Origin of the sequence: Pseudomonas sp. B392_1p (assembly GCF_052245235.1) — a bacterium.
In the GTDB taxonomy this organism is placed as follows: Bacteria; Pseudomonadota; Gammaproteobacteria; order Pseudomonadales; family Pseudomonadaceae; genus Serpens; species Serpens gallinarum.
Window position 1 is genome coordinate 56,134 of the sequence record NZ_JBQPXM010000009.1, and the last position, 57,011, is coordinate 113,144.

The following is a 57,011-nucleotide window of genomic DNA, read 5'->3' on the forward strand; positions in this document are numbered from 1 at the left end:
CCAGGTCCATTTCCGGCAAGGTGCGGCGGCCAAAAATGTGACGTTCCCGGCCGTCCATCAGCGCCACCACCATCAATTCGGCACAATCGCGTACCCCTTCAACCTTGAGACGCATGAATTCGCTGCCTCGCTCGCCCAGCGCTTCGGCGGTGCGCAGGCGTTCCGCTTCCACCAGGCCCTGAATCCCCTCACGCAATTCGGGCTTGGTGATGCGGATAAACCGCCAGGGCTGCATCAGACCGACGCTGGGGGCCTGGTGCGCTGCCCGCAGCAGACGTTCAAGCAGCGCCGGCTCGACCGCTCCCCCAGCGAAGTGGCGCATGTCGCGGCGCTCGGCAATGGCGCGGTAAACGCCGGTACGTTGTTCGGAGGGGAAAGCGTGATCAGTCATGGCAGCAACAACTCGGCCGCCGCCCAAAGGAATGGGACGGCAGGTAAATAAGACGTAGGAAGCGGGTCAGTCGACCCCGGAAGCGCTAAGTATGCCCGCGCAAGCGCCCCTCCGGCAGGCCGACATGTTGCAAGACCACAGATGCAGCCAGGTAAAGTGCCGTTTCAACCTTACCGCACAGCCCGAAGCGCCGCCCTGCCGGCCGCAGACGGGCCGGTCACATCCGATGCCATAGCCCTGCCCAATGCGTCTTCCAGACTGATCATTTCGGCATGCAATCGGCAGGTGGCCTGCAGCATGGGCACCGCCAAGGCAGCACCGCTGCCATCGCCCATGCTCAGGTCGAGCTGCAACAGCGGATCGGCTTGCAGGGCCTCCAGCACCAGGCGATGGCCTGGCTCGGCACTCAACTGGGCGAACAGCAACCAGGGCCGGCAGCGCGGGTTCAGCCGCACCGCCAACAAGGCAGCGACGCTGCTGACGAAGCCGTCCACCAGCACCGGTACGCCCTGCTGGGCACACTCCAGATAGGCTCCGACCAACGCGGCAATTTCGAAGCCACCGAGGCTTTGCAGCAGGCCCAGCGGGCTGTCCCGCACCACGGCATGCCGCTCAAGCGCTGCATCGATCACCGTCTGCTTGTGTAGCACGCCAGTTTCGTCCAGCCCACAGCCGGGACCGACCAATAACGTCGCCGGATGACCCAACACCGCGCAGGCCAAGGCGGTGGCCGCCGTGGTGCTGCCCACACCCAGCCCGCCGCCGATAAACAGGTCCTGTCCCACCGCCCGACGGGCGCTCTCGCGCCCGGATGCCAGGGCGATCAGGCATTGCGCTGGGGTCATCGCATCGTCGTGGAGAAAATTCAGTGTGCCGGCGCCGATCTGCAAATGCCGCACCCCTTCGATCGTGCCCACCGGGCCCGCCGTGCCCAGGTCTATCACCTCCAGCGAGGCATTCAACTGACGGGCCAGCACACTCAGTGCCCCGCCTTCCACCGTGCTGCGCAGTAGCACCCCGGTCAGCGATTGCGGCGCAGCCGATATTCCCGCCTCCGCCACGCCGTGATCGGCGATGAACACCGACATGCAGATCTGATCCAGGCGAGGCTTTTCGCGCCCTTGCATGCCGGCCAGACGAATCAGCACCGGCTCCAGTTGGCCCAGCCCACCGGAAGGCTTGAGCGCGCGTTGTTGACGTCGAGTAGCCTTTTGCAGGGCCACGTGATCGAGTGCCTGGCAAGGCTCTTGCCACCAAAACAAATTCATTGGCGGTTCCTTTTTTATTGTTTTTGGCAGATTCGCATAGACCGCTAGTGCCAACGGCGCGAGCCGTTGTGCTTCCCCCTTTGGCTGCAGCCCTGGTCTGTCGCTCCCCAGCGAGGGCTGGCCTAGCGGCCCCATGGCGCTACAGGCGTATCACCCTGCAGCAGGAGCGAGTATAGGGTTTTGATGTGATCGACTGCACGTTGAGCGCAGTGGCAAATTGTCACTTTTCCCCTTCGATAACGACTGAAATAAGACGATGCGAGCGTTATCGGGCACAAGCTCAGCGATTACGCGCTACCTGTCCCTCGTCGAAAATCCGCTTGGCGCCTTGATAAGTGTTTTGCCAATAACGGCTGGACAGGCTGTCCAGCCGCACGGTGCCGCCCGAAGAGGGGGCATGCACGAAGCGTCCTTCGCCAACGTAGATGCCGGCATGGCTGACTTTGCTACCGCCGCTGGTCGCAAAGAACACCAGGTCGCCGGGCTGCAGTGCACCGCGTTTGATGCTGGGCGCCCGCAGGGTGCTCAACTGGGCCGTGGTGCGTGGCAACTGGATACCGGCGGCATCGCGATATACGAAGCCGATCAATCCGCTGCAGTCGAAACCGCCCGCTGGCGTATTGCCGCCCCAACGGTACGGGGTGCCGACCAGACCGATGGCGCGAAACAGTACGTCGCTGGGAACCGCAGTCGCGGAACGCGGCGTAAACACGATGCTGGTTTGCGGCGCGGGGGATGAACAGGCGCCAAGCAGGCTGACCACTATGAGCAGGGCAATGCGAGCCAAGACAGGCATGGTAGACGTCCCAAAAGTGAAAGCGCCATCACTGTGTAGCGTAAGACGTGCAGGTGCAAGCCTTACGCGCCCTGCCTGTTAGCGCTGAGTCGTCTGCCCTTGGCCGGCAAGCTGCGCCAGATTGAGCATCGGTACGCTGTCCGTGGTCAGCACGCGCTTGGCCTGCAAGTAACGTGTGCTCCAGTAACCCTGGTCCAGACGATCCACCCGCACGCCGCTGCGGCGACTGGCGGAATGGATGAATTGCTGATCACCAATATAGATACCGGCATGGTTCACCCGGCCACCGCGGCCACGGGTGCTGAAGAAAATGATGTCCCCCGGCTGCAGTTCGCCCCGCGTCACACGGGGGGCGTTCAACTGGACCATCTCACGGGTGGTTCGGGGTAGTTTGATCCCGGCCTCCTCATGAAACAAATAGCCAATGAAACCACTGCAGTCGAACCCCGTTTTGGTTGACGTCCCGCCATAGCGGTAAGGGGTGCCGAGCAACTGCTGGCCACGATGGAGAATGCTATCGGCCAGCTGTTCCAATTGCTGGCTTTCCAGCTCAACCAGGCGCGCCTCGATCTGCTGCTCAAACACCTCTATCTGGGCACTCAACGCCTCCAGCGGCGGAGCACCGGGTTCAGTGTGTTGCGAAGGGGTGGAAGCACAACCTGTCAGAAATACAACGAGAGCCAAAGGCACGAAATGTGCGAAGCGTGTGGGCATGGGCACGGCCGTGTCGGTTAAAAAAGTGGCGAAACTATGCCAACCGGTAAATCGATTTTCAAATTCTATCGATCATTCAGTGACCAACGGCGATGACCGAAACTTCTAAGCGCCCCTTAACGGCCCGGTGCCGCAGAGGCGGCGCCGCTCTTGGCGCGGGGAAAATTGAATCGCTCAAGTTAACGTGGACCCTCGTCAGCGTAGTATCCCGACTCGGCAATGCTGGATAATCACGTCGCAGGAGGCAAAAACCATTCTTTTTAGTTATCGCAGGGAAGTCCGCTGCTCTTAGTGATTCACCGTATAGGCCAGCATCATCGACAGCTGGCACAGCGGCCTGCCGCTTTCTGCCTGCCATTGGTTAAAGGCCGCTTGCACCTGAGCCAGGTCACGAAGACTGGTGGGCGCCTTGTCGATGATCTCCTGCGCCTTGAGCGCAGCGACCACATCCTCGGCGGGCACGAAGGTATCTTTGCCGACCATGCGTAAGAAGCGCGGCGCCGACAAACCACCCAACTGGCTGCCATGCTTGGCCAGATACTTCCACAGGCCGACGATGTCGCTCTGCGGCCAATCAGCAATTAACGCGCCGAAGCTGCCTTTTTCTCTGGCCACATCCAGGATGAACTGCGCATTGCGCGGCACGCTCTTGAGCTTGCCGAAATGGCGAATCAGCCGCGCATCCTGCATCAGTCGCTCCACATGCTCAGCACTCATCAGCACGACCTTGTTGGGGTCGAAGCCGAAGAATACCTCCTCGAACGCCGGCCACTTGGCATCCACCAGACTGTGTTTGAGCCCGGCGCGAAACACCCGTAATGCCAGCTGCGACAAATACCGATCATCTGTCATGGTACGCAACGCCTCGGAACTTCTTGGCACTGGCAAGCGTGCCTCCAGCGCCGCCGTCGAGCCGAAACGGTTCAGACAGTATTCGTGAAGCCACTGGTAGTTGCGCATGGGATAAGCCTACGGAAGTCGGTTTGCTACGGGGGGCCCAGGGTGCCGTGGCAGCGTGGCAAGTGCAACGTAGTGAGGCTCTTGGCCAGGGCATTCGGCCCATGAGCATCTACAGTGTTCACAGGTGCTTGTTCGTCTCGCTGTGCGTCATGCTTGCCGTTACGGGCGCATGGTAATCTCCGCCACCTTTTCCATTGCCCTGCGCACCCTTATGAGCTTCAGCCAAAGTCTTCTCCTCCTGACCGCCCTGATTCTGTTCAGCGCGTTCTTCTCTCTTGCCGAAATTGCCCTGGCCGCCTCGCGCCCGATCAAACTGCGCCAGATGGCCGACGAGGGCAGCGTCAATGCCCGGCGGGTCATCCATACCCAGGCCAACCCCGGTCATTATTTTACGGTGGTGCAGATCGGCATGAACGCCCTGGCCATTCTCGGCGGGATTGTCGGCGAGGGGTTCCTCAGCCCGCTATTCACCCAGCTGTTGGTGCCGCACATGGCCGCCGCGCAGGCCGCCACCCTGGCGTTCGTAGTGTCCTTTACTCTCACCACCTCATTGTTCATCGTGATTACCGACCTGGTGCCCAAACAGGTCGCCATGGCGATTCCCGAGCAGCTCGCCGTGCGTGTTATTGGCCCGATGCAGATCCTTACCACAGTGCTCAAGCCCGTGGTACTGATCTATTCCTGGCTGGTCAGTGGCCTGATCGCATTGTTCAACCTCCCGCGCAAGCGCGATGACAGCATTACCCCGGACGACATCATGGCAATGACCGAAGCCGGCGCCCAATCCGGCACCCTCGATCGCCACGAGCAGCAGGTCATCGAAAACATCTTCGAACTGGAAACCCGCACGCTGCCCAGTGCCATGACGCACCGCGACGCCATCGCCTATTTTCTGCACGATGACCCCGATACATTGATCCGCTCACGGATCAGCGACGCCCCCCATTCGTCCTACCCGGTCTGTGATGGTGACATCGACCACATCATCGGTTACGTCACCATCAAGGACCTGTTCAAGCGGGTGGTAAACAACCAACCCATCGCACTCAACGATCCGGGCCTGCTACGCAAGCCGCTGGTGGTTCCTGATCGGCTGACCCTGGCGGAAATGCTCAAGCAGTTTCGTCAGGCCGGCGAGACCTTCGCCTTGATCGTCAATGAATACAGCCTGGTAGTCGGCCTGGTCAGCCTCAACGACGTGATGAGCATCGTGATGGGCGACATGGTTTCGCCCTGGTACGAGGAACAGATCGTGCGCCGCGACGCCAATTCCTGGCTGATCGACGGCATTACTCCCATTCAGGATGTGCGCCGGGCGCTAGAGATCGACAGCGTGCCCCACGAAGACGAGTATGAAACCCTCGCCGGCCTGCTGATGACCATGCTGCGCCGCGTGCCGAAACGTACCGACAGCGTGACCTGGGGCGGCTACACCTTCGAGGTGATGGATGTGGACAGCTACCGGATCGACCAGGTGATGGCGACACGCATCACGCCGCAGCTGGGCAAGGAAGGCTCTGGGCAGGAGTAAGCCCAGGCGGGCAGCCTTTGGGTGCGGCTTGATTCGCCAAAGGCAACCTAGGGTCTGCGCCGGGGTTGATTTCAAGCCTGCCGCGGTTTTCAGGAATGGATGCAAAAACTTGTAACAATGACTCATAAGCTCAGCAATTGAATTCCTTTACCCTTCTCGACCTTCGTTTCCATTTCGGATTTTATGGACAGTGACAGTAGCAAACCGCCCTCGCCGTGCAGGCCCAGAGCGGCTCAATCTCCAGGCAGTGCCTTTCGGCGCCTAGCCTCTCGCAGCCCTTGCGCTGCATCTCTGGTTAATCGGCTGACGTTTTCGCTGCGACCCCAACGGGTTCGTGGATCGTTCGGCTGTACCCGCTTTCCCATCAAGAGCATGCACTAAATGGAATGGATCGCTGATCCCACCGCCTGGCTGGGTCTGTTGACCCTGATCGTCCTGGAAATCGTTCTGGGCATCGACAACCTGGTCTTCATCGCGATTCTCGCGGACAAACTGCCGCCCGAGCAGCGCGACCGTGCGCGCATGATCGGCTTGAGCCTGGCGATGATCATGCGCCTGGGTCTGCTGGCTAGCATCGCCTGGCTGGTGACTCTGACGCAGCCGCTGTTCAGCGTGTTCGACCATGCCTTCTCCGGTCGTGACCTGATCATGCTGTTCGGCGGCATCTTCCTGCTGTTCAAGGCGACGATGGAGTTGCACGAGCGGCTCGAAGGCCACACTCACCAAGTCTCCGGCAGCAAGGCCTATGCGCGCTTTTGGCCGGTGGTCGCGCAGATCATAGTGCTCGACGCGGTGTTCTCGCTGGACGCGGTGATCACCGCGGTAGGCATGGTCGAGCACCTGCCGGTGATGATGATTGCGGTGGTGATCTCAATGGGCCTGATGATGGTCGCCAGCAAACCCCTGACCGCCTTCGTCAATGCCCGCCCCACCGTCATCATGCTGTGCCTGGGCTTTTTGATGATGATTGGCTTCAGCCTGACGGCCGAAGGGTTCGGATTCCACATTCCGAAAGGCTATCTGTACGCCGCCATCGGCTTCTCGATCGCCATCGAATTCTTCAATCAGCTGGCCCGCTCGCGGCGCAAGCGCAGCCTGCAGGGCGAGCGCGGGCTGCGCGACCGCACCGCCCATGCAGTGATGCGTCTGCTCGGCGGCAAGGTGGAAATGGATGAAGTGGGCGAGGAGATTGCCGACATGCTCGGCGGTGCCACGGGCGATGGCGTGCCGTTCGATCGACGCGAGCGCGTCATGATCCGCGGTGTGCTGGGTCTGGCGGATCAGTCCATCCAGAAAGCCATGACCGACCGCATGGAGGTTGACCGGATCAATCTCGATGACCCGCTTGAGAAGATTCATCAGGCACTGCTGGATTCCCCTCACTCGCGTCTGCTGGTGTCTCGCGGCAACGCCGCTGACGTACCCTTGGGTTATATCCACAAGAAGGAACTGTTCCGCCAACTGCTCAAAGGCGAGCACGCGGACATTGAAAGCCTGGTACGCACACCCATCAACTTGCCCGACAGCTCATCGGTGCTCAATGCCCTGGAGCAGATGCGCCAGGCCGCCACTCACGTGGCATTCGTGGTCAATGAGTTTGGCGACTTCGAAGGCTTGCTGACGCTGACCGATATCCTCGAAGCCATTGCCGGCGAATTGCCCGATGCCAGCGAAATCGAAGGACCGGATATTGAGCCCGTAGAGGGTGGATACCACGCAAGCGGCGCCGTTAACCTGCTGGTGTTACGTGACCGGCTGGGTTTCAACGCCAAGCCAACGGACGACTACCAGACCCTGTCGGGATTGGCGATGAGTGTGCTGGATCGATTGCCGTTGACCGGTGATCGAATCGAGTACGCCGACTGGCAACTGACGGTGCTTGAGGTCAGGGATCGTCGGGTGACCAAGATGTTCATCCAGCCACAGATGCACGCCTCACGCTAGGCATCGCATCGCGACACGCCCAAAGTCGAAACGGCTCGGGCGTGTCGCGAACTGCAGCGGGCGATTACAGGCTCATCAGATCGACGAAACGCGGCGTGGCGGCGTCGTCGATCTTCAGGCTCTTGAAGTCGAACAGGTTGCGGTCCGCCAATTGCGAAGGCACCACGTTCTGCAGGGCGCGGAACATGATTTCGGTGCGGCCCGGCGATTGACGCTCCCAGTCCTGCAGCATGCCCTTGACCACCTGGCGCTGGAGATTTTCCTGCGAGCCGCACAGGTTGCAGGGAATGATCGGGAATTCCTTCATCTTCGAATAGGCTTCGATGTCTGCCTCGTTGCAATACGCCAGTGGGCGGATGACCACGTTGCGCCCATCGTCGGAGAGCAGCTTGGGCGGCATGGCCTTGAGCGTGCCGCCGTAGAACATGTTCAGGAAGAAGGTTTCCAGAATGTCATCGCGATGGTGACCGAGAGCCATCTTGGTCGCGCCGATCTCATCGGCATAGGTGTACAGCGTACCGCGACGCAAGCGCGAGCACAGCGAGCAGGTGGTCTTGCCTTCCGGGATCTTTTCCTTGACCACCGAGTAAGTGTCTTTCTCGATGATGTGATACTCGACGCCCAGCGCCTTGAGGTATTCGGGCAGCACATGCTCGGGGAAACCCGGTTGTTTCTGGTCCATGTTCACCGCGACGATGTCGAATTTGATCGGCGCGACTTTCTGCAAGTACAGCAAGACGTCAAGCATGGTGTAACTGTCCTTGCCGCCTGACAGGCAGACCATGACCTTGTCGCCGTCTTCGATCATGTTGAAGTCGGTGACGGCTTCCCCGGCCTGACGGCGCAGGCGCTTTTGCAGTTTGTTCTGGTTGACCGAAAGAGTGCCCATGCTGTGTGGAGTCCGGCGAAAATTCTGGAAGCCGCGCATTTTACGCGCAAAGTCGATGCAGCCCCAGCCCCGTTGGGTCATGCCCGCCTGTCGCACGTTGCGCCTGCTGTCCCTGTGCTAGGCTGCCCGCCATGACAACCGACCTCGACCCGGCGCAGGACCTGTGCGATCACTTGCATGTCCTGCTGCGCGAAACGCCCCAGGGCTGCAGCGAATATCAGCTGATACAGATGCTTAAAGCACGCCACAGCACGCACATCCCCCATCTGCCGCTGAAGGATCCGCTGGTGCTGTTTCGCACCCACTTCTTGCTATTCAACGCGCTGTATCGCCTGCGCGACCAATTATGGGCCGAGGCCCGAGGCCACGTGTCGATCAACCCGCTGTGCGTGCAACTACTGCCGTACCAGGCCGGCAGCCAGGCCCTGAGCGAGGGCGATACGCTGCGCGACTACTACCTGGACATAAGCCATCTGCGCGACACCACCGAGCAAGATGTGGAGCGCCTGCTCTCCAGCTTCTGGACGCGTATGCAGGGCGGCGATGAAAAACGAGCGGCGCTGGAGCTGTTCGAACTGGATCAACACAAGGCGCTCAAGCTGGCTGACATCCGCCTGCGCTATCGCCAACTGGTCAGCCAGCATCATCCGGATCGAGGCGGCAGCACGGAGCGCCTGCAATCGATCAATACCGCGATGGACATTCTTCAACGCTATTACTACTAAACCTTATGGATCCATTTGCTCTAAAGCAGCACCGTCTAACGTAACGGGCCTGCCTATACTCCCAATCAAGGCCGCCGTGGATGGCCTGATAACAAGAGGAGTGGTAGCTATGAGCAATCACGTCTGGGGGTTATTCACCCGTCCCAACCGAGAGTGGCAAGCAATTCGCCGCACTGAACGAGGCGGGCCACTGCAATTCGTGCCAACCCTGATTCTCGCCGCAATTCCCGCCGTTTCCGCCTTCATCGGTACCACCCAGGTCGGCTGGAAACTGGGCTCGGGCACGGCGGTAAAACTCACTGAAAGCAGCGCCCTGCCCCTGACCCTGCTGTCCTATCTGGCCATGCTGGCGGGGGTGGTTGCCATGGGTTATTTCATTCACTGGATGGCGCGCACTTACCACGCCAATCCCAGCCGGAGCCAGTGCATCCGCTTTGCTGCTTTTACCGCCACGCCGCTGTTCATCGGCGGACTCGCCGCGCTCTACCCCAGTCTATGGCTGGGCATGCTGGTCGGTACCGCGGCCATTTCCTACACCGTTTACCTGCTCTATGCAGGACTACCCACTTTCATGGGCATTCACCCCGACGAAGGCTTTCTGTTCTCCAGCTCGGTACTGGCGGTAGGCCTGGTGGTACTGGTAGCCATGATGGCAACCTCGGTAATTATCTGGGGAATGGGCATCGGACCGGAATACATCCGCTAACCCCAGTCCCATCTTCCCTATAATGGCGCGCTCAGGAGACCGCGCGCCATGCCCGAACTGTTAAATTCCCGCGTCGAGGCCTGTTATCAGCAGGCCGAGGCGTTCTTCAAACGCACCTTTCGCCGTCCTCAAGTGAGTCTGCGCCTGCGCGGACAGAAGGCCGGTGTTGCGCATCTGCAGGAAAACCTGCTGCGTTTCAATGCGCAGTTATACCGCGACAATCGCGAACATTTCCTCAAGCAGACCGTGGCCCATGAAGTCGCCCATCTGGTCGCCCACCAGCTTTTTGGTCCACGAATCAAGCCCCACGGCGAAGAGTGGCAATCGATCATGCGCGGTGTCTATCAATTGCCTGCGGACCGCTGCCATCACTATGACGTGCAGCGGCGGCCAGGCACCCGCTACCTGTATCGCTGCGCATGCCCGGATGGCGAGTTTCCCTTTACCGCCCAGCGTCACACCCTCGTCGGCAAGGGGCGTCGTTATCTATGCAGGCGATGCAAATCAACACTGGTTTTCAGTGGGGAGCGGCGAGTGGCATAACGTCGTGCGCGTGAGCGTCAAGCTCAAGGGGGATAACGCCGCATGGCGGACTGCAGCGGACGGCGAAGCAAAAAGGGTTATCACGCACGTCATGTGATAACCCCCTTGGTAAAATCTTACTGTGCGCGCTCGAAGCAGGCCACACCCGAGGTACCAAAGCGGTTGGCCGTGGTGTATTCGGACATATAGGCCAGTTTCCAACCGTCAAACTGAGCGAACACCTTATCCATCTCCTTCTTGGAACGCATATCGACTTCTGCGCAACGCGTTTGCGCATTCGCACCGATACCGGTATCCCACTGGACAGACGAAATGTTCGCAGGAGCGCAACCGGCCAATGCAACGGAAGCCAGGGCGATAACCAACAGTTGTTGTTTCATACATCATTCCTTGTGCGTTAAACCTGAACCAGCATGCTCAGGCGGTGGGCACGCTATCAATTAGCCATTATCGTGTCCAGCGTCCTTAAGACGCATAGCTCACCCCCGCCAGGCCATTACGTTGCCTTGGGCTTCCTGCCTATTGCCGGCACGCCCCCTGCACCCTAACCGAGTATTCGCACTTTCCCGGCGTGATTACGCGCGCCGTCAGCTTGCCCGTAATCAACGGCCTGACTACCATCGCCCACGGGATCAAGGAGCCGAGCCATGCGTGAGCGCACCATTGCCAGCCATTTTGTCCGCGCCGCGTTGCGGGGTGCTGGGCGTCGGGGGCACGATTGCCACGAATTGCTGCGTCAGTCCAACCTGCCGGTGGCAATCGTTGACGAGCCGCGTGCCCGTGTCGCTCCCGAGCACTTCGTCCAGCTGATTCAGTTGCTCTGGGAAACGCTGGATGACGAATACCTCGGGCTCGGCGAACAACCCAGCAAGCGCGGCACCTTTGCCATGATGGGGCACGCGATCATTCATTGCCGCACCCTGGAAAAGGCCCTGCAGCGCGGCATGATGTTTTATCGCCTGTTTCCCTGGGCGGCCCAGCTCCACCTACACCGCGACAATGAATGGGCTTATCTGAGTGTCACCACCGATTCGCAATGGGATCCGGAGCATTTCCTGGTCGAAAGCCTGCTGGTGATCTGGCATCGCTTGAGCAGTTGGTTGATTGGCCAGCGCATCCGCCTGGAAGGAACCACCTTTGCCTATCCACAGCCTGCCCACGCCACCGAGTACGATCTGTTGTTTCCCGGTGCACGGCGGTTTGCGGCGGAACATACAGGTTTGCGCTTCCAAGCCCGCTATCTGGACATGCCGCTTCTACAGGATGAGCGCACCCTCAAACAGTTCCTGAAACGTTCTCCCGCAGACCTGCTCGCTCGCCCCGTGGGCGGCCACAGCCTGGCCAGTCGGATCCGCCGCCTGCTGGGGCGCAACTGTACGGACTGGCCGAACCTCGACAGCGTCGCGCGTCAATTGCACTGCAGCCCGCAAACGCTGCGCCGCCGCCTGCGTGAGGAAGGCACCACGTTCCAGGAGTTGAAGGACCATCTGCGCCGTGACCGGGCAATTTATCTCTTGAGTCGCGCCGAATTTTCCATCCAGACCATTGCCGAACAACTGGGCTTTTCCGAATCGTCCGCCTTTCACCGTGCCTTTAAAAAATGGACAGATCTGACTCCCGGCGCTTACCGCGCTCTGGGGCGTTAACAGGCCGCTGAATAACGCCATCTGCTCTCACAGGAGTAGCTTCATAGGGCGTTACGCACCGGCACTTGCACCGTGGCCACGAATCTCCAGAATGGCGGCCGTCATTCCCCTCCGATCGTCGAGAGTGCTCCAGACATGTTTTTCAAGCGCGGCCTCAAGTCACTTATCACTACCTGGCTGGCTGGACTGCTGGCCTTACTGCCACTGGCCTTGACGCTGCTGTTGCTGACCTGGATCGTCAGCCTGCTGAACCGTTTTGCTGGACCCTCGACGCCGCTTGGCCAGCTCTTCGCGACCGTTGGCCATCCGTTTGTGGAAAGTCCGGTGCAGGCTTACCTGATTGGCACCCTGCTACTGATTGCAGCCATCTTTCCCTTGGGCCTGGCGGTGCAACTTGGCCTTAAAGGCCCACTGTCGCGCCTGATCAACGGTATTTTGCGGCGTATCCCGCTCTTGGGCACGTTGTACAGCCTGACCGACCGCTTCGTTGGCCTGCTGGATAAAAAAGAAGGCGCGGATATCGGCGCCATGAGTCCAGTCTGGTGTTTTTTTGGCGGCGATGGCGTTGCAGTGCTGGCGCTGCTACCCAATCCAGAGCCCATCGAGATCGATGGGCGCGCCTACCATGCCGTGCTGGTGCCCACCGCGCCAATTCCGGTGGGCGGCGGTCTGCTCTACATCCGCACTGAGTGGGTACGCCCGGCCAATATCGGCATCGAGGCCTTTACCCGCATTTATGTGTCCATGGGACTGACTCCTCCGCCCCTCAAACCCGGCAAAAATGTTCCGCAAGCAGTGTTTGACAACAGCGAAGCGCCTCAAGCCTGACGCTGCCTGGGGCTGACCGCTAATCTGCCGTTGATTAACGCGGCGAACTCTGGGCGAGCCATCACAGTGGCTCGCCTAGAGTTCGGGCGCACGCAGCCTGTCACTGAGGAAATGTTGGCTGCCGGAGGGGGTGGCTTCGATACGCAGCCTGTACAACGACGGACGTTTCAGCAACACCCGGACATGCCTTCTAGGCTTAGGCTTCATCCCTAGTCACGTGAGAGCCTCGCCATGCGCCCCTTTCTCCCCAGCCTACTGATTATGTCCAGCAGCCTAGTCCAGGCCGATATCCAGACGCGCGAGATCCCTTATCAAAGCGCCGACGGTACCCAACTGCTTGCTTATTACGCCTATGACGATGCCGCGCAAACGCCACGCCCCGGCGTGCTGGTTGTGCATGAATGGTGGGGGCTGAACGAATACACCAAGCGGCGTGCCCGTGACTTGGCTGCATTGGGGTATACCGCCTTGGCCATAGATATGTACGGTGAAGGCAAGAATACCCGCCATCCGGCCGATGCCAAGGCGTTCATGCAGGCCGCCGCCGAAAATGCCCAGTCTGGCAAGGCTCGCTTTCTTGCGGGGCTGGAACTGCTCAAGCAACAACCGCAGACAGATGCCTCACGACTGGCAGCCATCGGCTATTGCTTCGGCGGCAAGGTGGTCCTGGACATGGCCCGCCAAGGAGTTCCACTGGCGGGCGTGGTGAGCTTCCATGGCAACCTGTCGCCAGCTGTTCCGGCCAGTCCCGGCAGCATCAAGGCACGCATCCTGGTCGAACACGGCGAAGCGGACAGCATGGTCGGCCCCGAGCAGGTGAAAGCGTTCAAGGCGGAAATGGATCAGGCCGGCGCTGATTACCGCTTTGTGAGTCTGCCCGGCGCCAAGCATGCCTTCTCCAACCCTGACGCCGATGCCTATCAAGCCCAGGGCCTGGATCTGGCTTATCAAAAGGACGCCGATGAGCGTTCCTGGTCGGACATGCAGGCGTTTTTCAAGGAGCTGTTCGGGGAGTGATCGCTAGCTAGGGCCTGTTCCCGTTCGCGCACGGCCGAAACGAGGAAAGACCTAGATCACGCCCACAAAAAAGGGCGACCGAAGTCGCCCTTTTTTTGATGGAATCAGAACTTAGTTCTGGTTTTCCATCTGTGCACGGATCAGATCACCAATGGTGGTCGGGCCGGTGCTTTCCACTTCCTGCTTGGTGCGCAGCTCTTTCATCGCGTCCTTTTCGTCTTCGACGTCTTTGGACTTGATGGACAGGCTGATCACGCGGGACTTGCGGTCGATGCTGATGATCTTGGCTTCAACTTCCTCGCCTTCCTTCAGCACGTTGCGGGCGTCTTCAACGCGATCGCGGCTGATTTCGGAAGCCTTCAGAGTGGCCTCGATGTCGTTGCCCAGATCGATGATGGCGCCCTTGGCGTCAACTTCTTTCACGATGCCACGAACAATGGTGCCCTTCTCGTTCAGGGAGGCGTAGTTGGAGAACGGATCGTCTTCCAGCTGCTTGATACCCAGGGAGATGCGCTCGCGCTCCGGATCAACGGACAGGATCACGGTGTCCAGCTCGTCGCCCTTCTTGAAGCGACGCACGGCTTCTTCACCAGCTTCGTTCCAGGAAATGTCGGACAGGTGAACCAGACCGTCGATGCCGCCGTCCAGACCAATGAAGATACCGAAATCGGTGATCGACTTGATGGTGCCGGAGATGCGGTCGCCCTTGTTGAACTGGCCAGAGAAGTCTTCCCACGGGTTGGACTTGCACTGCTTGATGCCCAGGGAGATACGACGACGCTCTTCGTCGATGTCCAGAACCATGACTTCCACTTCGTCGCCGACCTGAACGACCTTCGACGGGTGGATGTTCTTGTTGGTCCAGTCCATTTCGGACACGTGCACCAGGCCTTCCACGCCCTCTTCCAGCTCGGCGAAGCAGCCGTAGTCGGTGAGGTTGGTGACCTTGGCCATTACGCGGGTGTTTTCCGGGTAACGGGCCTTGATGGCAACCCATGGGTCTTCGCCCAGCTGCTTCAGACCCAGGGAAACGCGGTTGCGCTCGCGGTCGAACTTCAGCACCTTGACGTCGATCTCGTCGCCAACGTTGACGATCTCGGACGGGTGCTTGATGCGCTTCCAGGCCATGTCGGTGATGTGCAGCAGGCCGTCTACGCCGCCCAGGTCCACGAATGCGCCGTAGTCGGTGAGGTTCTTGACGATACCCTTGACTTGCTGGCCTTCCTGCAGGGATTCCAGCAGGGCTTCGCGCTCGGCGCTGTTCTCGGCTTCCAGCACGCTACGACGGGAAACGACAACGTTGTTGCGCTTCTGGTCGAGCTTGATGACCTTGAACTCGAGTTCTTTGTTTTCCAGGTGGGTGGTGTCGCGCACAGGGCGGACATCGACCAGGGAACCCGGCAGGAACGCGCGGATGCCGTTGACGTCGACAGTGAAGCCACCTTTGACCTTACCGTTGATGACGCCCTTGACCACTTCTTCAGCAGCAAACGCAGCTTCCAGAACGATCCAGCACTCGGCGCGCTTGGCTTTTTCGCGGGACAGCTTGGTTTCACCGAAGCCGTCTTCCACTGCGTCCAGTGCGACGTGAACTTCGTCACCTACCTTGATGGTCAGCTCGCCCTGCTCGTTGTAGAACTGCTCGACCGGGATGACGCCCTCGGACTTGAGGCCAGCATGCACGGTGACCCAGTCACCGTCGATGTCGACCACGATGCCGGTGATGATGGCACCCGGCTGCATGTCGAGGGATTTCAGGCTTTCTTCAAATAGTTCTGCAAAGCTTTCGCTCATGTTGATTCCTGTGAGATCAAGGGCAGTCGATCTGCCCAAAGCCACATCCCAGACAATGTGGGTTCGTTCATATAAAAAGAGGCCTGCAGGACGAGGACTGGTCTCCTGCATGCCTCCTTGCGGTCTTCCGTTATTGGAAGTGACCTATTACCCAGCGAGTTCGCGAGCAGCGACTTCACCAAGAATTCTTTCAAGCACCTGCTCGATCGACAGTTGCGTGGAATCCAGCAAAATCGCGTCGGCTGCCGGTTTGAGTGGAGCCACCGCACGCTGGGTGTCACGCTCATCGCGCGCACGTATCTCGTCGAGAAGACTCGCGAGATTAACAGCATCGCCCTTTTCCTTCAACTGAAGATAGCGACGGTGCGCACGTTCCTCCACGCTAGCCGTCAGGAAAATCTTCAAAGGCGCATCGGGAAATACCACGGTGCCCATGTCGCGACCATCGGCTACCAAGCCCGGCGCCTCGAGAAATGCGCGCTGGCGGTGCAGCAGCGCATCACGCACTGCCGGCAACGCGGCAACTTGCGATGCGCCCGAGCCGACCTGCTCGTTGCGAATCGCCTGCGTGACTTCCTCGCCTTCCAGAATAATGAGCTGTTCCTGACCTGGTGCGCCAGCCACGAATTGCACATCCAGATGAGCGGCAAGGGCCTTGAGCCCTTCTTCGTTGGTCAAGTCGACGCTGTGATTACTGGCAGATAGGGCCAGCAGTCGATACAGCGCGCCGGAGTCGAGCAGGTTCCAGCCCAGGCGGGTGGCCAACAGGCCGGCAATGGTGCCCTTGCCGGAACCGCTGGGCCCGTCGATGGTGATGACTGCTGTACTCATGCCTGACCTTCTTCGCTGACGCGAATGCCGGTCTGCCCCGCCAGGCCGAGGAAATTGGGGAACGAGGTGGCGACGTTGGCACAGTCATGGATGCGAATCGGCGCCGTGGCGCGCAGCGAGGCCACGCTGAAACTCATGGCGATACGGTGGTCGCCATGGGCCCAGACTTCGCCGCCGCCCATCGGGCCGCCGTCGATGATGATGCCATCTGGAGTGGGCTCGACTTTTACGCCCAGAGTTTGCAGGCCGTCGGCCATGACCTGGATACGGTCGGACTCTTTGACCCGCAATTCCTCGGCGCCGCGCAGCACCGTACGCCCTTCGGCGCAGGCGGCGGCAATGAACAGCACGGGGAATTCGTCGATGGCCAGCGGCACCAGCGCCTCGGGAATCTCGATGCCCTTGAGCTTGGCACTGCGCACACGCAGGTCGGCCACCGGCTCGCCACCGACCTCCTTCTGGTTTTCCAGGGTGATGTCGGCGCCCATCAGCTTCAGGATATCGATGATCCCGGTGCGCGTCGGGTTGATGCCGACATGCTCCAGCACCAGGTCGGATCCTTCGGCAATCGATGCTGCTACTAGGAAGAACGCCGCCGAGGAAATATCCGCCGGCACCTCAATCTGCGTGGCGGTCAGTGTGTGCCCGGGCGTAACGGCAGAAGTATTGCCGTCAACGTTCACCGGGTAGCCGAAACCGCGCAGCATGCGCTCGGTGTGGTCTCGAGTCGGCGCCGGCTCGATGACCGAGGTCTGCCCTTCGGCATACAGGCCGGCCAGCAGCAGGCAGGATTTCACCTGGGCGCTGGCCATCGGCATTGCATAGCGCATGCCGATCAATTTCTGGCCGCCGCGAATGGTCAGCGGCGGACGGCCTTCGGCGGCGGTCTCGATCACCGCGCCCATTTCGCGCAGCGGATTGGCCACACGGTTCATCGGCCGCTTGGTAAGCGAGGCATCGCCGCTGAGCGTGGTATCGAACGGTTGCGCGGCGAGCAGGCCGGCCAGCAGGCGCATCGAAGTACCGGAGTTGCCCAGGTAGATCGGTCCGGGCGGCGGCTGCAGGCCGTGCAGGCCGACGCCATGCACGGTGACGCGGCCATCTTGCGGGCCTTCAATGACCACGCCCATGTCGCGGAAGGCCTGAATGGTAGCCAGCGCATCCTCGCCTTCGAGGAAGCCCTGCACCTCGGTGGTGCCTTCGGCCAGAGAGCCGAGCATGATCGAGCGATGGGAAATGGATTTGTCGCCCGGCACGCGGATGCGGCCGTTGACGCTGCCGCCCGGCTGGGCGATGAAAATCAGATCGTTATTGGAATGCATGGCGTCCACATAGGCCCGGCGGGCCAGGATTTTGCTGAAATGCTCGCGGGCTACCCGAGCGCGAGTGAACACGCCCAAGAGGTGATGCCCATCCCCAGCGACCACCGCGGCGCGCAAGGCGTCGAGGTCATCGCGAAAATCGTCTAGTACCTGCAACACGGCGTCGCGATTGGCCAGAAAGATATCGTGCCACATCAACGGATCACTGCCGGCGATGCGTGTGAAATCGCGAAAGCCGCCGGCAGCATAACGGAAGATTTCCAGGTTCTCGTGACGCTTGGCCAGCGAATCCACCAAGGTGTACGCCAGCATATGCGGCAGATGGCTGGTAGCGGCAAGCACCTGATCGTGATGCTCGACGTCCATCTGCTCGACATCCGCGCCCAGCGCTCGCCAGAGACGCTCGATGAGCAGCAGCGCTTCGCTGTCCACGCCGTCTGGCGGCGTGAGGATTACCTTGTGGCGGCGAAACAACCAGCCGTCGGCAGCGGTAACCCCGCTGCGCTCGGAGCCGGCAATCGGATGTCCCGGGACGAAGCGCACCGGCACGCCGCCAAACGCCTCGCGGGCTGCGCGCAGCACATTGCCCTTGGCGCTGCCAACGTCGGTGAGCACCGCGTGGCCCAGATCGAAGGTGGCCAACTGGGCGAGCACCTTCTCCAGAGCCAGGATCGGCACCGCCAGTTGAATCACGTCGGCGCCTCGGCAGGCCGTCGCCAGATCCTCTTCGCAACGGTCGACCACGCCCAGCTCGACCGCCAGACGGCAGGATTCGACATTGCGGTCAACGCCGACCACCTCGCGGAACAGGCCCTTTTCACGCAGCCCCTTGGCGAAGGAGCCGCCGATCAGGCCAAGTCCCACCACCACCAGGCGTTCGAGAACAGGCGCACCGCCGCCTTGCAGCGGCTTGACGTCAGGCACTGGCGAGCACCTTGCTCAGGGCTTCAAGAAAGCGCGCGTTTTCCTGCTCGGTGCCAATGGACACACGCAGGAAGGTCGGCATGCCGTAACCAGCAATCGGCCGCACGATCACGCCCTCGCGTAGCAGGCCGGCGTTGATCGGCGCAGCGTCGCGGCCAAAATCCACGGCGATGAAGTTGCCCTTGGACGGAATCCACGCCAGGCCCAGTTCGCGCAAACCCGCTTCCAGCTGGGCCATGCCCGCGCTGTTCAGGCGACGGCCGGCGGCCAGGTAATCAGTGTCATCCAGCGCCGCGCAGGCGGCTACCAGGGCCAGACTGTTAACGTTAAAGGGTTGGCGCACCCGATTGAGCACGTCGGCAATTTGTGCCGAGGACGCGGCATAGCCGACACGCAGTCCGGCCAGACCGTAGGCCTTGCACAGCGTGCGCGAGACCAGCAGGTTCGGGTAACGAGCCAGGTAATCCAGGCCATTGGGCAGTTCGCCGGGCTCGGAAAATTCAATGTACGCCTCGTCGAGCACCACCAGTACGTGGGCCGGTACGCGGGACAGGAAGTGCTCCAGCGCATCAACTCCGAACCAGGTACCCGTCGGATTGTTCGGATTGGCAATGAACAGAACGCGGGTATTGTCATCGATGGCCTTGATCAGGCCGTCAAGGTCGTAGCCATAGTCGATAGCCGGGACCACGCGACTTTCCGCGCCCACCGCCTGGGTGCAGATCGGGTAGGCGGCGAAGGCATGGGCACTGAAAACGGCATTCAGGCCGGGCGCCAGATAGGCGCGCGCAACGATGTCGATAATGTCGTTGGAGCCGTTGCCCAGGGTGATCAGCTCAGGGGACAGGCCAAAACGCTCGGACAGCTTTTGCTTGAGCACATAACCGCTGCCATCGGGATAGCGCGTCAGCTCAGGCAGCTCGGCACGGATCGCTTCCAGCACCTTGGGGCTTGGGCCGAGTGGGTTTTCGTTGCTGGCCAGTTTGACGATCTGCGCCGGATCGATGCCCAGTTCACGGGCCAGCTCATCGATCGGCTTGCCGGTGACGTAAGGGGAAAGCTTTTGTACGCCTGGCACGGCCAGGGCGAGGAAATCGGATTTCATAGCTACAAGCCTCACGCTCCAAGCCGCAAGCAGAAGCCACGCACCGACTCACGTACGGCTTGCGGCTTACAGCTCGCGACTGCTGTTCAGAGTACCGCCTTCGGATAAGAACCCAGCACCTTCAAGGCCACCGCTTCCTGGCTGAGCTGCTCCAGCACGGCCTTGACCAGCGGATCCTGGTGATGGCCAACGAAGTCGATGAAAAAGACGTAGGTCCACTTGCCGCTGCGCGACGGGCGGGTTTCGATGCGCGTCAGGTCAATGCCATTGGCGTGGAACGGCACCAGCAATTCGTGCAACGCGCCCGGGCGGTTACTCATCGACACGATGATCGAGGTCTTGTCGTCGCCGGTGGGAGGCACTTCCTGGTTACCGATCATCAGGAAGCGCGTGGAATTGTCCGGGCGATCCTCGATTTTTTCCTGCAACTTGCTCAGCCCGTACAGCTGGGCCGCCACATCACCTGCAATCGCCGCGCTGTTCCACTCGCTCTTCACCCGCTTGGCCGCCTCGGCATTGCTGGCCACGGCCACACGCTCGACGTTGGGGTAATGGGCATCCAGCCACTTGCGGCACTGGGCCAGGGACTGGGCGTGGGAATAGATACGGCTGATGTTCGCCGACTTGGTGTTCTCACCGATCAGCAAATGGTGGTGGATGCGCAGTTCGACTTCGCCGCAGATGACGATGTCGTGCTCCAGGAAGCTGTCCAGGGTATGGCTGACCGCGCCTTCGGTGGAATTCTCCACCGGCACCACGCCGAAATTCACCGCGCCGGCGACCACTTCGCGGAACACCTCATCGATGGCCGCCATGGGCTTGCTCTGCACCGAGGCACCGAAGTGCTTGAGCGCCGCAGCCTGGGTGAAGGTGCCTTCCGGCCCCAGATAGGCGACCTTCAGCGGCTGTTCGAGCGCCAGGCAGGAGGACATGATTTCGCGGAACAACCGCGCCATTTCCTCGTTGTCCAGCGGACCCTTGTTCAGCTCCATGATGTGCTTGAGCACCCAGGCTTCACGTTCGGGACGATAGAACACCGGTGTTTCGCCCGGCTGCAGGTTGAGCATCTTGACCCGCGCCACTTCCTGGGCACAGCGCGCGCGATCACTGATCAGCTCGAGAATTTTCTCATCGAGGCTGTCGATGCGCACCCGCAGGGCCTTGAGCTGATCGGCTTCGCTCATCTCAGGCGTGCTCCTTCTCGAACTCGGCCATATAGGCAACCAGCGCCTGCACCGCATCCAGACCCACCGCGTTGTAGATCGAGGCGCGCATGCCGCCGACCGAACGATGACCCTTGAGATTGAGCAGGCCGCGTGCATCGGCGCCGGCCAGGAAGGCCTTGTCGAGCTTCTCATCAGCCAGGCGGAACGGCACGTTCATCCAGGAGCGGGCATTCTTGGCGATCGGGTTGGTGTAGAACGCGCTGGCGTCGATGGCGTTGTACAGCAATTCCTGCTTGGCATGGTTGCGTTGGGCCATGGCCTTGATGCCGCCTTGCTCCTTAAGCCACTCGAAAACCAACCCGGACAGGTACCAGGAGAAGGTTGCCGGGGTGTTGTACATCGAGCCGTTGTCGGCGGCGACCTGGTAGTTGAGCATGGTCGGGCAACTGGAACGGGCGCGACCCAGCAGGTCTTCGCGCACGATCACCACCACCAGGCCGCTCGGGCCGATGTTCTTCTGCGCACCGGCATAGATCAGGCCGTACTTCGACACGTCGATGGGGCGCGACAGAATGTCCGAAGACATGTCCACCACCAGCGGCACGTCGCCCACTTCCGGCACCCAGTCGAACTGCAGGCCGCCGATGGTCTCGTTGCTGGCGTAGTGCAGGTAGGCGGCGTCCTTGGACAGCTGCCACTCGTTCTGCCCGGGAATGGCGAAGTAGTCGTAGGGCTTGGCGCTGGCGGCAACGTTGACGGTGCCGTAGCGACGCGCCTCTTCCATGGCCTTCTTGGACCAGATGCCGGTGTCGACATAGTCGGCCACGCCGTTTTCCGGCAGCAGGTTCAAGGCGATCTCGGCGAACTGCTGGCTGGCGCCGCCCTGCAGGAACAGCACCTTGTAGTTCGACGGGATGACCAGCAGGTCGCGCAGATCCTGCTCGGCCTTGGCGGCGATGGCCATGTAATCGTCGCTGCGGTGGCTCATTTCCATGACCGACAGGCCCTTGCCGTGCCAGTCGAGGAGTTCCGCCTGGGCGCGTTGCAACACGGCTTCGGGCAGTGCGGCCGGGCCGGCGCAGAAGTTATAGGCGCGTTTGCTCACTTGTCACTCACTCCTGATTACCGGTTTCATCCGCGGGCGCCCCTGCGTCTGCGGCCACGTCCGGTACATTGATTTCAGCCTCTGCCTCGTCATCCAGCTCGTCGCTGTCGACCACGGTGGGCTCTTGTACGCGTTCCAGGCCGACCAGCACTTCGTCGCTGGCCAACTTGATCAGGGTTACGCCCTGGGTGTTGCGCGACTGACTGGAGACTTCATCGACACGGGTACGCACCAGGGTGCCCTGGTCGGAAATCAGCATGATTTCCTCGCCGTCCAGCACCTGGATCGCGCCGACCAGCTTGCCGTTGCGCTCATTGCTGACCATGGCGATCACGCCCTGGCCACCCCGGCCGCGCTGTGGATATTCCTCGATCGGGGTGCGCTTGCCGTAGCCACGCTCCGAGGCGGTGAGAATCTGCGCCTGCGGCTCGGGAATCAGCATGGAAATCAGCTGCTGGCCATCCGGCAGACGCATGCCGCGTACGCCGCGGGCGGTACGGCCCATCTGACGCACATTGCTTTCCTTGAAGCGGATAACCTTGCCACCATCGGAGAACAGCATCACTTCACGGTTGCCATCGGTGATGGCAGCGGCGATCAGCGTGTCGCCCTCTTCCAGCTTCAGGGCAATCAGACCTGAGCTGCGCGGCTTGCTGAACTGCACCAGTGGCGTTTTCTTGACGGTACCGAAGGCGGTGGCCATGAAGATAAAGGCACCGTTTACCAGCTCTTCTTCGGCGTCTTCGCCTTCGTCGTCGGCCTCTTCGTGCTCGATAACGGTATCGTCGAGATCCTCCAGCTGCTCATCGTCGTCGGCGGCCTGCTGACGCAGCGCCTCCAGATCGACCTGCAGCATGGCGGTGATGTGCTCGCCTTCATCCAGCGGCAACAGGTTGACCAACGGACGTCCACGCGCGGCGCGCGAGGCTTCAGGGATTTCGTAGGTCTTCAGCCAATACACCTTGCCCTTGCTGGAAAACAGCAGCAGCGTGGCGTGGCTGTTGGCGACCAGCAAGTGCTCGACGTAGTCCTCGTCCTTCACGCCTGTAGCCGACTTGCCCTTGCCGCCACGGCGCTGGGCCTCATAGGAGGCCAACGGCTGGCTCTTGGCGTAGCCGCCGTGGGAAATAGTCACCACGCGCTCTTCTTCGGGAATCAGGTCGGCGATGGTCAGGTCAGTGTGCGAGGCGGTGATTTCGGTGCGGCGTGCGTCGCCGAACTCGGCCTTGACTGCTTCCAGCTCCTCGCGGATGACCTCCATCAGGCGCTCCTGATTGGTCAGGATGCGGATCAGCTCACCAATCAGGTTGAGAATTTCCTGATATTCGTTGAGCAGCTTTTCATGTTCCAAACCGGTCAGGCGATGCAGGCGCAGCTCAAGGATCGCCTGAGCCTGCTCGGGGGACAGGTAGTACTTACCTTCGCGCAACCCGTATTGCTCATCGAGATCATCCGGACGGCAGGCATCGGCACCGGCGCGCTCGACCATCGCTTCCACCGCACTGGAAGCCCAGGGCGTGGCGATCAGGCGCTCCTTGGCCTCGGCCGGAGTTGGCGAATTCTTGATCAGCTCAATAACCGGGTCGATATTGGACAGCGCGACCGTTTGGCCTTCGAGGATGTGCCCGCGCTCGCGCGCCTTGCGCAGCTCGAACACCGTACGCCGGGTCACCACTTCGCGGCGGTGACGCACGAACACCTCGAGCATGTCCTTGAGGTTCAGCAGCCGTGGCTGGCCGTCGACCAGTGCCACGGTATTGATGCCGAACACACTCTGCATCTGGGTCTGGGCATAGAGGTTGTTGAGCACCACCTCGCCCACTTCACCCCGACGCAGTTCGATAACCACACGCATGCCGTCCTTATCGGACTCGTCACGCAACTCGCTGATGCCTTCGAGCTTCTTTTCCTTGACCAGCTCGGCGATCTTCTCGATCAGCCGCGCCTTGTTCAACTGATAAGGCAGCTCGGTGATGATGATCTGCTGACGACCACCCACCTTGTCCATGTCTTCGATTTCAGCACGGGCGCGCATATAGATGCGCCCGCGACCGGTGCGGTAAGCCTCGATGATGCCGGCCCGGCCATTGATGATGCCTGCCGTGGGGAAATCCGGGCCCGGGATGTACTGCATCAGCTCATCGACCGTCAGCTCGGGGTTGTCCATCAGCGCCAGACAGCCATCCACGACCTCACTGAGGTTGTGCGGCGGAATGTTGGTGGCCATGCCCACGGCGATGCCGCTGGAGCCGTTGACCAGCAGCGCCGGCACCTTGGTCGGCAGCACGGCGGGAATCTGTTCGGTGCCGTCGTAGTTGGGTACCCAATCGACGGTTTCCTTGTGCAGGTCGGCCAGCATCTCGTGGGCCAGCTTGGTCATGCGCACTTCGGTGTATCGCATGGCCGCGGCGCTGTCGCCATCCACCGAACCGAAGTTGCCCTGACCGTCTACCAGCAGGTAGCGCAGCGAGAACGGCTGGGCCATGCGCACGATGGTGTCGTACACAGCGCTGTCACCGTGCGGGTGGTATTTACCGATCACGTCCCCGACCACACGGGCGGATTTCTTGTACGCCTTGTTCCAGTCGTTGCCCAGCTCGCTCATGGCGAACAATACGCGACGGTGCACTGGTTTCAGGCCATCGCGCGCATCCGGCAACGCCCGACCGACGATTACGCTCATTGCGTAGTCAAGGTAGGACTGTTTCAGCTCGTCTTCGATATTGACCGGGAAGATTTCTTTGGCCAGTTCGCCCATGGAAGCCTGGTTCCTTTTAGTCAGCAGGGTCCTGCGATAAGCGCGGGATGGTAACACAGCTCGGGGCTGCAAGCTTCAGGCCGCACGCTGCAAATCCAATCAGTTCGCATATGGAACTGCTCCTAGAGCGCGGCTTGGCAGCCTACCGCAGGCCGCCTCAATGCAATCGTTTACGGCACATCAACTGCGCCAGCTTCTGCGCATCCGGGCGCTCGACATAGCCTTTCTCGGTGACGATGGCATCGATCAAATCGGCGGGCGTCACGTCAAACGCTGGGTTGACCGCCCTCACCTGTGCCACGAGGGATTGCCCACCCAGATCGAGCCCATCACTGTTGGCTTGCTCTTCCAGAGGAATGTCCTCGCCGCAGTCCAGCTGCATGTCGATGGCCGAGGTGGGTGCTACGACCATGAAGCGCACGCCATGATGCATGGCCAGTATCGCCAACTGATAAGTGCCGATCCTGTTCGCCACGTCACCGTTCGCGGCAATCCGATCGGCACCAACGATGATCCAGCCGACCTGCTCGGTCTTCATCAGGTGCGCGACGGCAGCGTCCACATTAAGACTCACCGGCAGGGTGTCGCCGCCCAACTCCCAGGCTGTCAGCCGCGAACCTTGTAAGCCGGGGCGGGTTTCATCGACATACACATGGTCGACCAGCCCATCCAGCCAGGCCCCACGAATGACCCCCAGCGCAGTACCGAAACCGCCTGTGGCCAGGGCGCCAGCATTGCAATGGGTGAGTACCGCTTGTGGCCCGTCGTAATGCTTGCGCATCAGCTCGACGCCAAACTGGGCCATGATCAGGTTGGCTTCACGATCACTCTGATGGATACCGATAGCTTCGGCTTCCAGCGCGTCCAGCAGCACATCGCCCTCGTCGAGGCGACCCAGGCACTCGCGCATGCCATTCAAGGCCCGGCACAGATTGGCCGCAGTCGGCCAAGATGCGGCCAGCAACTGCATATCCGCTTCCAGAGCTGCCCGCCAGTCACCGCCGGCCGCCATATGCTTCCGCGCGCCGAGCACCACGCCATAGGCCGCAGCTATACCGATGGCCGCGGCGCCGCCCACCACCCTGTCGCGTATGGCCTCGGCAACCCCGCGGGCGCTGTCGTAGCTCAGCCAGACTTCGCGCTCTGGCAGCAGTCGCTGATCAAGCAGACACAACACACCGCTACGCCACTCAATGGCCCTGACCTTCTCCGCTGCCAGCAACTGCTCGCGCATGGCCCACCTCATGGATCACACAAAAGGCGCGGATTATACGCACTGCATCTAGGGATAACAGGCCGGCAAGGGGCCTCTAATGCGCCCGTTTTTTTCGTCAGCAGCCATCACCCGAGCGGCCGGATCGCACCGCGACCGAACCGACGCGCGTCAGCTCGCTCAAACTCGCACCACCTGCAAAACTTCACGCATCGGCCGATACCTTGAGGACGCTCGCCCCAACCACGTTTCCTTTTTCTGCGATGACCAGCATGCCGACCTTGACCAGCGCCCCTCTCGATCTTCTCTTACTGCCGACCTGGCTGGTGCCGGTGGAGCCGGCCAACGTGGTTCTCACGGGACATGGCCTGGGTATTCGTGATGGACGCATTGTGCTGATCGCTCCACGCCACGAGGCGCTAGGCCATGCGGCACGCGACGTGCGCGAACTGCCCGGCATGCTGCTTGCCCCCGGTCTGATCAATGCCCACGGGCATGCGGCGATGAGCCTGTTTCGCGGCCTCGCCGATGACCTACCTCTATTGACCTGGCTGCAGAATCACATCTGGCCAGCCGAAGCCCGCTGGGTGGACGAGGACTTCATTCGCGACGGCAGCCAATTGGCGATTGCCGAGCAGCTCAAGGGCGGCATTACCTGCTTTTCGGACATGTATTTCTTCCCGGAGATTGCCAGCGAGGTTGTCCATCAGACCGGCGTGCGTGCGCAGATTTGCGTGCCGGTGATGGATTTCCCGGTGCCCGGCGCGCTGGAGCCCGCCGATGCCATTCGCCATGGACTGCAGCTATTCGACGACCTCAAGCATCACCCGCGCCTGAAAGTTGCCTTTGGCCCACACTCACCCTACACCGCCAGCGATGAAACCCTGACCCAGGTGCTGATGCTCGCCGAAGAGTTGGATGCCGGCATTCAGATGCATGTCCATGAAATCGACCTCGAAGTTCAGCAGAGCCTGCAACAGCACGGCGTGCGTCCGCTGGCTCGGCTGCAGCGCCTCGGCCTGCTGGGCCCACGCTTCCAGGCCGTGCACATGACCCAGGTGAATGACGATGACATCGCCATGCTGGTGGCCAGCAACAGCAGCGTGATCCATTGCCCCGAGTCCAACCTCAAGCTGGCCAGCGGATTCTGCCCCGTTGAGCGCCTGTGGCAAGCCGGCGTCAACGTGGCCATCGGCACCGACGGCGCGGCCAGTAACAATGACCTCGATCTGCTCGGCGAAACCCGCACCGCCGCCCTGCTTGCCAAGGCCGTGGCCGGCTCTGCCACCGCGCTGGATGCCCACCGTGCGCTGCGCATGGCCACCCTGAACGGCGCACGCACCCTAGGCCTGGAGCAGGACTGCGGCTCCCTGGAAGTGGGCAAATGGGCTGACCTGGCCGCCTTCAATCTTTCTGGACTGCATCAGCAACCGGTTTACGATCCGGTTTCTCAGCTGATTTACACCGGCAGCCGCAGCTGCGTGAAGCACGTCTGGGTCGGCGGCAAGCAATTGCTGGATGACGGACAGCTGACGCGTATGGATGAGCAACGCCTGCTTGCCACCGCCAAACACTGGGGCGAAAAGATCGCCACACATTAAGCAACTGTGTTGCGCGCCTGAAAAGGCAACGGCCGAACCCGCAGCACTACGCCTGACGCTCACTCGCCGAACGGATAGGTCTCGGGCACACCGGGCGCAGGCGCAGGGCGTGGACCTAACGGCGTAACCGCGGTGGTGCTTTCCCACCACAGCCAGGCATCGAACTGCTCGGCCAGCACGGCATGGAAGTAATGGCTGACCCGTTCGGTGCGTGGCCGGTAAATCACCCCGATTGCGCGCTCCAGGCGCGAGCGATTCAGGGCCTCGCGTAGCGCGACGCGGGCGGGGTCGCGCCAGTCGTATAGCGCTGCGGAGTGGCCGGCCTGCAAAAACAACTGCTCCCAGCAATCCGCGCGCGACGGCTGCACCGCCTTAATCTGCATCGGCTCATCCCAGTTGTCCGCCGCCGCCACCTCACCGCGGTCGGTGGACTGCCCAATCAGCACGGCGCCCCGCCCATAAGCCGTGCGGCACAGCTCACCGAGGTTGAACTGCCCACCCCAACCCATCTCCGTGACCGCGGCGTTGCCGATATGGGAGTTATGCGCCCAGACCACGGCCTTGGCTTCGGCGCCGCGATGGGCCAGCAGGGCGCGCAAGGTGTCGAACATGTGCCGGTCGCGCAGGTTCCAGGAGGCGGTGGAGCCCCGGTACATGGCCCGGTAATACTGCTCGGCGGCCAGCACCACGCGGGCATTTTGCTCGGCATTGAAAAAGCCTTCACCGTCGGCCTGCAAATACGCCAGGCGCTGATCGAGCAGGTCGCGCAGCTGTTCGATCACGGCGTCTTCGCAGGACGGTTCGCCAAATACACTGACTTGATGGCCGTATGACGCCGGGTCGTCCTGCCAAGGGATCAGACAGGCATACCGCTGCTGGGCCCGGCTCGCAGCAGCCGGATCGACGCCTTGCAGATAACGCAGCACTTCGCCCAGCGAGGCCGCCATGCTGTACACATCCAGCCCGCGAAATTCCACTTGGGACGCACCCGCCTGCTGGTTGTGCTCGCGCAACCAGTGCACGAAGTCAGCCACTTCGCGGTTGCGCCACATCCAGGTGGGGAAGCGCTCGAACGCCTGACGGTGCCAATCCTGTGCCGGGCGCTGGCGCACATGGCAGTCGATGGCTGCGGCGTCCGGCCAATCAGCTTCGACTGCAACGATGGTGAAGCCATGCTGCTCGATCAGCCGGCGGGTGATGGCGGCGCGCGCCCGATAGAACTCCGAGGTGCCATGGCTGGCTTCGCCGATCAGCACCAGCCGGGCATCGCCGTAACGGTCGAAGAACGCGCCGAACGCCGGATCATCCAGGGCCGGAAGCGGCTCGGCGTCCCGCTTCAACTGCTCGACCAGCGTGCCCTCGTCCATCGGTACGGTGGATGCCTGCGCAGCCATGGGACGACCCTCACTTGCATTGGTGGGTGGCAACGAATTCGCCTGCGGGAGACGCTGTTACGAAGGAGGACCCTGATCACGGGGGGCTGTTCCCGAAGCAAGATGACCGGAAACATCGCTCACACACGCGCGACACTTCGCCCCGGTATTGGGCAAGAGCGCACGGAAACTGGCATCATGTCGGCCTTCAGCCGCCCGCTTGCGGCGACCCGTTTGCAGGAAATCACCATGAGCAACGTCGATCACGCCGAAATCGCCAAATTCGAAGCCCTCGCCCACCGCTGGTGGGATCTGGAGAGCGAGTTCAAGCCCCTGCATGAGATCAATCCGTTGCGCGTCAACTGGATCGATGAGCGCGTCGGTCTGGCCGGTAAGAAAGTGCTCGACGTCGGCTGCGGCGGTGGCATCCTCAGCGAGGCCATGGCGCGGCGTGGCGCCACGGTGACCGGCATCGACATGGGCGAAGCGCCGCTGGGCGTCGCTCAGCTGCACCAGTTGGAATCCGGCGTCGAGGTCGAATACCGGCAGATCACCGCCGAAGCCCTGGCCGAGGAACAACCCGAGCAGTACGACGTGGTGACCTGCCTGGAGATGCTTGAGCACGTGCCTGACCCGGCCTCGGTGATCCGTGCCTGCCATCGCCTGGTCAAACCCGGCGGCCAGGTGTTCTTCTCGACCATCAACCGCAATCCCAAGGCCTACGCCTTCGCTATCATCGGCGCCGAATACCTGCTGCGCCTGCTGCCGCGTGGCACCCACGACTTCAAGAAATTCATCCGTCCCTCCGAGTTGGGCGCGTGGAGCCGCGATGCGGGGCTGGAGGTCAAGGACATCATTGGCCTGACCTACAATCCGCTGACCCAGCACTACAAGCTGGAGAACGACGTCGACGTCAATTATATGGTCCAGACTCTCAAGGAGGCCTGATGCGCCTGCGCGCCGTACTCTTCGACATGGATGGCACTCTGCTGGATACGGCACCGGATTTCATCGCCGTCTGCCAAGCCATGCGCACCGATCGCCAGCTGCCGCTGGTGTCGGAAAAACTGATTCGTGACGTGGTGTCTGGCGGTGCTCGTGCCATGGTCGCCGCCACCTTTGACCTGTCGCCCGCGGACCCTACCTTCGAGGCGCTGCGCCTGGAGTTTCTCGAGCGTTACCAGCAGCACTGCGCCGTGCACACCTGCTTCTTCGATGGCATGGGCGAACTGATCGCCGATATCGAGAAGTCCGGTCTGATCTGGGGCGTGGCCACCAACAAGCCGTTGTGTTTCGCCGAACCGATCATGCACGGCCTGGGCTTGGCCGAGCGCTCGGCAGTGCTGGTCTGCCCCGACCATGTCACGCACAGCAAGCCCGACCCGGAAATGCTTTTCCTGGCCTGCAACCAGCTCGACATCGAGCCCTCCAGCGTGCTGTTCGTGGGCGATGACCGCCGCGATATCGAAGCTGGTCACGCTGCAGGCATGCGCACCGCCGCCGTTCGCTATGGCTATATCCATCCCGAGGACAACCCGGGCAACTGGGGCGCCGACGTGGTGGTCGACCATCCGCTGGAACTGCGCGCCGTGCTCGACCGGGCGCTGTGCGGCTGCTAACGCAGCTGCAAGCTGCAAGCTAGTGAATGATGTCTGGCCGAACTCCGTAACCCAACTTGACGCTTGCCGCCTGTGGCTTGCTGCTCTCCGAAGGAGCCTCCCATGTTCGATTATTCCGCCCGCCCCGACCTGCTCCAGGGCCGGGTGATTCTGGTCACCGGCGCAGGGCGCGGCATCGGCGCCACCGCCGCCAAGACTTTCGCTGCCCATGGCGCCACTGTGCTACTGCTGGGCAAGACCGAAGAAAACCTCAACCGCGTCTACGACGAAATCGAAGCCGCTGGGTACCCGTCAGGCGCCGTCATTCCGTTCAACCTGGAAACCGCCCTGCCGCATCAGTACGACGAGCTGGCGGCGATGATTGAGGCCGAATTCGGCCGCCTCGACGGCCTGCTGCACAACGCCTCGATCCTCGGCCCGCTCACTCCGCTGGAGCAACTGTCCGGCGATAATTTCATGCGCGTCATGCAGGTCAACGTAAACGCCATGTTCATGCTCACCAGCACGTTGCTGCCGCTGCTCAAGCTGTCCGAGGACGCCTCGGTGGTGTTCACCTCCAGCAGTGTCGGCCGCAAGGGTCGCGCCTACTGGGGTGCCTACGCGGTGTCCAAATTCGCCACCGAAGGGCTGATGCAGGTGCTGGCGGACGAAGTTGACGGCGTGGCCGCCATTCGTGCCAACAGCGTCAATCCGGGCGGCACCCGCACCGACATGCGCGCCAAGGCCTTCCCGGGCGAAGACCCACAAACCCGCCCGACGCCCGAGGACATCATGCCGGTCTACTTGTACCTGATGGGCCCGGACAGCCAGGGCGTCAACGGCCAGGCGTTCGATGCGCAGTAAGGACAAAGGGGGCGACGAAGGCTTCGCTCCCTGATCCAGCCGCCAACAAAAAACCCGCCAACTATGGCGGGTTTTTTGTTGATGCGGACGACTTAGCGCTTGCGACCGAAGCCGGGACGCTGACCTTCGGCCGTCGGCTGGTTGCGACGCTTGGCCGGAGCGCTGGTGCGCGGCTTGCTGGGACGCTCGGCCAGCTCGAGAGCAGGACGTTCGGCCTTGGGACGCGGCTTGCGCGGGGCGTCTTGAGCACCAGCCGGGCGCTCGTTTTGCGGGCGCGGCTTGCGCTTTACATCACTCGGACGCTCAGCCAGCGACGTTCCGCCCGGACGGGCCGGACGATCCTGGGTTTTGCCACGCGGTGCGCTGCGCTCGCCATCCCGAGCGGAACGCTCACCTGCCGGCTTGCCACGCGGTGCAGTACGCTCATCGTCACGGGCTGGACGAGGGCCACGCGCAGGACGCTCAGCCTCCGCCTTGCCGCGCGGCGCAGCGCGCTCGTCGTCACGCGCCGGGCGCGGGCCACGGGCAGGACGCTCGCTGGGGCTCAGCGGCCTGGCCGATCGTTTCTGCTGTCGCTCAAGCTTTTCGCGCGCCTTGCCTTTCATTTCCGGCATGGCGACCGGCTTCAGGCCCACCTCATCGCTGAGGATATCCACCTCCGCCTGGGTCAATTCACGCCAGCGGCCCATGGTGATATCGGAATTGAGGAACACCGGCCCGAAACGCACGCGCTTCAAGCGGCTGACCACCAGACCCTGGGATTCCCACAAACGGCGGACTTCGCGGTTACGGCCTTCCATCACCACCACGTGGTACCAGTGGTTGAAGCCTTCGCCGCCTGGCGCTTCCTGGATGTCGGTGAACTTGGCCGGGCCGTCTTCCAGCATCACGCCATTTTTCAGGTTTTCGATGATTTCTTCGGTGACGTCACCGCGCACGCGCACCGCGTACTCGCGGTCCATCTCGTAGGAGGGGTGCATCAACCGGTTGGCCAGTTCGCCATCGGTGGTGAACATCAACAGACCCGTGGTGTTGATGTCCAGACGGCCAATGTTGATCCAGCGGCCGTTCTGCAGACGCGGCAGACGATCGAACACGGTCGGGCGCCTTTCCGGATCGTCGCGGGTGCAGACTTCGCCGTCCGGCTTGTTGTAAATCAGCACGCGGCGTACCGCTTCGCTCGCTTCTTCGCGCTTGATCAAGCGCTCGTCGATGGCAATGGCATCGTGCAGGTCGACCCGCTGGCCGAGGGCGGCCACCTTGCCATTGACCTTGACGCGGCCGGCGCTGATCCAGCTTTCGATATCACGGCGCGAGGCCAAGCCCATGCGGGCAAGGACTTTCTGCAGTTTTTCGCCGTGGACGATGTGTTCTGGGGTGTTTTCGTGTTCGGTCATCTGAGCACCTCCCGGTGTGGCGGTTCCGAGTGAAAGGGCGCGCATCATACGCGCTTCCTGCGCGCAAGCGTAGCGGGCTGTTGCAGGTTTTCCGCAAGGTAGTGCCGGCTGGGGCTACCCGCTACAACGTTCCAAATTCAGGGGTTCCAGTGAATCTCCAGCGGGTAGTGCAAGAAGGCGCGGATTGGCATCTCCAGCGGATCACCTCCTGCCAGCGCGCGGCGCAAGGTATCGACCTTGGCTTGGCCGGCAATCACCAGTAATTGCAGGCGCGCCGCCTTCAAGAGCGGCAAGGTCAAGGTCAGGCGTTGGCGCGGCTCGTCCGGCGCCTGCATAGGCAGGCACCGGCGTGGACAATCAGGACTGAGCGCAGCGGCCAGCAACGGACTGCCCGGAAACAGCGAAGCGGTATGGCCGTCCTCACCCATCCCCAAGACCAAAACGTCGATGGGCAGCGGCAGTTCGGCAAGCGCGGCATCGGCTTGCTCTGCAGCCTCCTCAAGCGTGGCGCCAGGGTGGTACATGCCGATGAAGCGCGCCGCCGCAGCGGGGCCTTGTAGCAGGTGATCGCGCACCAGCGTTTCATTGCTGGCGGCATCGCCCGGGGCCACCCAGCGCTCGTCCACCAAGCTGACTACGACACGCGACCAGTTCAGCGGCTGGGCAGCAAGGCTGGCAAAGAAGCTCAACGGGCTGCGGCCACCGGACACGACCAGGCTCGCATACCCTTGGGTATCAATGGCTTCGCGCAACGCATCGGCCACCACGCCGGCCAGGCTTTGCGCGCACCGCTGCGCATCGCTATGACTGTGCGCCGGCACATCGACCGGCAGATCCAACTGATAGATCACGGCAACTCCTGTCTGACTGAAAGGGATCAGCAACCGCGTAGACTTCACCTGCATTCCATCCCAGGCCCAGCCGCGCGTTCACATTAGCACGCAACCTATTTTATAGGCCCGGTTAGCGCAGCTGTTCCAGCTCGGCACTGAACACGCTGGCGCCCTGCTCCGCGCAGCTGAATGCAGCCCGCATGAAGGCAAACAGCTCACGTCCGCTGCCGATACTCAGCCCCTGGGGTGCGGGCGCTGGCACCCGCGCCTGCCATTCGGCGTCACTGATCAACACCTCGACACGCCCGTTGTTGCCATCGACGCGGATCATATCGCCGTCGCGCAGCCGCGCCAGCGGTCCACCCTCACAGGCTTCCGGATACAGATGAATGGCTGCCGGCACTTTGCCGGAAGCACCGGACATACGCCCGTCGGTGACCAGGGCCACGCGGTAGCCGCGATCCTGCAACACGCCCAGATACGGCGTCAGCTTGTGCAACTCCGGCATCCCGTTGGCTTTCGGACCCTGAAAGCGCACCACCACGACCACATCGCGATTCAATTCGCCGGACTGGAAGGCAGCGGCCAGTTCGGCCTGATCGTCGAATACCCGCGCTGGCGCTTCGACCATGCGCTGCTCGGGCGCCACGGCGGAGACCTTCATCACGCCGCGACCCAGATTGCCCTGCAACAGACGCAGCCCCCCTTCGGTGGCAAAGGGCCGCTCGACCGGACGCAAAATGGCTTCGTCGAGACTCCGCTCGCTGCCGGCCCGCCAGGCCAGACGCTTACCGGCCAGGTAGGGTTCCTGCACATAGCGGCTGAGACCATGACCCAGCACAGTGTTGACGTCTTCATGCAGCAACCCGGCATCCAGCAGGGTGCGCATCAGGAAAGACGTACCTCCCGCCGCGTGGAAATGATTCACGTCGGCGCTGCCGTTGGGATAAATCCGCGTCAGGCTGGGCACCACGGCGGACAGGTCGGCCATGTCTTGCCAATCGAGCTGGATTCCGGCGGCCCGGGCAATGGCCGGCAGGTGCAGGCTGTGGTTAGTCGATCCTCCGGTCACGTGCAGCGCCACGACAGCATTGATGATGGCCTTCTCATTGAGCACGTCGCACAACGGCAAATAGTCACCGCCGTGTCGTGTCAGGCGCACCGCTTGGTGCGCAGCTTCCGCGGTCAGCGCATCGCGCAGCGGCGTGTCCGGATTGACGAATGAAGAGCCGGGTAGTTGCAGCCCCATGATTTCCAGCATCACCTGGTTGGTGTTGGCGGTGCCATAGAAGGTGCAGGTGCCAGGGCTGTGGTAGGAGGCCATCTCCGATTCCAGCAACTGCTCACGGCTGACCTTGCCTTCGGCATACAGTTGCCGCACCGAGGCTTTTTGCTGATTGGAAATGCCCGAGGCCATGGGCCCACCGGGCACGAACAGCACTGGCAGGTGGCCAAAGCGCAGCGCGCCAAGCAGCAGGCCGGGCACGATCTTGTCGCAGATACCCAGGCACAGCGCGGCATCGAACAGGTTGTGGGACAACGCCACGGCGGTGGCCATCGCGATTACCTCGCGACTGGCCAGGCTCAACTCCATGCCGGCCTCGCCCTGAGTGACGCCGTCGCACATGGCCGGCACGCCGCCGGCAAACTGCCCCACCGAGCCGATATCGGCCAGGGCGGCTTTGATGAGGTCCGGGAATCGCTGGTACGGCTGATGAGCGGAAAGAATGTCGTTGTACGCCGAGATGATGGCCACATTAACTTCGCCAGGCAGCCGCAGGCGCTGCTTATCAGTCGCTGAACATCCGGCCATGCCATGGGCCAGATTGGCGCAAGGCAGCGTCTCGCGGCGCGGCCCCTGACTGGCCGCCGCACGCATCTGTTCCAGATAGCGCGTGCGGGTCGGCCGGCTGCGTTCAATCAGCCGTGCGGTGACTTCTAGAACCCGGGGGTGCATCGTCGACTCCTGTGATGATACTCAGTCGAGACTACCGCAGATTCGCTGGCGATTGGGCATATGGCGTCGCTTGGCGATTTCTACTGAGACTGCAGTTCCAGCAGGGCCTCGGTCGTTACTCACGCTCCAGCTGCGTTTCCTCATCGTCGAACGGGTCAAGTTCATCGTCTGGCAGACCCTTGTCCAGATCATCCAGCTCGTCCAGCAGCAGGTCGTCAAAATCGATCTTGAGGCCGTGCTCCATGGTATCCAGTTCAGCGAGCAGGCTGCGAAAGCTGGTTTCACGGGCCGGCTCGGCCTCCGCATCCTCACCGAGCGCGGCGTCGGCGCGGGCCTGCAGGCCGGGGGGCACGGGCACATCATCATCTTGCACCGGGCGCACCTCCGGCTCCATTTCCCGTAGCTCGGCCAACGATGGCAATTCGTCGAGGCTTTTCAAGTTGAAGTGGTCGAGAAACGCCTTGGTGGTCGCCAACATGGCCGGGCGACCCGGCACCTCACGGTGGCCGACCACGCGAATCCACTCCCGCTCGATCAACGTCTTGACGATCTGGCTGTTGACCTGCACGCCGCGAATATCCTCGATTTCGCCCCGGGTGATGGGCTGGCGGTAAGCGATCAGCGCCAGGGTTTCCAGCATGGCGCGCGAATAGCGCTGCGGACGCTCCTCCCACAGTCGACCCACCCAGGGCGCGAGGCGGGTGCGTACTTGCAGGCGATAACCGCTGGCGACTTCCTTGAGCTCGAAGGCGCGCCCGGCACAGGACTGCCCCAGTATCGCCAGGGCGCTGCGCAGCAGGCCGGGCTCCGGCCGCTCGGTCTCCTCGAACAGCTCACTCAACTGATCCAGCGACAACGGCTTGCCCGCCGCCAGCAACAGGCCTTCCAGCAGGACAGCGAGATCCTTGGGGTCGGAAAGATTCATCGACTACTCAACTCGCGCACGAACATGGATGGGGGCGAAGGGTTCATTTTGCACCAGCTCGGCCAGCGACTCCTTGATCAGCTCGAGCACCGCCATAAAGGTCACCACCACACCGAGGCGGCCCTCCTCGATGCGAAACAAGCTGGCGAAGGGTACGAAGGCGCCGCCCTTCAGACGTTCCAGGACCTCGCTCATGCGCTCGCGGGTAGATAACGCCTCGCGGGTCACCTGGTGACTTTCGAACATGTCGGCACGGCGCATCACCTCGGCCATGGCCAGCAGCACTTCCTCCAGAGCGACGTCGGGAAGAAGTTTGCGCGCCCGCGCCTCGGGCGCCTCCAGCTGCGGCACATGCACCTCGCGGCCGACGCGGGGCAACTCTTCGAGGTCTTCGGCAGCGGACTTGAATATCTCGTATTCCTGCAGACGGCGGATCAGCTCGGCGCGCGGGTCGTCTTCCTCTTCCTCGCTTTCGCCACTGCGCGGCAGCAGCATGCGCGACTTGATCTCGGCCAGCATGGCGGCCATGACCAAGTATTCGGCAGCCAGCTCCAGGCGCACGCTTTTCATCAGCTCGACATAGCCCATGTACTGGTGGGTAATCTGCGCCACCGGGATGTCAAGGATGTCCACGTTCTGTTTGCGGATCAGGTAGAGCAACAGGTCGAGAGGGCCTTCGAAGGCTTCGAGAAACACCTCCAGGGCATCCGGGGGGATATACAGGTCCTGAGGCAGCTCGGTGACGGCCTCGCCATAGACCAGCGCCAGACGCAGTTGCTCGGGCTCGGCGGGCAACACCTGGACGACAGGCTCGGCAACGGTGGAAACATCCTGCATGAAGTGCTCGCTATGGGGAGATGAACGCCAGACGAATCAATCGCGGTCCTGGAAGGGAGCCGGATCGCCACAGCCCGTGCGCAGTACCTGCGGCCGGTCATCCACCAGACTGACCACCGTGGAAGCTTCCTGGCCACCGAAGCCACCGTCAATGATCAGGTCAACCTGGTGCTCCAGAATCTGGCGCATTTCATAGGGGTCGCTCAGCGGCAGCTGCTCCCCCGGCATGATCAGACTGGCACTCATCAACGGTTCGCCGAGCTCCTCCAGCAAGGCCTGGGCAATCGGATGGCTGGGCACCCGCAAGCCGATGGTGCGGCGCTTGGGGTGCAGCAACATGCGTGGCACTTCGCGGGTGGCATTGAGAATGAAGGTATACGGCCCGGGCGTATGTGCCTTGAGCAGGCGGAACGCTCCGGTATTGACCTTGGCGAACACGCCCAGCTGTGACAGGTCGCAGCACAGCAGGGTGAAGTTATGCTTGTCGTCCAGCTGACGCAGGCGGCGGATACGCTCCACCGCGCTTTTATCGCCGAGCAGACAGCCCACCGCGTAGGCCGAATCGGTGGGGTAAACGATCACCCCGCCATCGCGCAGGATGCCCACGGCCTGTTTGATCAGGCGCAGCTGGGGATTTTCCGGGTGAACCTGGAAGAACTGACTCATGACACCTCCCTGTTCAGAGGGCAGTAATAAGGGACTGGTCATTGGCAAAACGTGCCCACAGAGGTGGCAGGTCATCCGGAAGCGGCCGGTACAGGCCCAGCTCGGCCCATTGGCCGGGCGCATGAAAATCGCTCCCCACACTGGCCAGCAGGCCGAACTCACGTACCAGGATCGACAGGGTTCCTACCTGCTCTGCCGGCTGCATGCCGTTGACCACTTCCAGCGCATGTCCACCCGCGGCTATAAAGTCCATGACCAGGCGGCGGCGCTTGCTACGCGTGAAATCGTATTGGTACGGATGCGCCAGGCTGACCCAGGCGTTGGCGGCGCGCAAGCTGCCGACCGCATCTTCGAGGCTCGGCCAATGCTGTTTGACGTCGCCCAGCTTACCGCTGCCCAGCCACTTGCGAAACGCCTCGGCTCGGTCGCGGGCATGCCCGGCGCGCACCAGAAATTCCGCAAAATGCGGACGGGCCGGCGCGTTGCCGCTGTCGCCCAGTTCCTGTTGCACCGCCCGAGCGCCTTCCAGCGCACCGGGCATGCCTTTGATGGTCAAGCGCCGGGCAATTTCCTCGGCGCGGGCCCAGCGGCCGTGGTGCAAATCGGTGATGGCCTGGCACAGGGCCGGTGCATCCAGGTCAAAGCCATAGCCGAGAATATGGATGGTCGCCCCGCCCCAGGTGCAGGACAGCTCAACGCCGTTGATCAGCTGCATGCCCAGCTGTTGGGCGGCCTGGCGTGCCTCATCAAGGCCTTCGAGGGTGTCGTGGTCGGTCAGGGCCAGCATATGCACGCCGCGCTCATGGGCGCGCGCCACGACCTCTACCGGAGGCAACACGCCGTCAGAGGCGGTGCTGTGGCAGTGCAGATCGACTTTCAGGGTGCCGCTTTCGCATTCATTCATGTTTGCTATTATGCCGGCCCGACCCGCCCTTGGCTGCCGACGTGAAACAACTCATCGATTTCATTCCACTGATCCTCTTCTTCATCGTCTACAAGCTCGACCCGCGCACCGTCGAGTTCGCCGGCCAGAGCTTCGAACTGGGCGGTATCTTCAGCGCCACCGGCGTCCTGATCGCCAGCTCGGTGGTCGTCTACGGTTTAATTCTGCTCGTACAGCGCAAGCTGGAAAAAGGGCAATGGCTGACGTTGCTGGCCTGCCTGGTGTTTGGCGGCATGACCATCGCCTTCCACAGCGAAACCTTCCTCAAGTGGAAAGCGCCAGTGGTCAACTGGCTGTTCGCCGCCGCCTTTGCCGGCAGTCACTTCATCGGCAAGCAACCGCTGATCCAGCGCATCATGGGCCACGCCATCAGCTTGCCCCAGCCCCTGTGGACGCGCCTGAACATCGCCTGGGTGATGTTCTTCCTGTTTTGCGGCGCCGCCAACCTGTTTGTCGCGTTTACCTTCCACGAGTTCTGGGTGGACTTCAAAGTGTTCGGCAGCCTGGGCATGACGCTGCTGTTTCTGATCGCCCAAGGTGTGTTCCTCGCACGCCACATGCATGATAGTGCTCCCGAAAACAACAAGGACTGAATATGCTCTACGCCATTATCGCCACCGATGTACCCGGCACCCTGCAACAGCGCCTGGCCGCACGCCCTGCGCATCTGGCCCGTCTGCAACAGCTCAAGGACGAAGGCCGCCTGGTACTGGCCGGCCCGCACCCGGCCATCGACAGCAGCACGCCCGGTGACGCCGGCTTCACCGGCAGCCTGGTGGTTGCCGAGTTCGAATCGCTCAGCGCTGCCCAAAGCTGGGCCGCTGCCGATCCCTATGTCGAGGCTGGCGTCTATGCCGGTGCGGAAGTGAAGCCGTTCAATAAGGTATTACCGTAACCGCCCGTCTTCCGCCGTACTTTTCTGGACAGCCACTGGATAGCCTGCAATGAGCGAACTGCTGCTGATCGACGACGATCAGGAACTCTGCGACCTGCTGGCTACCTGGCTGCGCCAGGAAGGTTTCGATGTCCATGCCTGCCATGACGGGCAAACCGCCCGCGTCGCCCTGGCTCAACGTCATCCGGCCGCGGTGGTGCTGGATGTGATGCTGCCCGACGGCAGCGGCCTGGAGCTGCTCAAGCAATTGCGCGTCAATCATCCCGACCTTCCGGTGGTGATGCTCTCTGCCCGTGGCGAACCGCTGGATCGCATCCTCGGCCTGGAGCTGGGCGCCGACGACTACCTGGCCAAACCTTGCGACCCGCGCGAACTTACCGCCCGTCTGCGCGCAGTGCTGCGCCGCACCGTCGCGCCCGCCATCACCAGTCAACTCGAACTGGACGACCTGTGCTTCAGCCCAGCCCGGGGCGTGGTTACGCTGGGTGATCGCGAAGTCAGTCTGACCGTTTCCGAAGGTCGCCTGCTCGAAGCGCTGCTCAAGCAGCCCGGCGAGCCGGTGGACAAGCAGGAGCTGGCGCAACTGGCGCTGGGCCGCAAACTGACCCTGTATGACCGCAGCCTGGACATGCACGTGAGTAACCTGCGCAAGAAGTTGGGCCCACACCCGGACGGCAGTCCACGTATCCTGGCGCTGCGCAGCCGAGGCTATTACTACAGCCGCGGCTGAACCGGCCCGCGACTCAGGTCGGCTTTTGCAAGTGTGCCCTGTCTGCTTCGCATCCTTTACGCTGCCTTTACCCTCGCCTGACCGCGCCTGACCTTGATCTCCCTAAACTGGCCACATCCGGAACACGCCGGGAATCGAAACGAGGAAGTTATCATGCGCAAGACTTTGACCGCCCTGCTGATCGCCGCCGTTCTGCCCACCATGGCCCTGGCCATGCCCAACGAGGAACCGCAACAGGGTCCGAAACACAGCCAGCACCACCGTCACCATGGCGCAAAAGCCTTTCATGACCTGGACCTGAGCAAGGATCAGCGCCGCGAGATCGGCAAGGTTATGGGCGAGCAAATGAAGCAGCGCCATGACATCCATCAGCGCTACCTGGACAAGCTGCCGGCCGCCGAGAAGCAGGCCATGCAGAAGGACCTCAAGGCTAACCAAGACAAGAGCCAAAAAGATATCCGCGCCGTCCTGACGCCCGAGCAGATCAAGCGCTTCGAAGAGCGGCAGAAGAAAATGGCAGAGCGCCGCGCCGAGCGCGCCGAATTCAAGGCCTGGAAGGACGCCAAGGATCAAAAGGCCCAATAATCGTCATCCAAACGTAATCATCCGCACCCGCCCGGTTCCGCCTGGCGGGTGTTGCCGTTTGAGGAGAAGTTAACGTGCGCTCACTGTTCTGGCGTGTATTTGCCAGCTTCTGGCTGGCCATTGCCCTGGTCGCGGGGCTGTCCCTGTTGCTCAGCCGCACGCTGGATCGGGATGCCTGGGTGCTCAGCCAGCATCCGGTGATCAAAAACCTTGCAGCAGACTGGACCCGACACTACGAAACCCGTGGGCCTGACGCCGCCCAGCGTTATCTTGAAGAGTTGCGCCAGCAACAGCGCATCGATGTTCAGGTATTCGGCGAGAACGGCGAGCCCCTGATTGAAGGGACCTTTCCGCGTCGCGCCGCCGCGCTCGAGGAGCGCCACAGCAAACGCGAACGTCACCTGCCGTGGCGGCGCCTGACTAGCGAATACATCAGCCCCATCAGTGGTGAAACCTTCCTGTTCCTTTACCGCATTCCGCGCACGGAAGTGGCAGCCTGGCACCGCGAGAGCCTGTTCGGGCCATTGAGCGCGCTGAGCATTGCGCTGGTGGTACTGACCTTGTTCAGCGTGCTGCTCACCCTGTCGATCACCCGTCCGCTCAACCGTCTGCGCGGCGCCGTGCACGACCTCGGTCAGACAGCGTATCAGCAGAACAGCCTGGCGCAGCTGGCGGGCCGGCATGATGAATTTGGCGTATTGGCACGCGACTTCAACCGCATGGGCGAGCGTCTGCAAGGTCTGATCGGCAGCCAGCGCCAGTTACTGCGCGACGTTTCCCACGAGCTGCGCTCTCCCTTGGCGCGTTTGCGTATTGCCATCGCCCTGTCCGAACGTGCCACTCCCTCTGAACGGGAAAAACTCTGGCCACGCCTGACCCAGGAATGTGACCGCCTGGAGGCGCTGATCAGTGAAATTCTGGCCCTGGCCCGCCTCGATGCCGAACCCGGCGCCACCCACCCTATCGACCTGAGTGCGCTACTGAGCAAGCTGCGTGAAGATGCGCGTCTCGCAGCCCCGGAGCAGGAGGTGCGTATAGAAGTGCCCGGCACTCTACGCCTGCAGAGCTGGCCAGACCTGCTCGAGCGTGCCCTGGATAATTTGCTGCGCAATGCCCTGCGCTTCAATCCATCAGACCAGCCTATCGAGATCACCGCCGAGCGCCGCGAGCAACGCGTGCTGGTGAGTGTGCGTGACCATGGTCCCGGTGTATCGCCTGAGCATCTGGCCCAGCTGGGTGAGCCGTTCTACCGAGCCCCCGGACAAACCGCAGCAGGCTACGGCCTGGGCTTGGCCATCGCCCGCCGCACCGCTGAACGGCATGGCGGCACATTACACCTGTCCAATCACTCCGACGGCGGCTTTGTCGCCACGCTGGAAATCCCGGATACGCAGCCGGGATAAGAATCTGCCCCAAGAGGTCTAGACTGCCGAGCGGGTGCTACTCAGCAAGACGCTGATAACTCAGCGATACACCCCTCTCCGGCGCCTGCTCATGAGCAACGAACCGAGCATGAGCAGCATGCTTTCCACCACCAGGGCCAGCAGCAAGGCGCAGGACAACCCCCAGGCGATGGCCGCTGGGTCGAGCATGATCTGGTAACGGAATGCAGCCAAGGTCTCGGCCCGCAGCTTCGGGTCGGCAGCGCTGACGACATGCCAGGCGCGCGCATACCAACTGCCTTGCATGGCCTGCCATTCGCGCTCCAGCAAGGCGGCGCGCCCGACGAGGTAACTGACACTGGCGGCATCACTGCGCATCACCGGATCGTCGCTGTTGCGGTAATGGGCGACCAGCTTGTCGAGATCGCTGACGAAGAAGCGCCGCGCAGTGTCGCTGAAGCCTGAAAGACTTTCGGCGGACTCCAGGCGGTGCGCGTCGACCCGCTGGGCATAGGCATCAATAAAGGCCGGTACCTGCACCCCCGCCAGCAAGCCAAAGGCAAACAGCAGTAAACGCAGGTAACTTCGCAGCATGCAGGGCCTCTATGCCTTGCCGTCGGCGATGCGTTCGCCACGGCGCCACAATGTCCAGTCACCGGGCTGGTGCTGAATCCATTTTTCATTATCCGTCAGGGCGTCGGTGGCCAGCACGGTCACCACATCGTCCGGCGTGGTTTCCGCCTGGAAGTCCACGGTCAGATCAGCGTCCTTGAGCCGCGCCGGGCCGAAGGGCGCGCGGCGAGTGATTTCCACCAGCTTGGTTGAGCAGAAACTGAACAACCAGTCGCCATCGCTGAGCAAGCAGTTGAACACGCCCCTGTCACGATACTCGGCGCAGACGCTGACTAGCACCGGCAGCAGCATCTGCACGGCGACCGGCTCGGGAAACGCACGGCGCACGCGGTTGAGCAGATCGCAGAATGCGGCTTCGCTGTCGGTATCGCCGACCGGCGAATACAGGCCGGGCTCGGGCGTGAAGTCCACCAATTGTCCGTTGTGGGCGAAGCACCAGTTGCGCCCCCACAGCTCACGGGAAAACGGGTGCGTATTGGCCAGGCAGACCTGGCCAACATTGGCCTGGCGAATATGGCCGATCACCACCTCGCTCTTGATCGGATAGCGCTGCACCAGGCGCGCCACCTCAGAATCAATGCTGGCGGCCGGGTCCTGGAACAGACGCAGCCCGCGCCCTTCATAAAAGCCGATACCCCACCCATCGCGATGCGGCCCGGTTCGCCCGCCACGCTGCATCAACCCGGTGAAGCTGAACACGATATCGGTGGGCACATTCGCACTCATGCCGAGCAATTCACACACAGACATTTCCCTCTCTCGCTCAGCCCTTACAGGCGTGGCTCGATCCGCGCCGGCCGCAGCCGCTCTTGTTCGAGTATTTCGCGCAGGGTGGGCTCCGCCGCTGGGGAATCAGTCGGACGCTCGGTAGGCGCAGCCGAAGCCTGGCGCTTTTGCCACCAGCGCTTCAGCAACCAGCGCAGGGCGACAAAAACCACGTACACGACAAATGCGATCAGTCCATACATGGACACGTCCGCCACTGCTCGCCAAACACTGTCACCGACCTTGAACAATAGATCCAGGGCAGCGATGGCAACCGCCGGCGCCAGCATCTCCCGCGCCGGATCGACCAGAGTCGGCGTGAACAGCAAAATCGCCACCGCCAACCACAACGGCTCGCGCAGCCAACGCCACATCCAGCGCGTCATCCGTACCCACACCAGCAGTAAACCCAGTGCGGCAATCGCATAGATTGCCCACGCGAGCAGGTAGTCGTTCTCAAACATTGATCTTTGGCCCGGGGAATGGGGGCGCTTATGATAACGACTTTTCCGCGCCCCGGCTTCCCGTTGGCGCGGCCATTCGCCACACGAGATTTCGCGCATGAGCCAAGCCCCCATCGCCCGCATCGACGCTACCAGCAGCGACCCCTACCAGTGGCTGGAGCACCGCGACAGCGAGGACGTGCTCGCGTACCTAAACGCTGAAAACGCCTACACCGAGGCGTGCCTGGCCGAACAGGCCACGCTGCGCGAAGCCTTGTTCGAGGAGATCAAGGGGCGTATCCGCGAGACTGACCTGTCATTGCCGGCGCCCTGGGGTCCCTGGCTGTATTACCAGCGCACCACGGCCGGCGACGAATACGCCCGTCACTATCGCTGTCCGCGCCCCACCGACAATTCTCTGACGATTGATGTTCAGAACGAACAGTTGCTGCTCGATCCCAATGCACTGGCTGCGGGTGGTTTTTTGTCCCTCGGCGCGTTCACTATCAGCCCCGATCACCGCCTGCTGGGTTACAGCCTGGATACCAGCGGCGACGAGATCTATCGTCTGTTCGTCAAGGATCTCACCAGCGGTGCAGTGCGCGAACTGCCCTTCGATGACTGCGACGGCAGCATGACCTGGGCCAACGACAGCCAGACGCTGTTCTTCGGTGAGCTGGACGAAACCCATCGCCCCCACAAGCTGTACCGTTACCGCCTGGATGAAAGCGAACCACAGCTGGTGTTCAACGAGCCGGACGGGCGCTTCTTCGTGCATTGCTATCGTTCAAGCTCCGAGCGGCAGCTGATCCTGGCCAGCGCCAGCAAGACCACCAGCGAAGTCTGGGTGCTCGACGCCAGCCAGCCGCATGATGCGTTCGTCTGCATGGCACCCCGCGAAGAAGACCATGAATACGATGTCGACCACGGCTTGCTTGACGGACAATGGAACTGGCTGATTCGCAGCAACCAGACCGGCATCAACTTCGCCCTGTACCGCGCGGCGCAAGACGCCCCCAGCCGCGCGCACTGGCAGGAGCTGCGCGCTCACGATCCCCAGTGCATGCTTGAAGGCATCGACCTCAACGCCGACGGCTACGTGCTGAGCCTGCGCGAAGGCGGTCTGCCGATTCTGCAGGTGCATCCCCGGGATGCCACCCCGTATCGCGTGGAATTGCCAGATGCTGCCTACAGCCTGCACGTGCAGGACACGCTGGAGTTCGCCAGTCCGGTAATCCGCCTGCGCTACGAGGCGCTCAACCGACCCGCTCAAGTGCGTCAACTGGAACTGCTCAGCGGCCGGCAGCAGGTCCTCAAAGAAACCCCGGTGGAAGGCCCGTTCGATGCCGATGCCTATGAAAGTCGCCGCGTGTGGGCCACGGCCGCGGACGGCACGCGCATCCCCATCAGCCTGGTAGCGCGCCGCGAGGTACTAGCGGCCGGTCAACCCGCACTGCTCTATTTGTATGGTTACGGCGCCTATGGCGAGAGCCTGGACCCCTGGTTCTCCCATGCCCGCCTGTCGCTGCTTGAGCGCGGCTTTGTTTTCGCCATCGCCCATGTGCGCGGTGGCGGCGAGCTGGGCGAAGCCTGGTATCGGTCCGGCAAACTGGCACACAAGGCCAACACCTTTGGCGACTTCATTGCCGCCGCCGAGCAGTTGATTCTCGACGGCTATACCTCGCCGTCCCGTCTGGCGATCAGTGGCGGCAGCGCGGGTGGTCTGTTGATGGGCGCGGTGCTCAATCAACGCCCGGAACTGTTCGCGGCGGCCATTGCCGAGGTGCCTTTCGTCGATGTACTGAACACCATGCTCAACCCTGACCTGCCATTGACGGTCACCGAATACGACGAATGGGGCAATCCCAACGAGCCCGAGTCCTATGCGCGAATCAAGGCGTATGCCCCGTATGAGAACGTGCGTGCCCAGGATTACCCGGCGCTGCTGGCCGTCGCCGGCTACCACGACAGTCGCGTGCAGTATTGGGAGGCCGCCAAATGGGTGGCCAAGCTGCGCGCCACCAAAACCGACAACAATCCGCTGCTGCTCAAGACCGACATGGGCGCTGGCCACGGCGGCATGAGCGGCCGCTACCAGGCCTTGCGCGATGTTGCGCTGGAATATGCCTTCCTGTTCAAGGTGCTGGGCGTTGAGGGCTGAAAAGCCAGCCTTCCAGGGCATATCGAGTTTCACACCTCGGCGCTTGGCCACCGCTGCCAAACGCTGAGGACGCGGCTAGGCCACCTTCTCTCCAGGGTCCTTGCCTTGCGGGTCTTGGTGTTCGATCACCGCATTGAGCTCGGCGCCGAACAACAGCACGGCGGCTGAAATGTAGAAGTACATCAGCATCACGATGATCGCGCCGATGCTGCCGTAGGTCGCGCTGTAATCGGCGAAATTCTGCACATAGACACCGAAGCCCAGCGAGGCGGCGATCCACACCAGCACCGCGACCAGCGACCCCGGGGTTATGAACCGAAACTCCTGCTTCACATCCGGCGTGACGTAATAGATCACCGCCACCGCCACAATCAGCAACAGGATCGCCACCGGCCAGCGCAACCAGGCCCAGAGGATTACCAGGTAGTCCTCGAAGCCCACCAGCCCCGCCAGCCGCCCCATCAGCGTGGGGCCAACCACCATCAGCGCGGCCGCCGAGAGCAGCATCAGGGCGATACCCAAGGTATAGAACGTGGAGAGCGGGTATAGCTTCCACATCGGGCGACCTTCAGGTACGTCATAGGCGCGGTTCATCGCCACCATCATCGAACGCACCCCGGCCGAAGCCGTCCACAGGGCGATCAGAATGGCGAAGGAAAACAACCCGGCCTTCTGCGACTGGAATTGCAGAATGACTTTATCGACCTGCTCCATTGCCTGTCCGGGCAGCAGGAGGGCGGCCTGCTCACGCAGCCAGTCGAAGAATGGCTGCAGATCAAAGAAGCTGATCAGCGCCACCAGAAACAGCAGGAACGGAAACAGCGAGAACAGCGCCTGAAACGACAAAGCTGCCGCATAGGTCGGCATTTCATCCTCACTGAATTCCTTCACGGCGCATTTGAACAGCTGAACGATGCCCATCCCGCGCAAATCCAAAGCGAACATGCTTATTCCTTTCGGCAAACCTGTCGCAGGGGTAGACGACCGGGACAAGATGAAGTTTCCGGCAGCCGAGGGGCGGAGATTGCGCCTGTTCCGGATAAAGCTGCAGCCTGTCGTTAAGCTCGAACGCTCACTAACGCCTGCAGTCAGCTGAGAGTAGCCAACCCGCTGGAGACTCCCGATGAACTATGACCAAACTGATCAACCGACGCCCAACGTACAGGGCTTCGAACGTACGGCTTCAATCGTGGGCGGTATCATGCTGCTGGGTTGTGGTATTCGCAAAGGAGGGCTCGCCGGGCTGCTCGAAATGGCCTTGGGCGGCATGGCGATTGCCCGCGGCGCGACTGGGCAGTGCGCCATGAAGCGCGCGCTCTGTCAGGCCTGTGCCAAGGGGGAATGTGGGGAACATAGATCGCACAGGCACTCGGGCGAGGCTGGCGAGGGCCTGTCCTCGGGAACCGGTTCAGGCTCCTCCGGTACTCGCTCAAGCACCACTACTGGCTCCACTTCAGGTACTGCTTCAGGCTCTGCCTCTACTCCTGCTGGCACTCCCTCGGGTAATGCCTTCAGTTCCCCATCAGGTAATGCTTCGGGGACCACTTCTGGCACATTCTCAGGGAGCGAGCCTGGCAGAGACAACCCGTCGACGCCGTCAGGTGGCGCCAAAACACCCTGATCGTCCACACAGCAAAAGCCCCCGGCGCAACCGCTGCCGAGGGCTTGTTGTTAATCAGTCCATCACATGATTCATGCTGGAAGCAAAGAACCGCTGAGCCGTTGACGCGATCAGTCGATCGTTGCTGCCAGCTTCTCCCACTCCTTGGTTTCTTTCTTGGAAACACCGCCGAGCAACTCAATGGCTTGGCGCATCCGGAAACGGGAAAGATCCGGCCCAAGAATTTCCATGGCATCGAGTACCGACACCGAACTCGCCTGCCCGGTGATGGCCGGGAAGATCAACGGCATTAGATCGCGCAGCTTGAGATCGAGTGCAGCCGCCACGGTCTGGATGATGGCGGTGATGTTGTCCTTGTTCCACTGGCGCAAGCCTTCCAGCTTCCAAAGCAGCAACTGCAGCACTTGCCGGACCTGATCCGGCGAGAGCTTTTTATGCTCGAACAGCTTGGCATCCAACGGCACCGCGCCCGAGAAGAAGAAGCTGGCCAGCGGAGCAATCTGACTGAAGGTCTCGACCCGGCCCTGCACGTGCGGGGCGATCTGCATCAGGTATTCAGGATTCAGCGCCCACTTTTGCACCTCGGCCGCGAAACGCTCCACTGGCAGTTCACGCAGCCATTGACCGTTGAGCCAAGACAGTTTTTCCAGATCGAAGATCGGTCCACCGAGGGAAACACGACTGATGTCGAAGTGCTCGATCATTTCCGTCAACGTGAACTTCTCGCGCTCGTCGGGCATCGACCAGCCCATGCGGCCCAGGTAGTTGAGCATGGCTTCCGGCAAAAAGCCCATGCGTTCGTAGAATGTCACCGAAGTTGGATTCTTGCGCTTGGACAGCTTGCTCTTGTCCGGATTACGCAGCAACGGCATGTATACCAGTTGCGGCTGCTCCCAACCAAAATATTCATACAGCTGGATCAGCTTCGGCGCCGAGGGCAGCCACTCCTCGCCACGCAGCACATGTGTGATGCCCATCAGGTGGTCATCGACCACGTTGGCCAGAAAGTAGGTGGGCAGGCCATCGGTCTTCATCAGCACCTGCATGTCCATGCGATCCCACGGAATTTCTACCTCGCCACGGAGCAGGTCCGGCACCTTGCATACGCCTTCGGTCGGCATCTTCATGCGGATCACGTGGGGCTCGCCGGCGGCAATGCGCTGCTGCGCGTCTTGCGGGGCGATGTGCATGCAGTGACCGTCGTAGCGCGGAGTTTCCTTGTTGGCCATCTGTTCGGCGCGCACCTGATCGAGGCGCTCAGCACTGCAGAAGCACGGGAAAGCATGGCCCTTGGAAACCAACTCATCCGCGTACTTCTTATAAATTTCACCCCGTTCGCTCTGACGATACGGACCGTGCGGGCCGCCCACATCTGGGCCTTCGTCCCATTCGATACCGAGCCAGCGCAGCGCATCATAGATCTGCTGTTCCGACTCCCGCGTCGAGCGCAACTGGTCGGTGTCCTCGATGCGCAGGATGAACTGACCGCCATGCTGACGGGCGAAACACAGGTTGAACAACGCAATATAAGCGGTGCCGACGTGCGGATCGCCAGTAGGCGACGGCGCGATACGGGTACGAACGGTGGTCATGGCGACTCTCGAAGCGGAGGATGAATCAAGGGCGGGATGTTAGCAGTGCGAACAATCAGGCTCCAGCAGGAGCCAAAAAGAAAGGGCGTCATCGTTGAATGACGCCCTTTCTTTTCATCGGGTACGAGCAGGACTTACGCCCTATTAATTGCTTCCAGCACCGGGGGTATTGACCAAGGGCGGATAAGCGTGCTGTTGCTTTGGCCGGAGCAAATGACGCACCAGGGCACTGAATACCCCGAGCATTCCGCCCAGCACCACGCCCAACACCAGAATCAACAACTTTTTGGGCTTGATCGGCCGACGCGGCTCAGTTGCGACCTGATCGAGCGTGACCAGTTGTAACGCATTGGTATCAATGCGCAGGTTGCGCAGACGCGCCTCTTCCGCATGCCAGGCGGCCAGATCGGTAAGGAACAGGTCTTCGTTCTCACGCAGCTTGAGCACTTCGATTTGCCGATTGCTTTCCAGCAATTGCAACTCCTTGGTGATCTCCGCAATGCGCGGCTCGGTAAAGTCATCCGATTTGCGCTGCAGCAACGTCTTGCGTTCCGCCTCCAATGCCTCGGCACCCATGAAATACAGCGGAATCTGCTGATTATTGACTTCGGTGCGCACCACGCTGCCTTGGCTCACTCGCTGATCCTGTCCCAACGCGGATGGCGTCGTGGGCTTGCTGATGCCCAGCGACTTGGCAATGTGAATAGCCTCGCCCAACTGTTGAATCCGGTTTTCGCGACGGGTCTTGAGTTGCTGACGCAGTGCAGTCAACTCGTCTTGCAGCACGGCACGCTTGAGCTTGTCGGCTTCGGTGAGCTGGACAATGCGCGCTTCCTTGCTGGTTTCATAGTTCGCCCGAGCCGAAGTGATGTTCAGTTGAAGGTTTTTCAGACGGTTCCGGATTATGGCCTGCAAATCCCGACCAAGCCGCTCGCGTTCGCGCTGAATCGTATGAGCTACCAGACCATTGACCACCGACACACCGTCAATGCCGTGCGGATAGGTCAACTGAATACCTAAGTAGGGGCTGAGGGTATCCGCCTTTTTGGGATCAGGCATCTGCATGGCGAAAGACGTTTCGTTAAAACGCTCAAAGGCCTGCTCAAGGGTTTGTCCTTCTCGGTCCAGCGACGCGAACAGCTGAGGATTGCTTTTGAAGTAACCCAGCCGGTTTTCATACGAATCCAGCGCAGCACCGATGCGACTGAGGGCTGCTGAAGGGCTTAATTCATAGATACCGGTGCGATTGAGCTCATCCAGATCTTTAATGAGCGCGGGACGCATAACACTTTGTACCTGATAGACAGGAGTTGCCAGAAAGGCATAAATCCCTGCAAGAAAAGTACAAGTTCCGGCAATCAGCGCGATTAACAGCTTTTGCGTCCAGAGCGACCTAAGCAGCTCGACCAGATCGATTTCATCGTTCTGCGGGAAGTTTTTTACGGGCAAAACTAAATCAGTCACTGCAAAATTCCATCTTCCAAGTGCCTTTCCAGCCAGGCACGCTCCAAAAAACTGCCGCATAAATGTGACAAACATCACGCAGCGCATTGAAGCGCGGAATTCTGACCGAAAGAAACTAATTTTGGAAGAGACGATCTAAGCGCGTCAGCTTTTATACCTGAAGCGCTTAATACCAGTTGATGCGGGTTGGCACCCTGTTTCCGACATCATAATTTTACACGAGGCCGTGTCAGATTCCTGACCAAGGCAATGAATACACCAAGCATTCCCCCAAGCACTGCCCCTAACGCCATAATCAATGTCCGCTTAGGCTTGAGACGATTCAAGGGCTGCTGGGCCGGCTGATCCAGTCGGGCCAATTGCAACGTTGAGGCGTCAAAATTAATGCCATCCAAGCGCGCCGCCTCCTCACTCCACACCGCAAGCTCGTCGAGATAAAGATCTTCGTTTTCGCGCTGCTTGAGCACCTCGACCTGACGATTATGCTTGAGCATATCCAGTTTCTTTTGCAGTTCGCTGATGCGCGGCTCTATGAAATCATCACTGGCTCGTGCTTGTAACGCCTCACGTTCAGCACTAAGAGCAGCAACTCCCATGAAATACAACGGAATTTCACGGCTATTGATTTCAGTACGTACTCCCCCTCCAGCCGATGAACTGGACATCGCCGAAGGCGAAGTCGGCGTGCGAATCCCCAGGGATTTGGCGATCTGGATGGCTTCATCCAGTTCCTTGATTCGGTTTTCGCGACGCATTTTCAGACCATCACGCAGCGCACGCAGCTCATCCTCAAGCAAGGCACGCTCCAGAGCGGCCTGCTCGAGCAAGCTGGCTATCTGAGCATTTTTGCTGGCCTGATAACTAACGCGGGCCGCTTCGATCTTCTGTTCCAGATTGGCCTTGCGGTTGGCAATCAGGACCTCGAGATCTTGTGAAACTTGCTTGCGCTCCTTTTCCAGAATCTTCGCAACAAAGCCGTTCACCACCCTGACCCCGTCCATATTTTCGGGATAGGTCAACGCCAAGCCAACGTACTCGCCTTGATCCTTTTTGGGATCCGGATAAAGCATTGTGAAAGATTGGGCATTGAACTCTTCGAACGCTTGCTCTTGGCTTCGGCCTTCCCGGGCCAGATCAGCAAACAGATCAGGGTTTTCACGAAAGAACTCCAAACGCTCGCCGTAAGAGGACAAGCCTGCCGAAACCCGGCGCAAGGCATCACTCGGCTTGAGTTCGTACACACCCGTACTGTTCAAAGCATCGAGCATACCCATCTCAGTGGGACGCAGGATGCTTTGCACCCGATAATAAGAGGTGGCCGTGAAGGCATAAATAGCCGCAATCAGGGTGACCAGCGCCGCAACCCCAACGATCAGCCAGCGCTGGCTCCAGAGGGATCGGCACAAATCCAACAAGTCAATTTCGTCATTATTATTCTGTGTGGCTCGCATAGGCGTGTTTTGCATTATTTGCGGACTCCAAAAACAACGAACTGGTTTACCTCCTTGCTACAAACCAGTATTCAAAATCTGAATCTGCTGCTCTTGCCTGCAGATCACTAAGGATGCGCTTAGACTCTAAGCCAGCCTGGGCAGTTCAACTATTTTCAGCAAAATTCTTTTGCCAAAACAATGACACTTTTCACGCCAAGCTCTTGGCGCATGCAACCAATAAGCCAACTATCTATTTATTCAGGGGAAGGGTAGTGAAGCTGCAAGCGAAGGACTGCTAAAGCGAGGCGATTTGGAAAGCGGCGAGACGCTGATCACTTATCCTGACTCAATTGCTGAGCCAATTGCCGTTGGCAAGCAGACATCTCCCGCCGTGTATTCCGCAAGCGCATGCGCAAACGAGCAAGACCAATGCTGCTCAGCAGTGGCCCGACTAACAGACCAGCGAGGAAGCTCAGCACAAGAAAACTGGCCAAGGGCAGCATGGCGGTGCTTTGTCCGAACAGTGTCAGCGCAACCAGCTGGCGGTTTTCCAAGATGAAAATAACGATAAAGAGGCCAGCCAGCAAGGCGGCAACACCCAGCAATATACGTCTGATGATGTTCACGAGAAGGATCCTCGGCTAGCTGGGGGTAGCGGGTTATTCGTCTTCATTCACCCGATCACGCAATTCCTTACCGGGCTTGAAGTGCGGCACGAATTTGCCATCCAGGCTCACGGACTGCCCGGTCTTTGGGTTTCGACCGACCCGTGGGGCGCGGTAATGAAGAGAGAAGCTGCCAAACCCTCTAATTTCGATTCGATCCCCGGTGGCCAGAGCCTGTGACATCTGCTCAAGCATGGTCTTGATGGCCAGTTCGACATCTTTCGACGAGAGCTGCCCTTGTTGCGTGACAATCCGTTCGATCAACTCCGACTTGGTCATGGTTTTCCCTTCTTTTTCAAGCGGCTAGACCAACATTTGCAATTGGTTTTAGCATGCTGAACAGAATTTGAACAGCCCAGGCCGAGTTATTGGAAAAGTGATGATCGGGAATGGCGACGCAGGCACGGCCTTGCGTCATTGCAAAGCTGTGGCCTGGTTTGCGACGGTAAGGTTATTCGATCTCGCGGCGAAACGGCGGTAACGCATTGAGAATCGCCTTGCCATAGCGCTGGGTAACCACACGGCGATCCAGTAAGGTGATGGTGCCGCGATCCTGCTCTGTACGTAACAGACGACCGCACGCCTGGACTAGCTTGAGTGAGGCATCCGGCACGGTGATTTCCATGAAGGGATTGCCCCCACGCGCCTCGATCCATTCGGCCAAGGCCGCTTCAACCGGATCATCCGGTACCGCGAAAGGTATCTTGGCGATCACTACGTGCTCGCAATAGGCACCGGGCAAGTCGACACCCTCAGCAAAGCTGGCCAAACCGAACAACACACTTGGCTCGCCATCATCAACCCGCGCCTTGTGCTTGTTGAGGGTCTCCTGCTTGGACAGGTTGCCCTGGATCAACACCCGCTTGCGCCAGTCCCGCTCCAGGCCATCGAACACGTCTTGCATCTGCTTGCGCGACGAAAACAGCACCAGGGTGCCGTGCGCACCGTCCACCAGGCGTGGTAATTCGCGAATGATCGCTGCGGTATGTGCGGTGGCATCTCTCGGGTCCGCCTTGAGATCAGGCACGTGCAAAATACCGGCATCGGCATGGGCGAAGGGGCTGGGCACCACGGCGGTAACAGCAACGCGGGGCAGGCCGGCACGCATGCGAAAACGTTCGAAGCTGTTCAACGCCGTCAGCGTCGCCGACGTTATCAGGGCGCCATGGGCCACATTCCACAGGTTACGGCGCAAGGTTTCGGCGGCCAGAATCGGGCTGGCGTTGACCTCGATGTCATACAGCGCGCCCGTTTCAGCCAGGGTCAGCCAGCGTGCCATGGGGGGGCTGTCTTCGGGATCCTCGACGGTGAAAGCGGTCCACAGCTCCCAGTTGCCTTGGGCCCGACTGAGCAGGCTACCAAACAGCGGATACCACTCCTCGGCCTGGGCACTGCTCAGGCCGTTGCCGGGTTCGTCGTCCATGGATTCCTTGAGCAGTTCGGCGATCCGGGTGAACAGGTCGGTAAGTTTGGCAAAGCCCTTTTTCAGTTCACTACCCAGCTCGATCAAGTGCTCTGGAACTACGCCGCCGACAAAACGATGGCGCGGCCGTTCGCGGCCTTCCATGTCCTCGCCGGTCTTGAAGTCAGCCAACTGTTCGCAGGCGGCAAACATGAATTGCTGCTGGCTGCGCAGCTCACGGGCCAGTTCCGGCACACCTTCGATCAACCGGCCCAGTTCGCCAGGCAAAGGATGCTGAGCAAGCAGTTTGGCGAGATTCTTCTCTACCTGGCCGAGCCAGTCAGCAGTGGAGCGCAAGCGTGAAAAGTGGGCAAAATGATTAATAGCCTTGTCCGGCAAATGGTGGCCTTCGTCGAAAACGTAGATCGTCTCGCGCGGGTCCGGCAACACCGCGCCGCCGCCCAGAGCCAGATCGGCCAGCACCATGTCATGGTTGGTGACGATCACGTCGACCTTGGTCATGCCTTCGCGAGCCTTGTAGAAACTGCACTGCTGAAAATTCGGGCAATGCCGGCCCGTGCATTGGCTGTGATCGGTGGTCAGTCGCGACCAGTCAGTATCGGCCAACTCCTGCGGCCAGCTGTCGCGGTCGCCATCCCAGCGGTTGCCGGCCAGCTTTTCGATCATCTGGGTGAACAGTTTCTGGCTGGCTTCGTCTACATCAAGCTTAAAGCCTTCCTCTTCGAACAGTTGTGCTGTGGCACTTTGTGCATGCCCTTCCTGTAGCAGCAGGTCGAGTTTGGACAGGCACAGGTAACGGCCACGGCCCTTGGCCAGCGCAAAGCTGAAGTTCAAGCCACTGTTGCGCATCAGGTCCGGCAAGTCCTTATGGACGATCTGCTCCTGCAGGGCCACGGTGGCGGTGGCGATTACCAGGCGCTTGCCGGCGGCCTTGGCGGCGGGAATCGCGGCCAGGCTGTAGGCCACTGTCTTACCGGTACCGGTACCGGCTTCCACGGCAACGATAGCCGGCTCGCCGTCCCGGCGTCCTTCATCATCGGTGCTGATGGTGCCAAGCATTTTGGCCACTTCGGCAATCATCAAACGCTGGCCGTAACGGGGCTTGAGGCCCTTGGCTTCAAGAAAGCGGGTGTAGGCGCCCTGAATCTGGGACTTGAGTTCGGTGCTGAGCATGGGCGCGGAGCTGTATATATTTTCAGTGTTTCACAAGGGACCGCTATGATAGCGCGCCCCATCCATCAGCGGAGATTTACCGATGAGTTCGTTTGCCTTGCTGTACGCCTTGCATCTGCTAGCCGCCCTGATCTGGGTAGGGGGCATGTTCTTCGCCTGGATGATCCTGCGCCCGGCAGCCGGCGCTGTCTTGCAGGCACCGGAACGTTTGGGGCTGTGGGCCGAGGTCTTTCCGCGTTTTTTCCACTGGGTGTGGGGAGCGGTGGTCATACTTCCCGTCACTGGCGTAGGCATGTTGCATCTGCGCTTCAGCGGTTTCGAAACAGCACCGACTTATGTACACCTGATGATCGGCCTGTACCTGGCCATGCTGGCCCTGTTTTTACGCGTCAGCCTGTTGCAGGTCCCGCAACTGCGGCGCGCCGTGACGGAGCAGAACTGGTCGGCGGGCGGCGCTACGCTTGGTCACATACGGCGCCAGGTAGGCGTGAACCTCATGCTCGGCTTGGCACTGATGGCCATTGCTGGCGCCAGACCACTGCTGTAACCGCCTTCCGGGCAAGCTCCTCGCCAGCGACGGGGAGCGCTGCCCGGATGGCAGCCATCACTGCATCTGCGCTTCGACGGCAGCCTCGACGCGGCGGTTGATAGCGCGACCTTCTTCGGTCGCGTTATCCGCCACTGGACGCGCCTCGCCATAACCGATGGCATCCACACGTCCGCCTTGTACGCCGTACTGGTTGACCAGCACTTCACGCACAGCCATGGCCCGACGCTCGGAAAGCTGCTGGTTATAACTGTCGGTACCCACCGAGTCGGTGTGTCCTTCCACCACCGTGGTGGTCTGTGGGAACTGCTTCATGAATTCCGCCAGAT

The 57,011-nt window shown here is 61.1% G+C and carries 51 protein-coding genes and 2 pseudogenes (2 of these 53 only partly in view); 19 read left to right on the forward strand and 34 right to left on the reverse strand.

From position 1 onward, the window contains the following. The 5 genes from bluB to ACTV8E_RS13735 form a co-directional block, all read right to left on the reverse strand. Positions 1–391 carry the 5' portion of a 5,6-dimethylbenzimidazole synthase gene (bluB, locus tag ACTV8E_RS13715; protein ID WP_443199846.1) on the reverse strand. 260 nt of this gene lie to the left of the window's left edge, so the window shows 391 of its 651 coding nt (coding positions 1–391); its start codon is at positions 389–391; the stop codon falls past the left edge of the window. Between the two features lie 170 nt (positions 392–561). Then, positions 562–1,659: a nicotinate-nucleotide--dimethylbenzimidazole phosphoribosyltransferase gene (cobT, locus tag ACTV8E_RS13720; protein WP_251836901.1), complete on the reverse strand. Its 1,098-nt coding sequence runs from the start codon at positions 1,657–1,659 to the stop codon at positions 562–564. 280 nt (positions 1,660–1,939) lie between these two features. After that, the gene (locus ACTV8E_RS13725) at positions 1,940–2,455 is read right to left on the reverse strand and encodes a C40 family peptidase (RefSeq protein WP_443199847.1); all 516 of its coding nucleotides are present in this window, start codon (positions 2,453–2,455) and stop codon (positions 1,940–1,942) included. Between the two features lie 78 nt (positions 2,456–2,533). Next, positions 2,534–3,169, reverse strand: a complete 636-nt coding sequence (locus tag ACTV8E_RS13730) for a C40 family peptidase (protein WP_443199848.1) — start codon at positions 3,167–3,169, stop codon at positions 2,534–2,536. Positions 3,170–3,457: 288 nt separating this feature from the next. Next, positions 3,458–4,129 carry a DNA-3-methyladenine glycosylase I gene (locus ACTV8E_RS13735; protein WP_251836904.1) on the reverse strand — a complete coding sequence of 224 codons (672 nt, stop codon included), beginning with the start codon at positions 4,127–4,129 and terminating at the stop codon, positions 3,458–3,460. 169 nt (positions 4,130–4,298) lie between these two features. On the opposite strand from ACTV8E_RS13735, the gene ACTV8E_RS13740 reads away from it, so the two are divergent. Continuing rightward, the gene (locus ACTV8E_RS13740) at positions 4,299–5,660 is read left to right on the forward strand and encodes a hemolysin family protein (RefSeq protein ID WP_443199849.1); all 1,362 of its coding nucleotides are present in this window, start codon (positions 4,299–4,301) and stop codon (positions 5,658–5,660) included. 381 nt (positions 5,661–6,041) lie between these two features. Then, positions 6,042–7,604 (forward strand): TerC family protein, encoded by a 1,563-nt coding sequence (locus tag ACTV8E_RS13745; protein WP_443199850.1) that lies wholly within the window; start codon positions 6,042–6,044, stop codon positions 7,602–7,604. A gap of 64 nt (positions 7,605–7,668) precedes the next feature. On the opposite strand, the gene ttcA is transcribed toward ACTV8E_RS13745, so the two are convergent. Beyond that, the gene (gene ttcA, locus ACTV8E_RS13750; RefSeq protein ID WP_251837033.1) at positions 7,669–8,493 is read right to left on the reverse strand and encodes a tRNA 2-thiocytidine(32) synthetase TtcA; all 825 of its coding nucleotides are present in this window, start codon (positions 8,491–8,493) and stop codon (positions 7,669–7,671) included. 131 nt (positions 8,494–8,624) lie between these two features. Here ttcA and ACTV8E_RS13755 point away from each other — a divergent pair, with 131 nt between their 5' ends. From ACTV8E_RS13755 to ACTV8E_RS13765, 3 genes and pseudogenes are all read left to right on the forward strand, one after another. Next, complete coding sequence (locus ACTV8E_RS13755; protein ID WP_443199851.1) at positions 8,625–9,218, forward strand: DNA-J related domain-containing protein; 594 nt, start codon at positions 8,625–8,627, stop codon at positions 9,216–9,218. Between the two features lie 109 nt (positions 9,219–9,327). Next, on the forward strand, positions 9,328–9,924 hold the full coding sequence (locus tag ACTV8E_RS13760) for a Yip1 family protein (RefSeq protein WP_251836908.1): 597 nt from the start codon (positions 9,328–9,330) through the stop codon (positions 9,922–9,924). Between the two features lie 45 nt (positions 9,925–9,969). Further along, a pseudogene (locus ACTV8E_RS13765) lies at positions 9,970–10,467 on the forward strand (SprT family zinc-dependent metalloprotease); the annotation flags it as partial. A 116-nt stretch (positions 10,468–10,583) separates the two neighbouring features. Here ACTV8E_RS13765 and ACTV8E_RS13770 read toward each other — a convergent pair. After that, positions 10,584–10,847 carry a hypothetical protein gene (locus ACTV8E_RS13770; RefSeq protein ID WP_443199852.1) on the reverse strand — a complete coding sequence of 88 codons (264 nt, stop codon included), beginning with the start codon at positions 10,845–10,847 and terminating at the stop codon, positions 10,584–10,586. A 267-nt stretch (positions 10,848–11,114) separates the two neighbouring features. Between ACTV8E_RS13770 and ACTV8E_RS13775 the strand changes: the two genes are divergently transcribed. The 3 genes from ACTV8E_RS13775 to ACTV8E_RS13785 all read left to right on the forward strand — a co-directional run bounded on the left by ACTV8E_RS13775 (position 11,115) and on the right by ACTV8E_RS13785 (position 13,958). Further along, complete coding sequence (locus tag ACTV8E_RS13775) at positions 11,115–12,113, forward strand: AraC family transcriptional regulator (protein ID WP_443199853.1); 999 nt, start codon at positions 11,115–11,117, stop codon at positions 12,111–12,113. 135 nt (positions 12,114–12,248) lie between these two features. Further along, positions 12,249–12,941: a DUF502 domain-containing protein gene (locus tag ACTV8E_RS13780; protein ID WP_443199854.1), complete on the forward strand. Its 693-nt coding sequence runs from the start codon at positions 12,249–12,251 to the stop codon at positions 12,939–12,941. A 231-nt stretch (positions 12,942–13,172) separates the two neighbouring features. Further along, entirely contained in the window at positions 13,173–13,958 is a 786-nt protein-coding gene (locus ACTV8E_RS13785) for a dienelactone hydrolase family protein (RefSeq protein ID WP_443199855.1), read from the forward strand. Positions 13,959–14,069: 111 nt separating this feature from the next. Here ACTV8E_RS13785 and rpsA read toward each other — a convergent pair whose 3' ends face one another. From rpsA to mtnA, 8 genes are all read right to left on the reverse strand, one after another. Beyond that, positions 14,070–15,752 carry a 30S ribosomal protein S1 gene (rpsA, locus tag ACTV8E_RS13790; RefSeq protein ID WP_251836914.1) on the reverse strand — a complete coding sequence of 561 codons (1,683 nt, stop codon included), beginning with the start codon at positions 15,750–15,752 and terminating at the stop codon, positions 14,070–14,072. A gap of 147 nt (positions 15,753–15,899) precedes the next feature. Then, entirely contained in the window at positions 15,900–16,583 is a 684-nt protein-coding gene (gene cmk / locus ACTV8E_RS13795; RefSeq protein WP_443199856.1) for a (d)CMP kinase, read from the reverse strand. Next, positions 16,580–18,829 carry a bifunctional prephenate dehydrogenase/3-phosphoshikimate 1-carboxyvinyltransferase gene (locus ACTV8E_RS13800; RefSeq protein WP_443199857.1) on the reverse strand — a complete coding sequence of 750 codons (2,250 nt, stop codon included), beginning with the start codon at positions 18,827–18,829 and terminating at the stop codon, positions 16,580–16,582. The genes cmk and ACTV8E_RS13800 overlap by 4 nt, the downstream gene beginning before the upstream one ends. After that, positions 18,822–19,934, reverse strand: a complete 1,113-nt coding sequence (gene hisC / locus ACTV8E_RS13805; protein WP_443199858.1) for a histidinol-phosphate transaminase — start codon at positions 19,932–19,934, stop codon at positions 18,822–18,824. Before hisC ends, ACTV8E_RS13800 begins: the two co-directional genes overlap by 8 nt. A gap of 86 nt (positions 19,935–20,020) precedes the next feature. Next, a complete protein-coding gene (pheA, locus tag ACTV8E_RS13810) occupies positions 20,021–21,118 on the reverse strand; it encodes a prephenate dehydratase (RefSeq protein WP_251836918.1) in 1,098 nt (365 codons plus the stop codon). Between the two features lies 1 nt (position 21,119). Beyond that, entirely contained in the window at positions 21,120–22,205 is a 1,086-nt protein-coding gene (serC, locus tag ACTV8E_RS13815; RefSeq protein ID WP_443199859.1) for a 3-phosphoserine/phosphohydroxythreonine transaminase, read from the reverse strand. A gap of 7 nt (positions 22,206–22,212) precedes the next feature. Beyond that, positions 22,213–24,963 (reverse strand): DNA gyrase subunit A, encoded by a 2,751-nt coding sequence (gyrA, locus tag ACTV8E_RS13820; protein WP_443199860.1) that lies wholly within the window; start codon positions 24,961–24,963, stop codon positions 22,213–22,215. Positions 24,964–25,120: 157 nt separating this feature from the next. Then, a complete protein-coding gene (gene mtnA / locus ACTV8E_RS13825; protein WP_443199861.1) occupies positions 25,121–26,197 on the reverse strand; it encodes an S-methyl-5-thioribose-1-phosphate isomerase in 1,077 nt (358 codons plus the stop codon). A 251-nt stretch (positions 26,198–26,448) separates the two neighbouring features. Here mtnA and ACTV8E_RS13830 point away from each other — a divergent pair, with 251 nt between their 5' ends. Then, positions 26,449–27,777, forward strand: coding sequence for a TRZ/ATZ family hydrolase (locus tag ACTV8E_RS13830; RefSeq protein WP_443199862.1), 1,329 nt, complete (start codon positions 26,449–26,451; stop codon positions 27,775–27,777). Positions 27,778–27,836: 59 nt separating this feature from the next. Here ACTV8E_RS13830 and ACTV8E_RS13835 read toward each other — a convergent pair whose 3' ends face one another. Continuing rightward, on the reverse strand, positions 27,837–29,171 hold the full coding sequence (locus ACTV8E_RS13835; RefSeq protein ID WP_443199863.1) for an erythromycin esterase family protein: 1,335 nt from the start codon (positions 29,169–29,171) through the stop codon (positions 27,837–27,839). 228 nt (positions 29,172–29,399) lie between these two features. Between ACTV8E_RS13835 and ubiG the strand changes: the two genes are divergently transcribed. The 3 genes from ubiG to ACTV8E_RS13850 all read left to right on the forward strand — a co-directional run bounded on the left by ubiG (position 29,400) and on the right by ACTV8E_RS13850 (position 31,612). After that, the gene (gene ubiG, locus ACTV8E_RS13840) at positions 29,400–30,098 is read left to right on the forward strand and encodes a bifunctional 2-polyprenyl-6-hydroxyphenol methylase/3-demethylubiquinol 3-O-methyltransferase UbiG (RefSeq protein WP_251837034.1); all 699 of its coding nucleotides are present in this window, start codon (positions 29,400–29,402) and stop codon (positions 30,096–30,098) included. Continuing rightward, positions 30,098–30,769 carry an N-acetylmuramic acid 6-phosphate phosphatase MupP gene (mupP, locus tag ACTV8E_RS13845; RefSeq protein ID WP_251836929.1) on the forward strand — a complete coding sequence of 224 codons (672 nt, stop codon included), beginning with the start codon at positions 30,098–30,100 and terminating at the stop codon, positions 30,767–30,769. Before ubiG ends, mupP begins: the two co-directional genes overlap by 1 nt. Positions 30,770–30,871: 102 nt before the next feature. Then, entirely contained in the window at positions 30,872–31,612 is a 741-nt protein-coding gene (locus ACTV8E_RS13850; RefSeq protein WP_443199864.1) for a YciK family oxidoreductase, read from the forward strand. A 92-nt stretch (positions 31,613–31,704) separates the two neighbouring features. Here the strand turns inward: ACTV8E_RS13850 and rluB are convergent, their stop codons facing one another. The 7 genes from rluB to ACTV8E_RS13885 all read right to left on the reverse strand — a co-directional run bounded on the left by rluB (position 31,705) and on the right by ACTV8E_RS13885 (position 39,107). After that, positions 31,705–33,009, reverse strand: a complete 1,305-nt coding sequence (rluB, locus tag ACTV8E_RS13855) for a 23S rRNA pseudouridine(2605) synthase RluB (RefSeq protein WP_443199865.1) — start codon at positions 33,007–33,009, stop codon at positions 31,705–31,707. Between the two features lie 137 nt (positions 33,010–33,146). Continuing rightward, on the reverse strand, positions 33,147–33,860 hold the full coding sequence (gene pgl / locus ACTV8E_RS13860) for a 6-phosphogluconolactonase (protein ID WP_443199866.1): 714 nt from the start codon (positions 33,858–33,860) through the stop codon (positions 33,147–33,149). Positions 33,861–33,972: 112 nt separating this feature from the next. Further along, positions 33,973–35,799 (reverse strand): phosphogluconate dehydratase, encoded by a 1,827-nt coding sequence (gene edd / locus ACTV8E_RS13865; protein WP_443199867.1) that lies wholly within the window; start codon positions 35,797–35,799, stop codon positions 33,973–33,975. Positions 35,800–35,914: 115 nt separating this feature from the next. Next, positions 35,915–36,724, reverse strand: coding sequence for an SMC-Scp complex subunit ScpB (gene scpB / locus ACTV8E_RS13870; protein ID WP_443199868.1), 810 nt, complete (start codon positions 36,722–36,724; stop codon positions 35,915–35,917). A gap of 3 nt (positions 36,725–36,727) precedes the next feature. Then, complete coding sequence (locus tag ACTV8E_RS13875) at positions 36,728–37,426, reverse strand: segregation and condensation protein A (protein WP_273537932.1); 699 nt, start codon at positions 37,424–37,426, stop codon at positions 36,728–36,730. 171 nt (positions 37,427–37,597) lie between these two features. Further along, positions 37,598–38,227 (reverse strand): L-threonylcarbamoyladenylate synthase, encoded by a 630-nt coding sequence (locus ACTV8E_RS13880; RefSeq protein ID WP_251836935.1) that lies wholly within the window; start codon positions 38,225–38,227, stop codon positions 37,598–37,600. A 13-nt stretch (positions 38,228–38,240) separates the two neighbouring features. Next, positions 38,241–39,107: a PHP domain-containing protein gene (locus tag ACTV8E_RS13885; RefSeq protein ID WP_443199919.1), complete on the reverse strand. Its 867-nt coding sequence runs from the start codon at positions 39,105–39,107 to the stop codon at positions 38,241–38,243. Between the two features lie 65 nt (positions 39,108–39,172). Here ACTV8E_RS13885 and ACTV8E_RS13890 point away from each other — a divergent pair, with 65 nt between their 5' ends. The 5 genes from ACTV8E_RS13890 to ACTV8E_RS13910 all read left to right on the forward strand — a co-directional run bounded on the left by ACTV8E_RS13890 (position 39,173) and on the right by ACTV8E_RS13910 (position 42,783). Beyond that, positions 39,173–39,763 carry a septation protein A gene (locus tag ACTV8E_RS13890; protein ID WP_273537898.1) on the forward strand — a complete coding sequence of 197 codons (591 nt, stop codon included), beginning with the start codon at positions 39,173–39,175 and terminating at the stop codon, positions 39,761–39,763. A 2-nt stretch (positions 39,764–39,765) separates the two neighbouring features. Then, on the forward strand, positions 39,766–40,065 hold the full coding sequence (locus ACTV8E_RS13895; protein WP_273537897.1) for a YciI family protein: 300 nt from the start codon (positions 39,766–39,768) through the stop codon (positions 40,063–40,065). Between the two features lie 49 nt (positions 40,066–40,114). Then, positions 40,115–40,795 carry a response regulator transcription factor gene (locus ACTV8E_RS13900; RefSeq protein ID WP_443199869.1) on the forward strand — a complete coding sequence of 227 codons (681 nt, stop codon included), beginning with the start codon at positions 40,115–40,117 and terminating at the stop codon, positions 40,793–40,795. A gap of 153 nt (positions 40,796–40,948) precedes the next feature. Next, on the forward strand, positions 40,949–41,380 hold the full coding sequence (locus ACTV8E_RS13905) for an LTXXQ domain protein (protein ID WP_443199870.1): 432 nt from the start codon (positions 40,949–40,951) through the stop codon (positions 41,378–41,380). 74 nt (positions 41,381–41,454) lie between these two features. Then, positions 41,455–42,783: an ATP-binding protein gene (locus ACTV8E_RS13910; protein ID WP_443199871.1), complete on the forward strand. Its 1,329-nt coding sequence runs from the start codon at positions 41,455–41,457 to the stop codon at positions 42,781–42,783. Positions 42,784–42,843: 60 nt separating this feature from the next. Here ACTV8E_RS13910 and ACTV8E_RS13915 read toward each other — a convergent pair whose 3' ends face one another. From ACTV8E_RS13915 to ACTV8E_RS13925, 3 genes are read right to left on the reverse strand one after another with little or no spacing between them, the layout of a single operon-like run. Further along, complete coding sequence (locus ACTV8E_RS13915; protein WP_443199872.1) at positions 42,844–43,356, reverse strand: DUF2937 family protein; 513 nt, start codon at positions 43,354–43,356, stop codon at positions 42,844–42,846. A 9-nt stretch (positions 43,357–43,365) separates the two neighbouring features. Beyond that, entirely contained in the window at positions 43,366–44,139 is a 774-nt protein-coding gene (locus ACTV8E_RS13920) for a class II glutamine amidotransferase (RefSeq protein WP_251837037.1), read from the reverse strand. Positions 44,140–44,165: 26 nt separating this feature from the next. Continuing rightward, positions 44,166–44,624, reverse strand: coding sequence for an MFS transporter (locus ACTV8E_RS13925; RefSeq protein WP_251836942.1), 459 nt, complete (start codon positions 44,622–44,624; stop codon positions 44,166–44,168). A gap of 97 nt (positions 44,625–44,721) precedes the next feature. On the opposite strand from ACTV8E_RS13925, the gene ACTV8E_RS13930 reads away from it, so the two are divergent. Next, positions 44,722–46,764, forward strand: a complete 2,043-nt coding sequence (locus ACTV8E_RS13930; RefSeq protein WP_443199873.1) for a S9 family peptidase — start codon at positions 44,722–44,724, stop codon at positions 46,762–46,764. 75 nt (positions 46,765–46,839) lie between these two features. Here ACTV8E_RS13930 and ACTV8E_RS13935 read toward each other — a convergent pair whose 3' ends face one another. The 7 genes from ACTV8E_RS13935 to dinG form a co-directional block, all read right to left on the reverse strand. After that, positions 46,840–47,709: a YihY/virulence factor BrkB family protein gene (locus tag ACTV8E_RS13935; RefSeq protein ID WP_273537887.1), complete on the reverse strand. Its 870-nt coding sequence runs from the start codon at positions 47,707–47,709 to the stop codon at positions 46,840–46,842. Between the two features lie 786 nt (positions 47,710–48,495). Beyond that, positions 48,496–49,977: a glutamate--tRNA ligase gene (gene gltX / locus ACTV8E_RS13940; RefSeq protein WP_251836945.1), complete on the reverse strand. Its 1,482-nt coding sequence runs from the start codon at positions 49,975–49,977 to the stop codon at positions 48,496–48,498. Between the two features lie 144 nt (positions 49,978–50,121). Further along, complete coding sequence (locus tag ACTV8E_RS13945) at positions 50,122–51,516, reverse strand: Wzz/FepE/Etk N-terminal domain-containing protein (protein WP_443199874.1); 1,395 nt, start codon at positions 51,514–51,516, stop codon at positions 50,122–50,124. A gap of 131 nt (positions 51,517–51,647) precedes the next feature. Then, the gene (locus ACTV8E_RS13950; protein WP_443199875.1) at positions 51,648–52,907 is read right to left on the reverse strand and encodes a Wzz/FepE/Etk N-terminal domain-containing protein; all 1,260 of its coding nucleotides are present in this window, start codon (positions 52,905–52,907) and stop codon (positions 51,648–51,650) included. Positions 52,908–53,206: 299 nt separating this feature from the next. Next, positions 53,207–53,500, reverse strand: coding sequence for a lipopolysaccharide assembly protein LapA domain-containing protein (locus ACTV8E_RS13955; protein ID WP_443199876.1), 294 nt, complete (start codon positions 53,498–53,500; stop codon positions 53,207–53,209). A gap of 33 nt (positions 53,501–53,533) precedes the next feature. Next, positions 53,534–53,818, reverse strand: coding sequence for an integration host factor subunit beta (ihfB, locus tag ACTV8E_RS13960; RefSeq protein WP_251836949.1), 285 nt, complete (start codon positions 53,816–53,818; stop codon positions 53,534–53,536). Positions 53,819–53,990: 172 nt separating this feature from the next. After that, the gene (dinG, locus tag ACTV8E_RS13965) at positions 53,991–56,135 is read right to left on the reverse strand and encodes an ATP-dependent DNA helicase DinG (RefSeq protein WP_251836950.1); all 2,145 of its coding nucleotides are present in this window, start codon (positions 56,133–56,135) and stop codon (positions 53,991–53,993) included. Between the two features lie 82 nt (positions 56,136–56,217). Between dinG and ACTV8E_RS13970 the strand changes: the two genes are divergently transcribed. Beyond that, positions 56,218–56,682: a CopD family protein gene (locus ACTV8E_RS13970; RefSeq protein ID WP_251836951.1), complete on the forward strand. Its 465-nt coding sequence runs from the start codon at positions 56,218–56,220 to the stop codon at positions 56,680–56,682. A 57-nt stretch (positions 56,683–56,739) separates the two neighbouring features. Here ACTV8E_RS13970 and ACTV8E_RS13975 read toward each other — a convergent pair. After that, positions 56,740–57,011, reverse strand: a pseudogene (locus ACTV8E_RS13975) (OmpA family protein); its annotated part runs 88 nt beyond the window's last position; the annotation flags it as partial.

What these genes read in the sequence shown, in the direction of transcription:
- cobT (WP_251836901.1), bottom strand. Translation starts at nt 1,659, where the DNA reads ATGAATTTGTTTTGGTGGCAAGAGCCTTGCCAGGCACTCGATCACGTG.
- ACTV8E_RS13725 (WP_443199847.1), bottom strand. Translation starts at nt 2,455, where the DNA reads ATGCCTGTCTTGGCTCGCATTGCCCTGCTCATAGTGGTCAGCCTGCTT.
- ACTV8E_RS13730 (WP_443199848.1), bottom strand. Translation starts at nt 3,169, where the DNA reads ATGCCCACACGCTTCGCACATTTCGTGCCTTTGGCTCTCGTTGTATTT.
- ACTV8E_RS13735 (WP_251836904.1), bottom strand. Translation starts at nt 4,129, where the DNA reads ATGCGCAACTACCAGTGGCTTCACGAATACTGTCTGAACCGTTTCGGC.
- ACTV8E_RS13740 (WP_443199849.1), top strand. Translation starts at nt 4,299, where the DNA reads ATGGTAATCTCCGCCACCTTTTCCATTGCCCTGCGCACCCTTATGAGC.
- ACTV8E_RS13745 (WP_443199850.1), top strand. Translation starts at nt 6,042, where the DNA reads ATGGAATGGATCGCTGATCCCACCGCCTGGCTGGGTCTGTTGACCCTG.
- ttcA (WP_251837033.1), bottom strand. Translation starts at nt 8,493, where the DNA reads ATGGGCACTCTTTCGGTCAACCAGAACAAACTGCAAAAGCGCCTGCGC.
- ACTV8E_RS13755 (WP_443199851.1), top strand. Translation starts at nt 8,625, where the DNA reads ATGACAACCGACCTCGACCCGGCGCAGGACCTGTGCGATCACTTGCAT.
- ACTV8E_RS13760 (WP_251836908.1), top strand. Translation starts at nt 9,328, where the DNA reads ATGAGCAATCACGTCTGGGGGTTATTCACCCGTCCCAACCGAGAGTGG.
- ACTV8E_RS13770 (WP_443199852.1), bottom strand. Translation starts at nt 10,847, where the DNA reads ATGAAACAACAACTGTTGGTTATCGCCCTGGCTTCCGTTGCATTGGCC.
- ACTV8E_RS13775 (WP_443199853.1), top strand. Translation starts at nt 11,115, where the DNA reads ATGCGTGAGCGCACCATTGCCAGCCATTTTGTCCGCGCCGCGTTGCGG.
- ACTV8E_RS13780 (WP_443199854.1), top strand. Translation starts at nt 12,249, where the DNA reads ATGTTTTTCAAGCGCGGCCTCAAGTCACTTATCACTACCTGGCTGGCT.
- ACTV8E_RS13785 (WP_443199855.1), top strand. Translation starts at nt 13,173, where the DNA reads ATGCGCCCCTTTCTCCCCAGCCTACTGATTATGTCCAGCAGCCTAGTC.
- rpsA (WP_251836914.1), bottom strand. Translation starts at nt 15,752, where the DNA reads ATGAGCGAAAGCTTTGCAGAACTATTTGAAGAAAGCCTGAAATCCCTC.
- cmk (WP_443199856.1), bottom strand. Translation starts at nt 16,583, where the DNA reads ATGAGTACAGCAGTCATCACCATCGACGGGCCCAGCGGTTCCGGCAAG.
- hisC (WP_443199858.1), bottom strand. Translation starts at nt 19,934, where the DNA reads ATGAAATCCGATTTCCTCGCCCTGGCCGTGCCAGGCGTACAAAAGCTT.
- pheA (WP_251836918.1), bottom strand. Translation starts at nt 21,118, where the DNA reads ATGAGCGAAGCCGATCAGCTCAAGGCCCTGCGGGTGCGCATCGACAGC.
- gyrA (WP_443199860.1), bottom strand. Translation starts at nt 24,963, where the DNA reads ATGGGCGAACTGGCCAAAGAAATCTTCCCGGTCAATATCGAAGACGAG.
- mtnA (WP_443199861.1), bottom strand. Translation starts at nt 26,197, where the DNA reads ATGCGCGAGCAGTTGCTGGCAGCGGAGAAGGTCAGGGCCATTGAGTGG.
- ACTV8E_RS13830 (WP_443199862.1), top strand. Translation starts at nt 26,449, where the DNA reads ATGCCGACCTTGACCAGCGCCCCTCTCGATCTTCTCTTACTGCCGACC.
- ACTV8E_RS13835 (WP_443199863.1), bottom strand. Translation starts at nt 29,171, where the DNA reads ATGGCTGCGCAGGCATCCACCGTACCGATGGACGAGGGCACGCTGGTC.
- ubiG (WP_251837034.1), top strand. Translation starts at nt 29,400, where the DNA reads ATGAGCAACGTCGATCACGCCGAAATCGCCAAATTCGAAGCCCTCGCC.
- mupP (WP_251836929.1), top strand. Translation starts at nt 30,098, where the DNA reads ATGCGCCTGCGCGCCGTACTCTTCGACATGGATGGCACTCTGCTGGAT.
- ACTV8E_RS13850 (WP_443199864.1), top strand. Translation starts at nt 30,872, where the DNA reads ATGTTCGATTATTCCGCCCGCCCCGACCTGCTCCAGGGCCGGGTGATT.
- rluB (WP_443199865.1), bottom strand. Translation starts at nt 33,009, where the DNA reads ATGACCGAACACGAAAACACCCCAGAACACATCGTCCACGGCGAAAAA.
- edd (WP_443199867.1), bottom strand. Translation starts at nt 35,799, where the DNA reads ATGCACCCCCGGGTTCTAGAAGTCACCGCACGGCTGATTGAACGCAGC.
- scpB (WP_443199868.1), bottom strand. Translation starts at nt 36,724, where the DNA reads ATGAATCTTTCCGACCCCAAGGATCTCGCTGTCCTGCTGGAAGGCCTG.
- ACTV8E_RS13880 (WP_251836935.1), bottom strand. Translation starts at nt 38,227, where the DNA reads ATGAGTCAGTTCTTCCAGGTTCACCCGGAAAATCCCCAGCTGCGCCTG.
- ACTV8E_RS13895 (WP_273537897.1), top strand. Translation starts at nt 39,766, where the DNA reads ATGCTCTACGCCATTATCGCCACCGATGTACCCGGCACCCTGCAACAG.
- ACTV8E_RS13900 (WP_443199869.1), top strand. Translation starts at nt 40,115, where the DNA reads ATGAGCGAACTGCTGCTGATCGACGACGATCAGGAACTCTGCGACCTG.
- ACTV8E_RS13905 (WP_443199870.1), top strand. Translation starts at nt 40,949, where the DNA reads ATGCGCAAGACTTTGACCGCCCTGCTGATCGCCGCCGTTCTGCCCACC.
- ACTV8E_RS13915 (WP_443199872.1), bottom strand. Translation starts at nt 43,356, where the DNA reads ATGCTGCGAAGTTACCTGCGTTTACTGCTGTTTGCCTTTGGCTTGCTG.
- ACTV8E_RS13925 (WP_251836942.1), bottom strand. Translation starts at nt 44,624, where the DNA reads ATGTTTGAGAACGACTACCTGCTCGCGTGGGCAATCTATGCGATTGCC.
- ACTV8E_RS13930 (WP_443199873.1), top strand. Translation starts at nt 44,722, where the DNA reads ATGAGCCAAGCCCCCATCGCCCGCATCGACGCTACCAGCAGCGACCCC.
- ACTV8E_RS13935 (WP_273537887.1), bottom strand. Translation starts at nt 47,709, where the DNA reads ATGTTCGCTTTGGATTTGCGCGGGATGGGCATCGTTCAGCTGTTCAAA.
- gltX (WP_251836945.1), bottom strand. Translation starts at nt 49,977, where the DNA reads ATGACCACCGTTCGTACCCGTATCGCGCCGTCGCCTACTGGCGATCCG.
- ACTV8E_RS13945 (WP_443199874.1), bottom strand. Translation starts at nt 51,516, where the DNA reads ATGTTTGTCACATTTATGCGGCAGTTTTTTGGAGCGTGCCTGGCTGGA.
- ACTV8E_RS13950 (WP_443199875.1), bottom strand. Translation starts at nt 52,907, where the DNA reads ATGCAAAACACGCCTATGCGAGCCACACAGAATAATAATGACGAAATT.
- ihfB (WP_251836949.1), bottom strand. Translation starts at nt 53,818, where the DNA reads ATGACCAAGTCGGAGTTGATCGAACGGATTGTCACGCAACAAGGGCAG.
- dinG (WP_251836950.1), bottom strand. Translation starts at nt 56,135, where the DNA reads ATGCTCAGCACCGAACTCAAGTCCCAGATTCAGGGCGCCTACACCCGC.
- ACTV8E_RS13970 (WP_251836951.1), top strand. Translation starts at nt 56,218, where the DNA reads ATGAGTTCGTTTGCCTTGCTGTACGCCTTGCATCTGCTAGCCGCCCTG.